General features: G+C 50.5%; 51 protein-coding genes (1 of these 51 running past the window's edge). 22 read left to right on the plus strand and 29 right to left on the minus strand.

From position 1 onward, the window contains the following. The first annotated feature begins 317 nt into the window (after nucleotides 1-317). The gene (locus NDI45_RS17855) at nucleotides 318-923 is read left to right on the plus strand and encodes a hypothetical protein (protein WP_348248146.1); all 606 of its coding nucleotides are present in this window, start codon (nucleotides 318-320) and stop codon (nucleotides 921-923) included. 126 nt (nucleotides 924-1,049) lie between these two features. On the opposite strand, the gene NDI45_RS17860 is transcribed toward NDI45_RS17855, so the two are convergent. After that, complete coding sequence (locus tag NDI45_RS17860; protein ID WP_348248147.1) at nucleotides 1,050-1,439, minus strand: CAP domain-containing protein; 390 nt, start codon at nucleotides 1,437-1,439, stop codon at nucleotides 1,050-1,052. 350 nt (nucleotides 1,440-1,789) lie between these two features. Between NDI45_RS17860 and NDI45_RS17865 the strand changes: the two genes are divergently transcribed. Then, nucleotides 1,790-1,984, plus strand: a complete 195-nt coding sequence (locus NDI45_RS17865) for a DUF2795 domain-containing protein (protein ID WP_190793074.1) — start codon at nucleotides 1,790-1,792, stop codon at nucleotides 1,982-1,984. Between the two features lie 156 nt (nucleotides 1,985-2,140). Here the strand turns inward: NDI45_RS17865 and NDI45_RS17870 are convergent, their stop codons facing one another. The 5 genes from NDI45_RS17870 to NDI45_RS17890 form a co-directional block, all read right to left on the minus strand. Further along, entirely contained in the window at nucleotides 2,141-2,344 is a 204-nt protein-coding gene (locus NDI45_RS17870) for a hypothetical protein (RefSeq protein ID WP_190793075.1), read from the minus strand. A gap of 190 nt (nucleotides 2,345-2,534) precedes the next feature. After that, nucleotides 2,535-3,962, minus strand: a complete 1,428-nt coding sequence (locus NDI45_RS17875) for an ATP-binding protein (protein WP_348248148.1) — start codon at nucleotides 3,960-3,962, stop codon at nucleotides 2,535-2,537. Between the two features lie 14 nt (nucleotides 3,963-3,976). Then, a complete protein-coding gene (locus NDI45_RS17880) occupies nucleotides 3,977-4,357 on the minus strand; it encodes a response regulator (protein ID WP_190794956.1) in 381 nt (126 codons plus the stop codon). A gap of 166 nt (nucleotides 4,358-4,523) precedes the next feature. Next, nucleotides 4,524-4,976: a DUF4383 domain-containing protein gene (locus NDI45_RS17885; protein ID WP_348248197.1), complete on the minus strand. Its 453-nt coding sequence runs from the start codon at nucleotides 4,974-4,976 to the stop codon at nucleotides 4,524-4,526. A gap of 469 nt (nucleotides 4,977-5,445) precedes the next feature. Next, a complete protein-coding gene (locus NDI45_RS17890) occupies nucleotides 5,446-5,994 on the minus strand; it encodes a TetR/AcrR family transcriptional regulator (protein WP_348248149.1) in 549 nt (182 codons plus the stop codon). Between the two features lie 148 nt (nucleotides 5,995-6,142). Between NDI45_RS17890 and NDI45_RS17895 the strand changes: the two genes are divergently transcribed. Together NDI45_RS17895 and NDI45_RS17900 are read left to right on the plus strand one after the other, a co-directional pair. After that, nucleotides 6,143-6,760 carry a glutathione S-transferase gene (locus tag NDI45_RS17895; RefSeq protein WP_348248150.1) on the plus strand — a complete coding sequence of 206 codons (618 nt, stop codon included), beginning with the start codon at nucleotides 6,143-6,145 and terminating at the stop codon, nucleotides 6,758-6,760. A 9-nt stretch (nucleotides 6,761-6,769) separates the two neighbouring features. Continuing rightward, complete coding sequence (locus NDI45_RS17900; RefSeq protein WP_348248151.1) at nucleotides 6,770-7,411, plus strand: pyridoxamine 5'-phosphate oxidase family protein; 642 nt, start codon at nucleotides 6,770-6,772, stop codon at nucleotides 7,409-7,411. Nucleotides 7,412-7,522: 111 nt separating this feature from the next. Here NDI45_RS17900 and NDI45_RS17905 read toward each other — a convergent pair whose 3' ends face one another. Beyond that, a complete protein-coding gene (locus tag NDI45_RS17905; RefSeq protein ID WP_190794952.1) occupies nucleotides 7,523-7,762 on the minus strand; it encodes a TfoX/Sxy family DNA transformation protein in 240 nt (79 codons plus the stop codon). 60 nt (nucleotides 7,763-7,822) lie between these two features. Here NDI45_RS17905 and NDI45_RS17910 point away from each other — a divergent pair, with 60 nt between their 5' ends. From NDI45_RS17910 to NDI45_RS17920, 3 genes are read left to right on the plus strand one after another with little or no spacing between them, the layout of a single operon-like run. Further along, a complete protein-coding gene (locus NDI45_RS17910) occupies nucleotides 7,823-8,260 on the plus strand; it encodes a nuclear transport factor 2 family protein (RefSeq protein ID WP_348248152.1) in 438 nt (145 codons plus the stop codon). 12 nt (nucleotides 8,261-8,272) lie between these two features. After that, complete coding sequence (locus NDI45_RS17915; protein ID WP_190790052.1) at nucleotides 8,273-8,812, plus strand: GNAT family N-acetyltransferase; 540 nt, start codon at nucleotides 8,273-8,275, stop codon at nucleotides 8,810-8,812. A 3-nt stretch (nucleotides 8,813-8,815) separates the two neighbouring features. After that, on the plus strand, nucleotides 8,816-9,709 hold the full coding sequence (locus NDI45_RS17920) for an EamA family transporter (RefSeq protein WP_190790053.1): 894 nt from the start codon (nucleotides 8,816-8,818) through the stop codon (nucleotides 9,707-9,709). A 68-nt stretch (nucleotides 9,710-9,777) separates the two neighbouring features. Here NDI45_RS17920 and NDI45_RS17925 read toward each other — a convergent pair whose 3' ends face one another. Further along, nucleotides 9,778-11,097 (minus strand): peptidoglycan-binding protein, encoded by a 1,320-nt coding sequence (locus NDI45_RS17925; protein WP_348248153.1) that lies wholly within the window; start codon nucleotides 11,095-11,097, stop codon nucleotides 9,778-9,780. A gap of 458 nt (nucleotides 11,098-11,555) precedes the next feature. Further along, a complete protein-coding gene (locus NDI45_RS17930) occupies nucleotides 11,556-11,726 on the minus strand; it encodes a hypothetical protein (protein WP_348248154.1) in 171 nt (56 codons plus the stop codon). A 419-nt stretch (nucleotides 11,727-12,145) separates the two neighbouring features. On the opposite strand from NDI45_RS17930, the gene NDI45_RS17935 reads away from it, so the two are divergent. Then, nucleotides 12,146-13,519, plus strand: coding sequence for a leucine-rich repeat-containing protein kinase family protein (locus NDI45_RS17935; RefSeq protein ID WP_190790056.1), 1,374 nt, complete (start codon nucleotides 12,146-12,148; stop codon nucleotides 13,517-13,519). An 18-nt stretch (nucleotides 13,520-13,537) separates the two neighbouring features. Here NDI45_RS17935 and rppB read toward each other — a convergent pair whose 3' ends face one another. Together rppB and rppA are read right to left on the minus strand one after the other, a co-directional pair. Further along, nucleotides 13,538-14,980, minus strand: coding sequence for a two-component system sensor histidine kinase RppB (rppB, locus tag NDI45_RS17940; RefSeq protein ID WP_348248155.1), 1,443 nt, complete (start codon nucleotides 14,978-14,980; stop codon nucleotides 13,538-13,540). Next, on the minus strand, nucleotides 14,970-15,671 hold the full coding sequence (gene rppA / locus NDI45_RS17945) for a two-component system response regulator RppA (RefSeq protein WP_348248156.1): 702 nt from the start codon (nucleotides 15,669-15,671) through the stop codon (nucleotides 14,970-14,972). Before rppA ends, rppB begins: the two co-directional genes overlap by 11 nt. A gap of 260 nt (nucleotides 15,672-15,931) precedes the next feature. On the opposite strand from rppA, the gene NDI45_RS17950 reads away from it, so the two are divergent. From NDI45_RS17950 to NDI45_RS17975, 6 genes are all read left to right on the plus strand, one after another. Then, nucleotides 15,932-16,147 (plus strand): hypothetical protein, encoded by a 216-nt coding sequence (locus NDI45_RS17950; protein ID WP_348248157.1) that lies wholly within the window; start codon nucleotides 15,932-15,934, stop codon nucleotides 16,145-16,147. Nucleotides 16,148-16,570: 423 nt separating this feature from the next. Then, the gene (locus NDI45_RS17955; protein WP_348248158.1) at nucleotides 16,571-17,359 is read left to right on the plus strand and encodes an acyltransferase; all 789 of its coding nucleotides are present in this window, start codon (nucleotides 16,571-16,573) and stop codon (nucleotides 17,357-17,359) included. A gap of 436 nt (nucleotides 17,360-17,795) precedes the next feature. Next, nucleotides 17,796-21,173: a DEAD/DEAH box helicase gene (locus NDI45_RS17960; protein ID WP_348248159.1), complete on the plus strand. Its 3,378-nt coding sequence runs from the start codon at nucleotides 17,796-17,798 to the stop codon at nucleotides 21,171-21,173. Between the two features lie 651 nt (nucleotides 21,174-21,824). Continuing rightward, nucleotides 21,825-23,717: a DUF4394 domain-containing protein gene (locus NDI45_RS17965; protein WP_348248160.1), complete on the plus strand. Its 1,893-nt coding sequence runs from the start codon at nucleotides 21,825-21,827 to the stop codon at nucleotides 23,715-23,717. Between the two features lie 201 nt (nucleotides 23,718-23,918). Beyond that, nucleotides 23,919-26,846: a GAF domain-containing protein gene (locus tag NDI45_RS17970; RefSeq protein ID WP_348248161.1), complete on the plus strand. Its 2,928-nt coding sequence runs from the start codon at nucleotides 23,919-23,921 to the stop codon at nucleotides 26,844-26,846. 208 nt (nucleotides 26,847-27,054) lie between these two features. Next, entirely contained in the window at nucleotides 27,055-28,245 is a 1,191-nt protein-coding gene (locus tag NDI45_RS17975; RefSeq protein ID WP_348248162.1) for an MFS transporter, read from the plus strand. Nucleotides 28,246-28,314: 69 nt separating this feature from the next. Here NDI45_RS17975 and NDI45_RS17980 read toward each other — a convergent pair whose 3' ends face one another. Continuing rightward, the gene (locus NDI45_RS17980) at nucleotides 28,315-29,973 is read right to left on the minus strand and encodes an AarF/ABC1/UbiB kinase family protein (RefSeq protein WP_190793482.1); all 1,659 of its coding nucleotides are present in this window, start codon (nucleotides 29,971-29,973) and stop codon (nucleotides 28,315-28,317) included. A 193-nt stretch (nucleotides 29,974-30,166) separates the two neighbouring features. Between NDI45_RS17980 and NDI45_RS17985 the strand changes: the two genes are divergently transcribed. From NDI45_RS17985 to NDI45_RS17995, 3 genes are all read left to right on the plus strand, one after another. Continuing rightward, a complete protein-coding gene (locus NDI45_RS17985) occupies nucleotides 30,167-30,346 on the plus strand; it encodes a YqaE/Pmp3 family membrane protein (RefSeq protein ID WP_190793481.1) in 180 nt (59 codons plus the stop codon). A gap of 805 nt (nucleotides 30,347-31,151) precedes the next feature. Continuing rightward, entirely contained in the window at nucleotides 31,152-32,624 is a 1,473-nt protein-coding gene (locus tag NDI45_RS17990) for an aminobutyraldehyde dehydrogenase (RefSeq protein WP_348248163.1), read from the plus strand. 170 nt (nucleotides 32,625-32,794) lie between these two features. After that, complete coding sequence (locus tag NDI45_RS17995) at nucleotides 32,795-33,850, plus strand: ABC transporter substrate-binding protein (protein ID WP_348248164.1); 1,056 nt, start codon at nucleotides 32,795-32,797, stop codon at nucleotides 33,848-33,850. A 562-nt stretch (nucleotides 33,851-34,412) separates the two neighbouring features. On the opposite strand, the gene NDI45_RS18000 is transcribed toward NDI45_RS17995, so the two are convergent. Beyond that, on the minus strand, nucleotides 34,413-34,865 hold the full coding sequence (locus NDI45_RS18000) for a cupin domain-containing protein (RefSeq protein ID WP_190793477.1): 453 nt from the start codon (nucleotides 34,863-34,865) through the stop codon (nucleotides 34,413-34,415). A 519-nt stretch (nucleotides 34,866-35,384) separates the two neighbouring features. Here NDI45_RS18000 and NDI45_RS18005 point away from each other — a divergent pair. The 4 genes from NDI45_RS18005 to NDI45_RS18020 are packed head-to-tail and all read left to right on the plus strand — an operon-like array spanning nucleotide 35,385 to nucleotide 38,591. After that, nucleotides 35,385-36,248, plus strand: a complete 864-nt coding sequence (locus NDI45_RS18005) for an ABC transporter permease (protein ID WP_199296723.1) — start codon at nucleotides 35,385-35,387, stop codon at nucleotides 36,246-36,248. Beyond that, complete coding sequence (locus NDI45_RS18010) at nucleotides 36,245-37,048, plus strand: ABC transporter permease (RefSeq protein ID WP_190793476.1); 804 nt, start codon at nucleotides 36,245-36,247, stop codon at nucleotides 37,046-37,048. The genes NDI45_RS18005 and NDI45_RS18010 overlap by 4 nt, the downstream gene beginning before the upstream one ends. 40 nt (nucleotides 37,049-37,088) lie before the next feature. Beyond that, a complete protein-coding gene (locus tag NDI45_RS18015; protein ID WP_190793475.1) occupies nucleotides 37,089-38,189 on the plus strand; it encodes an ABC transporter ATP-binding protein in 1,101 nt (366 codons plus the stop codon). 6 nt (nucleotides 38,190-38,195) lie between these two features. Beyond that, nucleotides 38,196-38,591 (plus strand): RidA family protein, encoded by a 396-nt coding sequence (locus NDI45_RS18020; RefSeq protein WP_348248165.1) that lies wholly within the window; start codon nucleotides 38,196-38,198, stop codon nucleotides 38,589-38,591. A 111-nt stretch (nucleotides 38,592-38,702) separates the two neighbouring features. Here NDI45_RS18020 and NDI45_RS18025 read toward each other — a convergent pair whose 3' ends face one another. From NDI45_RS18025 to NDI45_RS18055, 7 genes are all read right to left on the minus strand, one after another. Continuing rightward, nucleotides 38,703-39,824 carry a glycosyltransferase gene (locus tag NDI45_RS18025; RefSeq protein ID WP_190793473.1) on the minus strand — a complete coding sequence of 374 codons (1,122 nt, stop codon included), beginning with the start codon at nucleotides 39,822-39,824 and terminating at the stop codon, nucleotides 38,703-38,705. Between the two features lie 770 nt (nucleotides 39,825-40,594). Continuing rightward, nucleotides 40,595-41,776 carry an MFS transporter gene (locus NDI45_RS18030; protein WP_190791277.1) on the minus strand — a complete coding sequence of 394 codons (1,182 nt, stop codon included), beginning with the start codon at nucleotides 41,774-41,776 and terminating at the stop codon, nucleotides 40,595-40,597. An 8-nt stretch (nucleotides 41,777-41,784) separates the two neighbouring features. Then, nucleotides 41,785-42,132: a hypothetical protein gene (locus tag NDI45_RS18035; protein ID WP_348248166.1), complete on the minus strand. Its 348-nt coding sequence runs from the start codon at nucleotides 42,130-42,132 to the stop codon at nucleotides 41,785-41,787. Further along, the gene (locus NDI45_RS18040) at nucleotides 42,116-43,720 is read right to left on the minus strand and encodes a cryptochrome/photolyase family protein (protein WP_348248198.1); all 1,605 of its coding nucleotides are present in this window, start codon (nucleotides 43,718-43,720) and stop codon (nucleotides 42,116-42,118) included. The genes NDI45_RS18035 and NDI45_RS18040 overlap by 17 nt, the downstream gene beginning before the upstream one ends. A gap of 199 nt (nucleotides 43,721-43,919) precedes the next feature. Next, complete coding sequence (locus NDI45_RS18045; protein WP_348248167.1) at nucleotides 43,920-45,065, minus strand: DNA topoisomerase IB; 1,146 nt, start codon at nucleotides 45,063-45,065, stop codon at nucleotides 43,920-43,922. 158 nt (nucleotides 45,066-45,223) lie between these two features. Beyond that, complete coding sequence (locus NDI45_RS18050; protein WP_190789599.1) at nucleotides 45,224-45,607, minus strand: BON domain-containing protein; 384 nt, start codon at nucleotides 45,605-45,607, stop codon at nucleotides 45,224-45,226. Nucleotides 45,608-45,814: 207 nt separating this feature from the next. Further along, nucleotides 45,815-46,024, minus strand: coding sequence for an acetyltransferase (locus tag NDI45_RS18055; RefSeq protein ID WP_190789598.1), 210 nt, complete (start codon nucleotides 46,022-46,024; stop codon nucleotides 45,815-45,817). A 359-nt stretch (nucleotides 46,025-46,383) separates the two neighbouring features. Here NDI45_RS18055 and NDI45_RS18060 point away from each other — a divergent pair, with 359 nt between their 5' ends. Then, nucleotides 46,384-47,097 (plus strand): hypothetical protein, encoded by a 714-nt coding sequence (locus tag NDI45_RS18060; RefSeq protein WP_348248168.1) that lies wholly within the window; start codon nucleotides 46,384-46,386, stop codon nucleotides 47,095-47,097. Here the strand turns inward: NDI45_RS18060 and NDI45_RS18065 are convergent. The 9 genes from NDI45_RS18065 to NDI45_RS18105 all read right to left on the minus strand — a co-directional run. Continuing rightward, the gene (locus NDI45_RS18065) at nucleotides 47,094-48,206 is read right to left on the minus strand and encodes a glycosyltransferase (protein ID WP_348248169.1); all 1,113 of its coding nucleotides are present in this window, start codon (nucleotides 48,204-48,206) and stop codon (nucleotides 47,094-47,096) included. The genes NDI45_RS18060 and NDI45_RS18065 overlap by 4 nt on opposite strands. A gap of 7 nt (nucleotides 48,207-48,213) precedes the next feature. After that, the gene (locus NDI45_RS18070; RefSeq protein WP_348248170.1) at nucleotides 48,214-49,422 is read right to left on the minus strand and encodes a glycosyltransferase; all 1,209 of its coding nucleotides are present in this window, start codon (nucleotides 49,420-49,422) and stop codon (nucleotides 48,214-48,216) included. After that, nucleotides 49,422-51,626: a glycosyltransferase family 9 protein gene (locus NDI45_RS18075; RefSeq protein ID WP_348248171.1), complete on the minus strand. Its 2,205-nt coding sequence runs from the start codon at nucleotides 51,624-51,626 to the stop codon at nucleotides 49,422-49,424. Before NDI45_RS18075 ends, NDI45_RS18070 begins: the two co-directional genes overlap by 1 nt. A gap of 14 nt (nucleotides 51,627-51,640) precedes the next feature. Further along, complete coding sequence (locus NDI45_RS18080; protein WP_190793754.1) at nucleotides 51,641-52,447, minus strand: glycosyltransferase family A protein; 807 nt, start codon at nucleotides 52,445-52,447, stop codon at nucleotides 51,641-51,643. A 60-nt stretch (nucleotides 52,448-52,507) separates the two neighbouring features. Continuing rightward, nucleotides 52,508-53,623, minus strand: coding sequence for a lipopolysaccharide heptosyltransferase II (gene waaF / locus NDI45_RS18085; RefSeq protein WP_348248172.1), 1,116 nt, complete (start codon nucleotides 53,621-53,623; stop codon nucleotides 52,508-52,510). Nucleotides 53,624-53,656: 33 nt separating this feature from the next. Further along, nucleotides 53,657-55,156, minus strand: coding sequence for a D-glycero-beta-D-manno-heptose 1-phosphate adenylyltransferase (rfaE2, locus tag NDI45_RS18090; RefSeq protein WP_348248173.1), 1,500 nt, complete (start codon nucleotides 55,154-55,156; stop codon nucleotides 53,657-53,659). Beyond that, nucleotides 55,153-55,911, minus strand: coding sequence for an HAD family hydrolase (locus NDI45_RS18095; protein WP_348248174.1), 759 nt, complete (start codon nucleotides 55,909-55,911; stop codon nucleotides 55,153-55,155). Before NDI45_RS18095 ends, rfaE2 begins: the two co-directional genes overlap by 4 nt. Nucleotides 55,912-56,057: 146 nt before the next feature. After that, nucleotides 56,058-56,783 carry an SDR family oxidoreductase gene (locus tag NDI45_RS18100; protein ID WP_190793757.1) on the minus strand — a complete coding sequence of 242 codons (726 nt, stop codon included), beginning with the start codon at nucleotides 56,781-56,783 and terminating at the stop codon, nucleotides 56,058-56,060. 106 nt (nucleotides 56,784-56,889) lie between these two features. After that, nucleotides 56,890-57,671, minus strand: the 3' end of a protein-coding gene (locus NDI45_RS18105) for a glycosyltransferase (protein ID WP_348248175.1). Its footprint extends 1,189 nt past the window's final position; the window shows 782 of its 1,971 coding nt (coding positions 1,190-1,971); the start codon falls outside the window, past its right edge; the stop codon is at nucleotides 56,890-56,892.

Raw genomic sequence — 57,671 nt, forward strand, 5'->3', positions numbered from 1 at the left:
TATGGTACGGTGGACCCACCCTGACCCATCCCGAACTCAGGTGTGAAACGCTGAAACGGCGACGATAGTTGGAGGGTTGCTTCCTGCAACAATAGCTCGATGCCAGGGTAATTTTCTGAAATCTCCCCCTTGTGATTATGCTTGGGGGAGATTTTGTTTCGCTCGATTTGAGGAGAGTCTAAACTATAGGGCGTAAGTAAGTATGATCACTTTACTTTTTTAACCCATACCTAACGATCGACGAGAACAAGAAAACAGATAGGTTATGATTCCCTCAGAAGTGAGGACATTGAAAGATGCGCTATCCGAGAAATCTTATGCAAAGCAGTTGCGGTAAAAGAGTTAACTTCTTGATTGGTGGGCTGCTTGTTGCGCTACCTGTGATCCCGACTGTAGCAGCAGCACAAACGCCTGGGATTAATCCCTGTCCACGTATCTACTATGAAGAGCCATTTAACAGCACTCGCCGTGTGCCGCAGGGGTGCCCACCGAATGCTGCTACTCTTCAAGAGACTGGACAAAGTCCAGCTACCTCTGCTCCTGTACCTGGTCAAATTTTTCCGGGAACTGCGCCGGCCCAGGCTCCTCTGCCAGAAACTGTTCAGTCGCCAAGCGCGTTTGTTACGCCTATTAATGGAACAGTTAGCATTGAGTTAATTAATAATACGAATACTAATGTAACTTATGAGGTGCTGGGGGTAACTGACCAGCGATCGCTTGTGGGTGGTTCGCAAGTAACCCTTCAGGGGCTACAGGTTCCAGTTAATATGACCTTTGTGCGTCCTGATGGTGGATTTGTTACAGTGACACCCCGCCAGATTGCTCCAGGGGTTCTAGAAGTTACCCTTGTTGAAGCAGTTGATGTTGATGCTGGACAGGGTGCATTGAATATTCAGCGCGACGGAGGAGTATTTCTAAGTTAGATTTCTATATTTTGCGAGTGCTAGTGTTTTGAACAATTCTTTGATTTGTTATGGAGTGAGTGGGTGAACGATTTAATGTTTAGGCACCCCTCACGTTTTTTGTTTAAATTCGCGTTAATCAGGTTGTTATGGAATTGAGCGCAGAAAGATTTGCGTGACCCAATAGGAGTTATCAACACGCCAAACTCCGATGCCTGTTTCCCGATATTCCGATCGCAGTATGTTTGCTCGGTGTCCTGGGCTATTCATCCACCCTTCAATTGCCGCAGGAACGGGCTGAGCGATATTAACACTCCGAAATAAGTTTTCACCTACTATCCAGTAGAAGATGTTGGCGGAACGAACGCGATCGGAAACAGAGTCTCCATCGGGGCTTGTGTGGCTGAAGAACTTGCGCTCTGCCATCTTTTGGCTGTATTTTCTAGCGATAGAAGCAAGCCGATCGTTATGATTCAGCTCGGTTAAGCCTTGCTGTTGACGAATTGCATTAATCTCTTGCCAAATTTGCTTCTCCACTATGGCAATGGATGAAGATTGAGCCGGAGTTGGTGTAGGTTGCGAAGCAATCTCTTTTAGGATAGGAAGTTTCTGTGAAGCTTCCTCTAAGAAATTTTGAACGGACTGACAGCCTGAAAACACAAAAGGCAGCGTGAACAGAAGACTGCTTTTGATAAACCAATTAATTATTTTTTGAGGCAGACGGGAAGGAAAGGGCGATCGATTCATGGTTAGGAGGGGAAGAGAAATTAACAGCTTAGCAAGACAGGCTAATACTTGCTTGGTTAAAGGGATTCCGTCAATAGTAGGATGAAGCAACGGAAACCGATCGTTTAGAAAATAGAGGAAAGAATTATGAGGTTTTCGTCATGGCAAAAGCAAATCCGATTGAGATTCAGAAAGACCTAAAAGGGATCGACTATCCTGCGACTAAGGAGGATATTCTCAAACACGCGAAAAAGAACGGCGCAGATAAAAATGTGCAGCAGATTTTAGAACAAATTCCGGATCAGGAATATGCGAAGCCAACAGATGTGAACAAAGCGATTGGCGAGTTGGAATAAGCTGAGATTGCTATTTGCAAGTGTTTGTTTGTAATTATTCTGCTAGGGGTGTTGAGGTAATGCATTTTATGTGTCTCATATAGGAATGCCATTCCTACACCCCGTTTTCGATTCGCTAACGATCGCTATATTTGCCGTTGAATTATAGCTTGTTATTCAGCTTTGTCTTGCCAGAATTGCTCCAACAATCAGTGCGATTAGAATTGGAAGAAAGCTGGGAATCGCTACCAAGAGACCCCATTTCCCGAATCGAATTGGTTGATTGTCTGCCCTAAGCAGCGCAATGACAGCAGCAATGCCAAGGGCAACCCAAATTACACCAAACCAGATGAAGATCAGATAGGCTGAATCACCGCGCATCGTTTGATTTTCCCTGCCCTTGTTCGTTACGTTGATTAAACCGTTGTGAACTGTTGTGAAACATTTACTTGCACTCAAAGCTGACGATTGCGCATTGAAATTTACAACTCATTCACGTTAGCAATTTTCTGGCTTGTTGTGTTTCTATGGTGTTTCGCGCGATCTAACTTAGCGATTAAACTTAAGTGATTTAGCTTAATGGATGCAGCGGCAAGCAAATTATAAATTTTGCACCCTGTCTAGGAGAACTGCTTGCTGTAATATTGCCGCCGTGCGCCTGAATAATGCGTTGTGCGATTGCTAGCCCTAATCCCGTGCTGCTTCCCTTTCGCGATGGATCGCCCGTGTAGAATTGTTCAAAAATTCGTGGCAATGTGTTTTGATCAATGCCTGGTCCCTGGTCTTGAATGGTAATGATGGCTTGCTGACTATTCCGTATTCCAGCGATAAAGACTTGAGAATTTTCTTTTGAATGTTTGATTGCGTTGTCTAGAATGTTTAATAACGCTTGCAGAAGTCGCTCCGGATCGCCGGTTAGGGAAACTTTTGTAACTTTCAGGTGCAGCGACATTCCACGGCTTTGCATTCGCGTTTCTACCGCTCGAACTGCACGATCGATTAATTGCTGGAGATCGATTGTCTGTTGCTCTAAAAGGGTTGCCCCTGCTTCTAACCGCCCCAAGTCCAGTAGATCGTGAATCAATCGGGCTGATCGTTGCGTTTCATCACTAATCGTTTGAAAGAAGCGATCGCGCAGATGAGGTTCTTCTACGGCTCCATTTTGCAGTGCTTCAACGGTGACTTGAATATTGCTAATGGGGGTACGAAGTTCATGCGAGACATTTGCTAGAAAGGCACGACGCTCCTGATCGAGAGAGGCTAGCCGTTCACTCATTCGATTCAGTTCGATCGCTAACTCATTTAATTCATTGCTTTGATGGATACTCAACTCGTCGCCAAAATGACCACCCCCTAACCGAATTGCAAAGTCTCGCATGGTTTGAATTGGAATTGCAAAACTTCTGGCTAACCGATCGCTAATCACCGCGCAGAGAAACATCGTCAACAGCAGGGCACCGATCACAGTCCACCACAGCAAGGAGAGCTGCCGCTGAAATTGTTCTAGCGTCACTGACATTCTCAGCACTCCTAGAAGCTGCCCATTGCGCTGAATTGGTCGCGCCACGTATAGGCGATCGTCGTTTGATAATATGCCTTTCGCTGTTCCTTGAACGGTTTGATTTTGTAGAGCTTCCCGCACCCCTGGCACTTCTAGCCAATTTATAATACGACGGTCTTCGGTAGTAGAAGAGGCAAGAAGTTGACCCTGAGAATCAAAGACACGCACTATTACTGTTTCGGCTTGACCATGGAGTTGCATAAGCTGCTGAACGCGCTGAAGATTCTGCTGTTCCAGCTCGTCTGCCACACTTTCACCGATCGCTGTTGCCCAATTTCCTAAATCGGTCTGCCGCATCTCTATGAAATAGGTGGAGAGCGATTGCAGTAGGAAACCAGCCATTAATGAAGTTCCTAACCCAGTAAGCAGCCAATAGGTCACTAGCAGCTTTGTGTGTAGAGAATTCCATTTGATTGAGCGGAACAGTTTAAGCTGCATTGTTGCTAATCTACCTATCGTAGGTCCTCTCCTGCCGATTGCGGTCGCAAAACTGCTTTGATCCGCGCTAATAGTTCACCAGTATTAAAGGGTTTTGTAATGTAATCGTCTGCTCCAGCATTAAGTCCCCACGCTTTATCGATATCTTGATCTTTTGCAGTCAGCATGACGATCGGAACATTGGAAAAAGCCCGAATTCGCCAGCACACTTCCATGCCGCTCACCTCCGGCAGCATTAAGTCCAGCAAAATTACATCGGGAACCTGCTTATGAAATAGTTTTAATGCAGAAGCACCATCTGATGCGGTTGTGACTTCGTACCCCTCTTTCTGCAAGGCATAAGTCAAGCTATCGCGCAGCGGTGCTTCATCATCAACAAGTAGAACGTGAGGCATAACCAATTCAATTACTCTACTAGCAAGATTATAATTCTTGTGTCTATTTTCATCCTCCTGTTTGAGTGTACAGCTTACTACGCGGTTCTGAAACAACGTCTAATCAGGTCGTGAATCGATACACTGAAACACGAATTTAACGAATTTAACGATCGCCCATTCTTCCTCACATTGAAAGCCGCCCATCATCCCGCAACCCTGATGCGCTGCGAGTTCTAGTAAAGCCGAAATAAGCAGCAATGAGGGCAGTTACAGCGTGCAGCCAGATATCATGACCAAAGATGGGAATTAACCCAAACGTTGTATTCAGTACGGGGAGGAAGCCCATGATCGTGAGCAATCCATAGAAAATCGCCAATCCCCGGCAGTAAGTTCTTGCACTGCTATATCGGCGGTAGGAAAGTAGTCCCCAAAACCCAACTGCTAAATGCACAATGTTATGCAAAACGTTGATTGGAAAGAGACCCATCAGATAGCCATAGCCTGCATTAACAGCCAGTTGAGGAGCAGCACCGGGAGTTGCAACCATACCAGGAATGAAGCCGAGAATTCCAACCAGAACGTAAACGATGCCGCTAATAAAGCGAAATATCGTGCTCCCATAGACGCTCCTTTGAATTGGAAAAAGAGGTTTCGTAAGATGTGGGCTCTGTTCACTTTTCTACTCACCTTTTTGCTCACCATGATGAATAGTAAGTGTGAGGAGTGTGAATTGCTTTATCTTCGAAAGCCGATCGTCTTTTCACCTCAACCTTAAGTTATGGCTAGTACCATAATTCCTCTATCTATAGGAACAAATTCTTAACACTGCAAGGTTATTTATTCAACAACTGTTGAAAAAAATAGTTTATGCCAGCGCTCTAGGGATAGAGAATAGGAAAAAGCAGCCTAAGGTTGAACAACATCAGAACGAGATTTAGTTAATCAAAAACCGCTTCTATCTTAAGATAGAGAACGATTCCTACCAAAGGGGTAAATGATTTTGGTATGGTGTCGGTTGTATCTATTGCCTATTATGAAAACCTCTGTTCAAGCTGTTTTGCTATCGATCGGCGACTAAGATTCTAAGCAAAGCTTTAAACGGAAATTTATCCATTTCTACAAAGCTCCTTGGGCAATTGCTGCATCACTCGCTGAAACGGAGCTGAATTGTTTAATGCTTGAGATAAAATCAATGCTCCTTGAATAGCGATCACTGCATTCTCTCCTCGCTGGTGAGCCAGGCTTTTATTCATTCCCGCTGCGGTAAGGACATTGGCGATCGCATCGATCCAAATTTGATAGAGGGCTTGGACGCGATTGTGAAACACATCACGGGCAGAACCTAATAAGAGAATGGCTGAGAGGCAGGGCTGTTTTCCTCCGTCGTACACTTCACTCAGGCGATCGCACATCTGCTGTAGTTGAGCTAGCGGATCGCCTGGGGTTTTAAGCTTTTGCACAATGTTTTGATCCATCCAGCGTTCCAGGTAATCCAGCACCGCTTCAACCATTTCATCTTTGCCGCCAGGGAAGTGGTGGTAAAGGCTGGCTTTCCCCAATCCGGTTGCTGCAGAGATTTTGGCTAGCGTTGCGCCGTCGTAGCCGTGTTGCCGAAATAGACATAACAGGGATGGAATGTAGGTTTCTTTCGGCATTGGTTTTTTTGGACCTTGAAGGGTTGGCGTGAAAGGTTGGCGTTGGCTGATTGACATTATACCGAACGAACGGTACAGTGAGTTATACCGAACGAACGGTACAGTTCAACTGTATAGTTTTTGGAAAGAATCAATTAGGCAAACCATCATGATTCAGCTTTACGGTCACGAACTGTCTGGCAACAGCTACAAAGTTAAATTGATGCTGTCGCTGCTGGGTTTAGAGTCTGTTTGGATTAAAGTCGATTTGCTAAAAGGCACACACAAACAGCCCGAATTCCTGGCACTCAATCCGTTTGGACAGGTTCCAGTTCTGGTGGATAGAGAAGCGGTGCTGGCAGATGCTCAAGCAATTTTGGTGTATCTGGCTCGACAGTATGGCGGCGAATCCTGGTTGCCATTAGATCCAGAGGGGATGAGTCGCGTGATGCGCTGGCTTTCCACCACTGCCGGAGAAGTGCGTCAGGGTCCAGAATCGGCTCGTCTCTATCACTTGTTCAAAGCCACCAACATCAATCTGGAACGGGCAACTCAAAAATCAGAATTTATTCTGACGCAGCTAAACGATCGTTTAGCAGAACAAAACTGGCTGGAATTGGGACATCCTACGATCGCCGATGTCGCTGTGTTTCCCTATGTCGCGCTCGCACCAGACGGCAAGATTGATCTTACGCCTTACCCCAATGTGCTCGCCTGGATCGATCGTATTAAACATCTTCCCGGTTTTGTTGGCATGACTGGCATTTCGGAACCCGTTACCGCTTAGGAGAACATCATGTCCCGCAAGTTTGGTGAAATTGCCTTTACGCCCGAAGTGAAAGCGGCACAAGCAGAACGCGGCTCGCGTCAAACCTACGAAAAATACATTGCGAATGGTCCTGCAAACGATGCGATCGCTCCAAAAGTTGCAGATTTCATTGCTCAGCTCGATGGCTTTTATTTCGGAACGGTCGGCTCGAATGGCTATCCTTATATCCAGTTTCGCGGCGGTTCACCGGGATTTCTGAAAGTGCTGAATGAGAAAACGCTGGGCTTTGCTGACTTTTCGGGCAATGTGCAGTACATCACGATCGGGAATTTATCGGGGAACGACAAAGCGTTTTTGTTTTTGATGGATTACCGTCATCGTAAACGCATCAAAATTTGGGGCAGAGCCGAATTTATCGAAGGAGAATCAGAATGGACTGAACGACTGCGCGTTCCCGGTTATTCTGCGGTAATTGAGCGATCGATTCTCTTTCATGTAGAAGCCATCAGCGAAAACTGTCCGCAGCACATTCCCATCCGTTATTCAGAAACTGAAGTCGAAGCAATGATAGCTCCTTTGCGCGATCGAATTGCTGAGTTGGAACATGAGCTAGAACGTAAGTTAGAACATGAGCTAGAACGTAAGTTAGAACATGAGCTAGAACATTAGCTTGGAGCAACCGCCTGGAGTAACCGTTTAGACAAACGGCTCCATAAACGGTTATTTGAACAGTGGCAGTGATCCTGCATCGCTCCCGAATGCTACTTTATGTTTAGCGAGTTATGTCTCGTGAAGCTGCTGTCGTAGTTCCTGCTTGCGTTTCTCTGGAATGTCTCGCCAATCGATATTCAGAATTACCCCTTTTAATGCCCAAAGCAGGTTGAGCGAAACAAGCGGATGATTTTCACGAATCAACTGAAATGCAGTTATTGCGCCACACTTCTGTAAATCATCTAATGTATCAATGTCAATTTCGTAAAGCCATTGACGCGAAACCTTACCAATATTTCTGATCTTCACTACGTCAGCGTTCTCCTTCGTTGTATTCTATTCATTTCAACTGCTGGGAAAAATTTAACTATGTCTGATTCAACTCATCGTCCTCCCCTGCCTCCATTCACGCTGGAAACTGCAAAGGCAAAAGTGCAAGCCGCTGAAGATGCCTGGAACACGCGCAATCCTGAACGAGTTGCTTTGGCATACACCGAAGATTCTGAATGGCGAAATCGAGCGGAGTTTATTCATGGCCGAGCGGCGATCGTGGAGTTTCTCAAGCGCAAATGGGCAAAAGAACTCGACTATCGGTTAAAAAAAGAACTTTGGTGTTTTATGGACAATCGAATTGCGGTGCGATTTGAATATGAATGGCACGATGACTCTGGCTTCTGGTATCGCTCCTATGGCAACGAGAATTGGGAATTTGCCGAAAATGGATTGATGATGCGGAGATATGCCAGCATTAACGATGTGCCGATTCAGGAATCCGATCGCAAGTTTCGCTGGGAGCGTTCAAGCTAAAGAGGAAAATCATTGCAAACTTCCCTCCTTTTCACGTACCTGGCTGATTATCCCCACTTCATTGGGACGATCGCCGCATGGCTGCATCAGGAATGGCACTCGTTTTACCCCTCAGAAACCGAGGCGCAACTTACCGCAGAGCTAGAGACGCACCTGAATCGCGATCGATTACCTTTAACGATCGTTGCTCTAGAAGAATCGCCGCAGCCTAAACTCATTGGCACAGTGACGCTGATGCACGGCAAAACAGAAGCTCCACCGAAGTATGCAGGGTGGTCGCCCTGGCTTGCTTCGCTCTATGTGATTCCTGAAAAACGGGGGGAGGGGATCGGTCGTCTGCTGGTGCAGCGTGCGCTGGAGGAAGCCGATCGGCTCAAATTGCCCTTAGTTTATCTATGGACAGAGCAGACCGAGTTAATGAACTGGTATCGACGGCAGGGCTGGCAGACGATCGCCCAAACAAAATTTCAGCAGCAGCCCGTTCAAATCATGCGATACGATCGAAAGGTTTTTCAGGACATTGGCTTGCCTGGAATCGCACACAGGAAATAGCGCATGGCTTTTGCTAAACGGCATCTCGCATTTTTTGCCCTCGTTGCGCTGGCGATCGTCTGGGGCTATAACTGGGTCGTGATGAAAATTGCGCTTCAGGATGCGTCGCCGTTTGACTTTGCCGCGCTGCGAGCGTTTTTTGGGGCGATGAGTTTGTTTTTGGTGCTGCGGGTGCAGGGAAAATCGCTCAAGCCGGAGGTGCTGCCAGAGACGATCGTGTTTGGGCTACTGCAAACCACCGGAGTGATCGGACTCATTCACTGGGCGTTGGTTGGTGGCGGGGCGGGCAAGATTGCGGTGCTCAACTACACGATGCCGTTTTGGGCGTTGCTGTTTGCCTGGATTTTTCTTAAAGAGCGGCTGCACGGTAAACAGTGGCTCAGTGTTGGCTTTGCGCTGGCGGGACTGCTGCTGGTGCTGCTGCCCTTGAGTTTCACCAGCGATTTATTCAGTAAAGGCTTGGGCATTTTGTCGGGAATTTGCTGGGCAACGAGCGCAATTTTTCTGAAGCGGTTGACCCAGCGGCGATCGATCGACCTGGTTTCATTTACCGCATGGCAAATGCTGATCGGCAGTCTGCCCCTGATCCTGATTGCGCTCACGGTGTCCGATCGCCCGGTGCAGTGGACAGGCTCTTTTATGGCTGCCTTGCTTTACAACATTATTCCGGGAAGTGCGGTGGCGTGGCTCCTATGGTTTTACGCGCTGCGGCAACTGCCCACGGGGGCTGCCAGCTTAGGAACACTTGCAGTTCCGGTCGTGGGAGTCTTTGCAGCTCGGACTCAGCTTGGCGAAATCCCCTCAATGAGCGAGTCGATCGGCATTGTGCTGATTTTGCTGGCACTGCTCCTGAATGCAGTTCCGGGGCGATCGTTCAAAGCTGCCTCAAAGGCTTAGCCTGAATTGGTTAACGCTTAGAGTAATGCTTGGAGCAATGCTTAGCGCAATGATTGCGATCGTCTGTTCTAAAACAAAGGCATTCCTCCCGTTCCCAGGAAATCGCTTTCGCTCAATCCATAGCTGCGCTGGGCGTCGGCGATCGCACCTTCGGTTGTGGGAGTCATTACTCCGCTTAGATCTCCGGGATTGTAGCCGTTTGACTGAAGCCGTCTTTGCAGTTCGACGGTGCTATAGCGTCCTTCTTGCAGGTTTTGCTGATAGACCAAACGCGCTTTTTCGGCTTCCAGACGGGCTTGCTCTGCCTCCCGGCGGGCTTGTTCTGCGGCAATTTGCGCCTGCTGCATCTGCTGGATATATTGCACTTGAGCCGGACTGTTGGGCTGAGTTGCGGTTGAGGGATTGGTTCCCGTTGCGCTGCTTAAAGTGGCATTCACCTGGGGTCCGGCAATGCCATCCGCGACCAAACCCCGCGATCGTTGAAATGCAGTGATGGCGGCTTCGGTCTGGGCATCAAAAACGCCCGAAATCGTTCCCACGTAAAAGCCAAGCGACTGAAGCTGAGTTTGAAGGGTACTTACCGCCGCCCCGTTAGAGCCCACCCGTAGCAAGCTTCCTCCAGGAGCGACAGAAGAACCGATCGCCGCTCGTGCAGGGGAAGTTGGCGCAGCCGGAGTAGATCCAGCTGAGAACGAGCCTTGCCCCCCAGCGCGACGCAGTGCCGCCGTCGTTTCTGCACCCACCACGCCATCGGCAGTTAAACCATTTGCCTGCTGAAAGCTAATTACGGCAAATTGAGTTGCCCCATCAAACACGCCAGAAGCAGAGCCGCTGTAGTAGCCCAGGGCTGTCAGCCGACGCTGCAATTCTGCGACCTGATCGCCAGAATCGTTGAGCTGGAGAAAATCACGGGGTGCGCTGCTAGTCGCTTCCGATGCCGAACTGCCTTGCCCTAATGCTGCCTGCGTTGCGGCTCCTGCAATGCCATCGGGGGTCAAACCATTTGCCTGCTGAAACTGGCTCACGGCTGCCTGGGTCGCAGTCCCAAAAAATCCAGTAATTTCATCGCTAAAAAATCCGAGCCGCGTCAACTGTCGCTGAAGGTCGGCAACTGCATCGCCACTATCGTTGAGCTGCAATACCCCATCTCCTGCTGGAACTGCCTGTGCCAAGTGAAACGGGGCAACTTGCCCCCTGGCTGTGGGATCAGCAGCCAGACCTCGCTCTGCAAAACTTCCTGTTCCCAAGCCGAGTGTCAGTGCCAGCAGCAAAAACACGCGCCGCGCTGTCGATCGATCACTTTTCTGCGGCTTGGACGATCGTTGAAACAGGCATAGTCTGAGCATCGCGGAACGAGGAGACGAACGAGCAGGCAGGGAATGGGTCATGAAAAGCCTCCTTGAGATCAGGCAAGAAATGCAGTAACCGAGTCGTGAAAAGCAGTGCAGGAGCAGAATCTAGTGAAAGTGCGCGAAATAAAGCGAAAGAGATTACAGACTTAACCGATCGACTAAAGACGGGATGCAGGGGTGCAACCCCCGACCAGAGGCACAGCCCCCACCTTGGATAAAAGAACCCGACGAGTGACAGCTATAATACTAGCGGTAGAGTGGAAAATCGGTAAATTTCCCGCTTCTTCTTTACTAATAGCGTAAGGTAACCAATAAGCCGCCTCAAGCAAATTATTCTATGCGATTTCTTCTAAATTGGTTTAAAAGCAGAAAGCCAACCTCCGAAGAAGCTGGCTTATTTGCAAAGAAGTATGATCTAAGATGACAGGAAGAAAATAACTCAGATACCGAACCGGAGACAGTCTGCTCTGGAAGTCTTTTGAACAGAATTCTGCTTAACAGTAGTGATCAATCACGAGAGCAGTGACGATCGCACAACCCGTAAGCACTAGAGCGATGAGGGGATTTTGACCCTGGCTTACGGCAAAAGTGGCAGGAATGCCTGCGCCAATTCCGGCAGTTACTGCGGCAGCGACCCAGTCTTTTTCTGTATTGTTATCGTACATATTTCGAAAGGTTGGTTATCTGTGGCTGTTGTTGTTCACGCTACCACTTTCTACCTATGCCTTTTGGAGAAGACTTTTGGATTGTAACCAAGCGATAAGTTCAGATACCTTTCTTCATTAAATAAGCTTAATAATACTTAAAGTGTTGTATCTGAGCAGGGGGTGAACGTTGCACATCGCCTCGATCGCTCCGACGATTTCTCTTTCTGATTCCCACCTTTCTGATTCCCAGCTTTGGCAGACTTTATGCTCCTTATCATGCCCTTCATCATGCCCCTCATCTCCCCACCCTTTATCCCCGGTCTTCTCCTTGAGGGTTGGGAGGCATCGATCTCGACTTCTCAAATCCTCCCTGGTAAGGCTATAACCGGGTAAGGCGATAACAGGCTGGGACATTAACGCTATTAAGCCCTTCAGGAATGAAAACGCTCGACTTACTGCAAACTGGACAACTTGCTGGAACCCGAAGACTTAATCTTGCTGCCGAACTAACGGAATTTCCAATGGAGATTCTTGAGCTAGCAGATTCTTTAGAGATTTTGGATTTGTCAAATAATCATCTGAAGCGATTGCCTGACGAATTTAGGCAGTTGAAGAAACTGAAAATTGTTTTCCTTAGCAACAACGATTTTGAAGAAGTGCCGGAAGTGCTTTCTCAGTGTCCCCAGCTTTCAATGGTGGGCTTTAAGTCGAACCGGATTACCGCACTCCCTGAAAATGCCTTGCCGCCGCTGGTGCGCTGGCTGATCCTGACGGATAATCGGCTTCAGCAGCTTCCCGCTTCGATCGGTCAATTGTCCAGGCTCCAGAAGCTCATGCTTGCCGGAAACGAGCTGCGATCGCTCCCCGATGAACTGGCAAACTGTCAAAATCTAGAGCTAATTCGTTTGGCAGCAAACCAGCTCACTGCACTGCCCGTCTGGCTATCGACGTTGCCCCGGCTATCCTGGCTAGCTTATGCCGGAAATCCGTTTTGTGATTCAAGTCGATTGTCTTCGCTGCCTGACACTGGTTTACCCGATTTCGATTCGTCTAATCCTGATTTGCTTCATATCAAATGGACAGATTTAATGCTGGGGGAACCGCTGGGACAGGGAGCTTCAGGCATTATCTATCAGGGAACCTGGAATTCTGGTGTTCATCAGAGCGTAGAAGTGGCGATCAAGCTGTTTAAGGGAGAAATTACGAGCGATGGGTTTCCCCTAGACGAAATGCGTGCCTGTATTGCGGCAGGAACCCACCCCAATCTGGTGCGAGTTTTAGGAAAGGTGATTCACCATCCGACCCACAGCGCAGGGCTGGTGTTCTCATTTATCCCGCCGCGCTACAAAAACCTGGGTGGACCGCCCAGCCTGGAAACCTGTACAAGAGACACTTATCCGCCTGACACGGCGTTTACTTTGCCTGTGATTCTTCGGATTGCTCAGGGCATTGCCGCAGCCACAGCACACCTCCATGCCAGGGGTATAATGCATGGCGACCTTTATGCTCACAATATTCTGGTGGACGAAACCGGGGAAAGTCTGTTGGGAGATTTTGGCGCAGCCTGCTTTTATGATCCAGCTGATCGCTTCCTCAGTCGATCGCTGCCCTCCCTGGAAGTTAGAGCATTTGGCTGCTTGCTCGAAGATTTGCTGGATCGATGTCGCCCTGCCCCCGATCATCCCGACCAGATTAAGGCGATCGAGCACCTGCGTCGTCTTCAGCAGGACTGTATGAACCCGGTTCCCGCTCTGCGTCCGCTGTTGCCCCAAATCTGCGCTGCTTTAGCGGCTTTCAACAATGGTTCATGAGCTACTGAATACTCATGCCTACTTTATATCAGGCTTCATATCAGACTTAATACCAGACTTAATATCGGAAAACGGTAGAGAAATGGTAAAGACACTGCCCTGATTCAGCTTGCTCTCTACCCGAATGGTTCCTTTATGTGCTTGCACGATCGATCGCGTGATTGCTAGTCCCAGCCCGGTTCCTCCTTTGTGCCGCGATCGTTCTTGATCCGCTCGATAGAATCGATCGAAAATATAGGGCTGTGCAGCAGCAGGAATTCCAATTCCGGTATCTTTCACCCGAATGACTGCCTGAGATTGTTCAGTCGTGAGTTGAATTGTAATCTGACCTTTTGCAGGCGTGTAGTGAATTGCATTACTGAGCAAGTTTGCAACAGCACGATACAGTTGCTCTGCATTTGCCAAAACATGAATTGTCGAAGAATCAATTTCTGTTACCAATGTAATCTCTGCTGCGATCGCCAATGCTTCAAACTCATCGACCAAATCCGTAATCATTTCATTCAAAGAGCAAAGCTCAAAGGCAGTTAAATAGCCTTGTTGCTCCATTTGAGTGAGCATCAGCAAATCCTGCACTAATTTAGTCAGGCGATAACTCTGACGACTCAAAATTTGCAAAGCTTCCTTCGAATCTTCCAGGGTTAACTGGTCAGAACGTAATGCGGTTTGGACGATCGCCTGTAAGGCAGCCAGGGGTGTCCGTAGCTCGTGGGCGGCATCAGCTGTAAATTGCTCCATCTGCTGATAAGAGTGCTGTACAGGACGCATGGCTAATCCTGCCAGCCACCAGCTCGCAAAGCCAATCAGTCCAATGGCTAATAAAGTGATCACGACCAAAGCAATTTCAATCCGCATGAGGTAGCGATCTAAGCTGCTTAGCGAGCCAGCCATTTGCATCGAACCCCACTGAACCCCGTAGCGAGTCTGCAAGGGAAAGAAAGAGTCATGATAATATCTTCCCTGACTATCTCGTTGCGTTTTCCAAAAATTTGGTTCTTGACAAACTGAATTGTCGATCGGCACGGAGAGATAGCCAACCACTTGCCTGGAATTAGTCCAGAAGCGAATGCAATACGGCTCTTCGGTTAGCCTGGATAACATATCTGCTTTACTCAATGCGGCTTCTGATTCGAGCAACTGCGATTGATTCAAGAGAGCAATATCAGACAGACAGTTAACCGATGTGCTGCACAAACCGGGCAACTGTTGGTAGGTGGCTGGCTCAAATGCTCCAGCTTGTTTGAGAGTTGGCTCCATCAGATTTTCGACGTCTCTGGCGAAGTCTGCCATGTTTCCCACCAGATTTAGCCATCGAGCACGAACGACCAGGCGATGAACGACCAGCCCGGAAAAAACAACAATGAGCGTCATGATCACGGTGTGCCACGCTGCCAACCGCCGTCTCGACAAGTAGAATGATTTGTTTTGTAATAATTGATTCTGCGATGGTTTATTTTGCATAATCCGGGTGCAGCCGATAGCCCATACTGGGTAAGGTTTCAATAAAGTCAACACACCCTTTTTCTGTCAGCTTCCGTCGCAGCAGGCGAATTTGAGCCGCAACAACATTGCTGCCGACCTCAGCATCCATTTCCCAGATTCGGGACAGAAGCTGGTCTTTGGTTACGATCTGATGGGGATGGTTCATAAAGTATTCTAAAAGCTGGAATTCTTTGTTTGTGAGCAGGATTGGCTCCAGTCTGCCATCGGGCTGCTGATAGTAAACGGTGCGATCGGTGTAGTTGAGCAAAATCTGCCCAATTTGAAGCTGCTGCACTGGGATGGCAGGCGATCGTCGCTGGAGTGCCCGCATCCGAGCAAGCAGTTCTTCCATCTCAAAGGGCTTGACCAGATAATCATCGGCTCCCGCATCCAGTCCCATAATCTTGTCCTGCAACCGATCTTTGGCAGTCAGCAGCAAAACGGGCAAAGGATTGTGCCGCTGGCGGAGTCGCTGGCATAGCTCAATTCCGGTGATGCCGGGCAGCATCCAGTCAACCAATGCGATCGTGTACTGGGTTCCTTGATTTTGGAGATATTCCCAGGCTTCGTTGCCATCCTGTGCCCAATCGACAATGTATTTTTCTTGCTTGAGCGCCCATCGGATCGCAGTTCCTAAATCCGGCTCATCTTCTACCAGTAAAACTCTCATTGTCCTGTTTAGCGTCGGCTATTTTGACCTTAGCACAGCCGTTCACCCTACTTGTACAGTACTTGTACAGTCGCTTATACAGCCTTTTTCACTTTCGTAGAAACCAGGAATGGAAAAGCTCTTGAGCCTGACCAGGACTTTGATTCTGGGTTCTGGCAGAAACCACATTGCTCGATTTCATACCAATTTTATCGCCGCCTGTCATTGTAAATTTACAAGCTGTTTCATCCCTGATTCAAATCCTATCGGGTTCAAATTTTATGTCGTACCATCTGCTGTCACTAGAACATTACCAACCTTCACTGCGGCGGCTGTTGTATCGCCTAATGGAACTCTTGATGCTGGGGGCGATCGTGACAGGCTACTGGATGTATGACTGCTATGAATCTGGTCAGGCAGCTTTAAAGCAAGCCCTGATCGATCTCGCTCATGCAAACTTCACCGGGTCAAACCTGAAGTCGGGACAACCTTACTAGCCTGTACTGCGGCGGGCATTGCATAGTCTGGTCGGGCTACTGGTGCTGGGGACGATCGTGACAGGCTACTGGATTACGGCCTTAGCTAAATTCCACATGGAGTAGTTTTTGCTGCTGTACCTGATGTTCTCCTCGATCGTGTCTATTTTATTGGTTAATGCCTTTCACTTCAGCAAGGAAACAGGAATGAATACACAGATATGCTGTCATTGGTTATTAGTTGCTGATTATTGATTTTTGATTAACGGTTATTGATTAACAATCATTCATGATGGGTGATTAGCCAATTGATAATGCGTGATCGATCGTTGACGAATAACGAATGACGGATAAATTTAGCTCTGGTTCAATCTGGCTCTCATTAATTTCCGGTTGATTTTATTTATCTATTTACCAACACATTGAGAAATCTGGAGAAAAACGATGGCTTTCCCTCATTCTGCTGCGTCGGCAACGTGGTTACGGTTAAAGGAACTGCTGCTTACAACGGCTCTGGGCTGGATTCCGCGTAAGCCAGGGATCGTGTTCCGGGGTTTTGCCTATCGGCAGTTGTTTAACCAATTGGGTCGGTCGGTGATGATTGACTACGGCGTGGAGTTGCGCCAGCCCAATCAGATCAAAATTGGCGAGGGTGTATATCTGACTCATCACGTTTGCCTTGATGCAAGCGGTAAAAATAATTCGATCGTGCTTGAAGCAGATTGCCATCTTGATAGCGGGGTTCGCTTGAGCACCATGTCAAACAATAGCCAGATTGTGCTGCATCAAAATGTCGGTCTCGATCGCGGCGTTGATATTCGTTCCCTGGAAAATGGATTGGTGGAAATTGGCAAAGGAACTTACATTGGTCCCTATGTGTGCATGGCAGGTCCGGGACACATCAAGATCGGCAAGCAATGTATGATCGCCTCCCACACAGGCATTTATGCCAACAATCACAACTTTGATGATTTGACTTGCCCAATCGTACTTCAGGGCGTGACCACTGAAGGCATTGTGATCGAAGACGACTGCTGGTTAGGGACAGGCGTAAAAGTGATGGATGGCGTGACGATCGGACGGGGCAGTGTGATCGGGGCAGGGGCAGTGGTGACAAAGGATATTCCGCCTTATTCAGTGGCAGTGGGCGTTCCGGCAAAAGTGATTTCACGCCGGGATAAGGATTTGCAAACTCAGCTTAAAGCAAGCCGCAGTGAATTTGTCATGAATTAGTCTTTATGCTGGGGTCGAAGGGGCTTCCTCTTTCCTTTTCAGAGGAGCGATGTAAAATGAAGCAATCCTGGCAGGCAAGACTGCATGATCAAGACTGCATGATTGAGTGAAGCGGCTGCGATCGAGTGTTCTGAGTGTTCTCTCAAAGAGTACTCTAGCAATGAGCAGGGTTTCGCTGAATGGCAGAAGCTTCTGCACGATCGAAGCTGCCTGGTTCAATGTGCTTGATTTCAAGGGACTTGATTTCAGGATGCTTGATTTCAAGAGGCTTGATTCCATCTGCCCAATTAAATTTGCTGCCCTGGCGCATGCTGCCAAAATTCTACAAGCTTGTAGAACGACTCAAAGTTAAGGAAGGGATCAGCAAATTTGTTGAACTGCTCTACTGCTCTGCGGTGAAGCAGCCCTCGCCCCTTCGCCTTAAACCTTTGCTGGCATGGCAATTCTACACGGCAACTGGATTACTCACCGTTCCTTTCCCAGCGATGCAGCCCCGCAACCCGATGCAGCAGATCAATATTTCTTGCTTTGGGGAGAAACCTGGCGGCGCGTTGAGCCGATGCAAAGTCATTCCTCGGTCAGTGAAGGTCACTCAGGGGCGATCGACTCAGGCGTAACTGATTTTGGCCTCAACCCGTTTTGTATGACCGAGGCAGAGCTGCGCGACTGGCTGCGATCGCTGCACCAAGCCCGTACCCTGAATTGGACGATTGCCGAATTTGCGCTGGAAGTGCTGATCCCAACCGGAAGCCGTTCCCGTAAACGAGCTGCTACGGTTGTAGAACCTGTGTCCTCCCCCCGCTGGCAGTCGGTTTCGATCGCCCTACCCACCTACCTTTTTCCTTCAGAAGACCCTGAACACAATTCGCCTGCGGTACTGCCCCAGCATTCAGTAGCAGATGTCTTGCCCGAAGAATCTCAATCCTCAGAAAATTTGCCTGAACTTCAGCTTCAAACCTGGCAGGTGCAGGGTATTCGCTTAACGATTGATGAAGCCCTCGCTTTTTTGCAGTCCCTTCCACTCAGTTCCGTGAATGACGATCTCACGTCCTGGATGGGAGCCGATTTGCGCTTCTGGTCGCACATCCGCCGCTGGCATTTAGACCTGATGGCACGCGCCAAGTTTTTGCCTTTGCTTCAGCCGCAGGACGATGGGGCGATCATTCACTGGCAGGTGTTGATCGATAGCGCAGTTGATCAGGCGCGCCTGGAGCAGTTTGCCCGTCAGATGCCGCCCCTCTGTCGCACTTATTTCTGCCGGACTGATGAATTGGAATTGTCCTGTGAAGAGCTAGAAAATTCGGTTTCTCCGATCGATGCCCACACGCTGCTGCTGAACTTTCTCAATCAGGCGACTCATACGCGGTTGCGGTCGGTTGCTGCCGTCACGCCGCTGCCCACCACCACCCTGATTAAAGATCTGCCGCTGAAGGAATGGCTTCAGGCATCGGGCACACAGCCAATTTTGACCGCCGATCCGGTGAGGCTCGATCGCCTGCAAAACACGCTGAAACAGTGGCTTGCTCCGGTTCAGCCCTATCTCTCCCAGCAAATTGCCGCCTTTCGCACCTGTTTCTATCTGCATCCGCCGAGGGAAGGTCAGCAGGACTGGACGCTGGAATATTTCTTGCAGGCAACGAATGACCCAGAATTTCTCGTTAGTGCCCGCACCGTCTGGCAGAACCCGGTGGCGCGGCTGGAATATCTGGGACGGACGATTGACGCCCCCCAGGAAACGTTGCTGGCAGGCTTAGGCTTAGCATCGCGCCTGTATCCGTTGCTGGAACCGAGCCTTCAGCAGCAACAGCCCCAGTCCTGTCTCTTGAATCCGCTCCAGGTGTATGAATTTATCAAGTCCACTGCCTGGCGATTGCAGGATAGCGGTTTCGGTGTAGTGCTGCCGCCCAGTCTCTCCCAGCAGGAAGGATGGGCCAATCGACTCGGACTGCGAATTCAGGCAGAAACGCCCAAACTTAAACCCAGTCAGCGTCTCGGGCTGCAAAGCCTGCTGAACTTTAAGTGGGAACTGACGATCGGCGGACAGCGACTTTCCAAAGCCGAATTCGATCGCCTCGTCACCCTCAACACGCCCCTGGTGGAAATTAACGGCGAATGGGTCGAGCTGCGATCGCAGGATATCCGCGCCGCCCAAACCTTCTTTGAGAGCCGCAAAGACCAAATGGCTCTGTCGCTAGAAGACGCACTGCGGATCAGCACAGGGGATACCCAGGTGATCGAAAAACTGCCCGTCCTCGGCTTTGAAGCATCTGGTGCCCTGCAAGAGCTGGTGAATACGCTGACCAAAGGCAACCAGAGCGTCGAACCCATCCCGGTTCCCGAAGCCTTTCAGGGAGAGCTGCGTCCCTATCAGGTGCGGGGAGCCTCGTGGCTGGCATTTCTGGAGCGGTGGGGCTTGGGAGCTTGCCTTGCTGACGATATGGGTTTAGGAAAAACCCCCCAGTGTATTGCGTTTCTGCTGTACCTTCTAGAACAAGACGCGCTGACCGACCCGGTGCTAATTGTCTGTCCCACTTCGGTGCTGGGCAACTGGGAACGAGAGGTAAAGCGATTTGCGCCCGATTTGAAAACTCTTGTGCATCACGGTGACAAACGCTCGCAGGGCAAAGCTTTTGCCAAAGCCGTCAAAGGCAACCATCTCGTCATCACCAGCTATCCGCTCGTTTATCGCGACTTAAAAGATCTGCAAACCGTTTCCTGGCAAGGCATCGTGCTGGACGAAGCGCAAAACATCAAAAACGCGGACGCCAAACAATCGCAGGCAGTGCGGCAGCTCCAGGTGCAGTTTCGCGTTGCCCTCACCGGAACTCCCGTCGAAAACCGACTGGCAGAACTCTGGTCAATCATGGATTTCCTCAATCCGGGCTACCTCGGGCCCAAAAACTTCTTCCAGCGACGGTTTGCCATCCCGATCGAACGATACGGTGATACTGCTTCGCTTAAAACCCTGCGATCGCTCGTTCAGCCCTTTATGCTGCGCCGTTTGAAGACCGATCGCTCCATTATTCAGGACCTGCCCGAAAAGCAGGAAATGACCGTCTTTTGTGGGCTGACTTCTGAGCAAGCCGACCTGTATCAGCGATTTGTCGAGCAGTCGTTGACCGACATCGAATCCGCCGAGGGCATCCAGCGAAAAGGTAAAATCCTCGCGTTGATTACCCGCCTGAAGCAAATCTGTAACCATCCGGCTCTGCTCGGAGACGAGACTGCGATGTCTAAAGCGGCTCACCTCGATGCCCACTCCGGCAAAGTGCAGCGGCTCGAAGCCATGCTCGAAGAAGTGTTGGCAGAAGGCGATCGATCCCTGATCTTCACCCAATTCGCTGAATGGGGCAAACTCCTGCAAGCCTATCTGAAAGACCGCTTCAGCCGCGATGTGTTCTTCCTCTACGGCAGCACCGCCAAGAAACAGCGCGAAGAAATGATCGATCGCTTCCAGAACGATCCGCAGGCTCCGCGCATTTTTATTCTGTCCCTTAAAGCAGGCGGCGTTGGACTCAACCTTACCCGCGCCAATCATGTCTTTCACTTCGATCGCTGGTGGAATCCCGCAGTCGAAAACCAGGCAACCGATCGTGTCTTCCGCATCGGGCAAAAGCGCAACGTTCAGGTGCATAAATTTGTCTGTAACGGTACGCTGGAAGAGCGCATTCATGAGCTAATTGAAAGCAAAAAAGCCCTTTCGGAACAGGTTGTGGGAACTGGGGAAAACTGGCTGACAGAGCTAGATACCGATGCGCTGAGGAATTTGCTGTTGCTCGATCGATCTGCCGTCATTGAGGACGAGGATTCCTAACTGTTCTCCTTCAGGTAAAAGCAAAGTGAGCACTGCTGAATCCAAGGATGAATGGTGGAGTCCCAAACCGCCCCTCACCCCCATCCGATAGGGAACTGCCAGTCCCTTCAATAAGTCCCTCGCCCCCAACAGGAGACTAGCGGCAGCGAGATTGAGGGGGAGGGTTGTAAAAGTGGGATGCTGCCTATGCGGTAGCACATCGTTGTGCGGGTTCTCACTAAAAACCCCAGCTCGATCGCACGTTTTATTGCCTTTTTTATTGCCTTTTTACAGAGCCGCTTTCCCTCCGAAATAATCGGTGAATTGAGGCAATTGGGTCGTGTGCAGGGATTAGCACGATCGATGAATTCTAAGGATTACAAATGAGGAATAGCGATAGTGAAAAAAACAGGCTTGTAAATGCTTTCCTTCAGCACAAACAATGGCAAAAAAAGTTTGAGTTTGAAAATTTTGATGCGTTTATGGGCATGATTAGCTCTAGCAAAGAAATTGCCTGAATCCAGAAATTATTTGATTCCAATCGTTGCTTTCTGACAAGCAGCTAGGGAATTTCTATGTCTTTTTCAGGCGGCTCTGTGTTGCTCAGGCATTAGTTCAGGAAGTTGTTTCCTGGCAGCTTCAATTTATGGATGCGAAGGAAGGTTAAGACCTATGGCGCAAGATTCAGGCTACAAATTTTCAGAGGCAATTAAGGTTAAGCTCGATCAAGGAAAGCTTAATCTTAATGGAGCAATCAGCTCCTCTGGCGAATTTGATATCTATCAATTTAAGCTCAAGCAACGCAGCAAATTTGATTGTGCTCTCAACCTTGACGATGACGATGTTGAGCTAGCTTTATTCGATCGTCGAGGCAATCAAATTTCGGTTTCAGACAATGATGACGGCGACGATGACGACGACAATAACTCAAAGTTTCGTACCCGTTCCAGAGTTCAAAACAGCCCGCTGTCGATTAAAAAAACGCTGAGGGCAGGACTCTACTTTCTGGGGATTCGATCGCTTGAACAAGACACTGAAACCGAAGCAACAGAAATTGAGTATTCCTGTGATTCTTCTGCAATCGAGCTACCCGGACGCACCCGCAAAGAAGCACTAAAGATCAATTCCAAAAAGCTGAAGCTTAAGGGATCTTACCGCTATTCGGGGACGCTCAGCAGCGACAGCCCAGTTGGGTTTTATCAATTTAATCTGACCCAACAAAGCAGTTTTAGCAGCTTCGTGAAAAGCCTCGGCGATGATGTGGAAATTGAGCTGTATGACAGCAATCAGCAGCAAATCACAATTTCTAACAACAGCCTTCAACTTCTGGATACGGGCAAATATTTTGTCAAGCTGAGCCTGAAGGTAAAAAGCGAAAGCGTTGATTATAAGCTGAAGCTGAAGTTTGATGCAGTGCCGATCGACTTTAGCGGCAACAATGTCAGTGCGGCTCGTGTTGTTTCCGCCAGTCCCAGTGTCAGTGTCTTCAAAGATTATGTTGGTGTGCTAGATTCAGACGACTATTACAAAGTGAATATCGCATCGCCGAGCAGCCTCAATCTAGTGCTAGATGGTTTAGCAGCTGATGCCAATTTGGAAGTGCTGGATCAGAGCGGGACGGTGGTTGGCAGTTCAAATGTCCCAGGAACCGCAAAAGATCTGGTCAACCTGAGCCTAAAGGGTGGCACTTATTATGTGCGTGTCACTGCGGGCGCAAACGCTTCAACCAGCTACAATCTCAGCTTTACCTCTGCTCCACTAAAGCTATTTGGCTTGACCAGTGAGGGCACGAATGTGGTTGCGTTTAACCCCGATCGCCCCACCGACACGGTTCAACTGGGCATTACAGGCTTGGCTGCTGGAGAAACGCTAAAGGTAGTCGATTTCCAGTCCTCAACGGGTGACTTGTTTGGTTTGAGCAGTGCTAACAAGCTCTACAAAATCGATGTAGCAACAGGGGCGGCGATCGCAATGACGCTGTCCACGTCCGGCACAACTTCTACCACGCCCTCTACTGGGACATCTACCAATCCACTTGCCCTGACAGGCACAGCCATCGGGTTGGACTGCGACCCCACCAGCGGCAACATTCGGGTGGTCACCGATGCCGATGAACATCGTGTCCTGACGCCAGTATCCGGCTCAACCAATACCTTTACCGTTGTTATGGATACAGCCCTTGCCTATGCAACAGGGGATGCCAATGCTGCCCAAAATCCTAACGTAACGGCTTTGGCCTATAGCAACAATTTCAGAGGTTCGACCTCTACAGCCCTGTATGGTATCGACACTACTCTGGATGCCCTCGTGCGTCTGGCTGAAGTGACTGCTGCCGTTGTGCCTGCTCCTGGTAATCTTACAACCGTGGGTGCGCTTGGTGTTGATTTCAGCCCCAGTGCTGGTTTTGATATCTTCACCGACAGTAACCTGAGCAACACGGCTTATGGAATGTCGGGTTCTGACCTGTATAGCATCAATCTGACTAGCGGTGCAGCAGCGAAGCTAGGAACAGTGGTGGTCAACGGGATACCCACTCAGCTCGTTGGCATTTCGAGTCGCGTTTAGGTCTGAGAAAATCTCCGAACTCAAACTCGCCCGAACTTGAAACGATCGGCGAAAGCGATTCAACAGAAGTTCAATGCAGCCCTGCTAGGAAGGTTTCGCTTTCATTGGCAGGGCACTCTTTCTTGGAGCAGGGCAACTCTTTCTTGGAATAGTTGGGAATCCTAGCCTTAAGAAACCACGCACAATTTTAGTGCCAACTCTATGCTGTCGTTCCCGAATTCTGATCATTCTTTTACTCAAGAAACTTTACTGCTCCGTATTACCAATCGCATCCGGCAATCCCTGGAGCTTCAAGAGATTTTAACTACGACCGTTGCTGAAGTCCGAGCCTATCTGGGAACCGATCGCGTAAAAGTCTATCAATTTCAACCGGATGGGCACGGAATTGTGATCGCCGAGTCGCTGAGTAGTGATCGCTTACCTTCGCTGCTGGGGCTGCATTTTCCGGCGGATGATATTCCTCCTTATGCTCGCGAACTGTTTGTGCGGGCACGCCAGCGTAGTGTTGTGGATTTGAGTACCCATGCGATCGGCATCAGTCCGCTGAATTGCCCGGAAACCGGGGATCTGATCGATCAAACAGATATTCGCTATCGTCCGGTTGATCCGTGCCATCAAGAGTACCTGATGGCAATGGGTGTCCAATCTTCAGTCGTGGTTCCGATCGTTTTAGAAGGCGAAGCGGCAGGTCCGTACCACCCCCCCTCGCTCCAGCCGCCGAATCAGCTCTGGGGGCTACTGGTTTCTCATCATGCTGAACCGCGATCGGTAAGCGAGACAGAGTTGCAGTTCATTCAGGCGGTGGTGGATCAGGTGGAGGTGGTCATTGCCCAGTCGATTCTGCTCGACCACGTTCGTGCCCAGGCGCACCAGGAATCCAATATTAATCAGGTCACTGCGCTGCTGCAAACCTCGCCAATGGTGAACTGGCAAGATGTCCTTCAAGCCGCAGCAAGTTCGCTGGAGGCAGACGGCAGGCTTTATCTCGTTGCCAGTGAACAATTACCCACAGAGTCCCCCAGAGAAATTTATACGATCGGTGAGCAGCCTGCCCTGCTTGATTCCATTCAGCAGCGATCGATCGAGGAAAATTTACTCTGGCAGAAATATATGTGTTCAGGAATGGATACATCTGTAGATGCGACGGGCCATCAGCCCTGGTCAGTGGAATGGATGCGTACCGTTTACGCACTGGGAAAACCCGCTCAGTCGATCGCGACTACGGCTTCCTGCTGGGCAATTCACGACATTTATCAAGAACCTTTATTTCGTACGCTTGCCCCCTTCTTTAGCAACACGACGATTCGCAGTGCCCTGATCATTCCGCTCAGGCAAGGCAGCCAAATCCTGGGCTGTCTCACTTTCTTTCGCCGGAGCATTGATACCGAGACACTATGGGCGGGGTATCACAATCCTGATACTCGTCAGTTAATGGCGCGGCAATCGTTTGAAGTGTGGAGGCAATTGAAGAAAGACCAGGCACAGGAGTGGACAACAGCAGAGATTAAATATGCTCAGGTTTTGGGAGAACGGTTTGCAGCCACGATCAAGCAATATCGTCTGTATCAGCAGGTGCAAGGTTTGAATGCCAGCTTAGAGCGGCAGGTCGAGGAACGCACTCAAGAAGTGAAACACCGATCGGAGCAGTTAGAACGATCAAATACCGAGCTAGAGCGGCTGGTCGAACGGCAGACCATGTTTGTTCAAATTGTGGCAAAAATCCGCGACTCACTGGATATTGAAACGATTTTTAGAACCACAACCGAAGCAGTGCAACATCTGCTAAACACCGATCGCGTGGTGATCTATCGGTTCGAGGCGGATTGGAGCGGGGAGTTTGTGGCGGAATCGGTTGCAAAGGGTTGGGATGCTCTGCTAGAAAAGCAGCTCGACAACTCAGCATCACGCGACAATATCAGCGATTGCACTGTGAAAAAATTGGGTTGTCGCTCGGTAGATACCTATCTGCAAGATACGCAGGGCGGGCACTATGGGCAGGGGTCAACTCAACGAGTGGTCAAAGATGTTTATGAAGCAGGTTTTTCACCCTGCTACCTGGAGGTGCTGGAGTTTTATCAGGCAAGAGCCTATGTAATTGTGCCGATCGTCCAGAGTGAGAAACTGTGGGGATTACTCGCCGCTTACCAAAACTCAGGTCCGCGCAATTGGGAAGATCTGGATATTGCGCTAATGCAGCAAATTGGTTTGCAGCTCGGAGTCGCGCTTCAGCAGGCAGAATATTTATCCGAAATTCGGAATCAATCAAAACAGCTTGCAAATACGTTAGAAGAACTTAAACAAACTCAAACTCAATTAATTCAAAGCGAGAAGATGTCGAGCCTGGGACAACTCGTGGCGGGCATTGCTCATGAAGTCAATAATCCGATCAATTTCATTTACGGCAATTTAGCACCGCTTCAGGAATATACTCAAACCCTACTCGAACTCCTCCAGTCTTATCAACACCACTATCCTGATCCGATGCCCGCTCTGCGCGAACAGCTTCAGGAAAGCGACCTCAGCTACATTCAAGCGGATGTTCCCAAGCTTTGTGCATCGATGCGAATTGGGGTAGATCGAATTCGCAGCATCGTTTTGTCCTTGCGAAATTTCTCGCGTTTAGACGAATCTGAAGTCAAATTGGTTGATTTGCAGGAGGGATTGGAAAGTACACTGCTGATTTTGCAGCACCGCTTGAAGCCAGCAACTTCGGGAACTGCGATTCGCCTTGAGAAACACTATGGTAAACTCCCCCCTATAGAATGCTACGCCGGACAGCTTAATCAGGTGTTTATGAATTTGATCAGTAATGCGATCGACGAATTACAAGCTGCTGCGATCGAAAGGGATGCATCATCTGTAATTACGATCTCAACCAGCTGTATTGATCAGGATTGGGTTGCAGTGTCGATCAAAGATAACGGACGAGGAATTCCAGAGCGGGCTGAAGCCAAATTATTTGATCCCTTTTTCACCACTAAACCCGTTGGGCAAGGCACGGGATTGGGGCTATCCATTAGCTACCAGATTGTGAAGAAGCACCAGGGACATTTACTTTGCCAGTCTCAGCCGGGCAAGGGAACAGAATTTGTCGTAAAGCTTCCTGTCAGGCAAGCAGCAGCACCCTGACCTGAACCGCCCGCTTACCTGTGGAAGTGACATTGGGCAATGCCTGATCTATTTCTACTGAGGGCTGATTGAATGAGCGTTGCAATTTATATCGCATCGTGAATAAAGACAGCGACCTAGAGGTGGCAGCAGCTTGGTGAGCAGAAATGCGGTGCAAAGCAGTCCTCCCTGGGCAATCGATTAACATGCGGAGTCTGAGGGAACCATCATGAAGCGCAACGCTCCTCCTGGTTGGATTGGTGTTGGACTAGCGTTTTATGCCTTTATTGCGATCGCGATCGCAGAAGGTGGTTTGGGCGTGCTGCTGCCCTCGATTCTAGATACCTACAACCTAACGACAGCAACCGTAACCGCCCTGTTTTTTAGTCAAATTAGCGGTTATGTGGTGGCAGCCCTTACCAGCAGTTTATTGAGTCACCGCATCGGGCTGGCTCGAATGATTTTGCTGGCAGCCGTGAGTGTCACCACCGCGCTGTGCATCTATGCTTCAACGCCCTATTGGTGGGTCATGGTATTCACCGGAACGCTGCTAGGATTGGGCATTGGGCTGATTGACGCAGGCATTAACACGTTCATTGCCGATAAACAGGACAGCGGCAATCTGATGGGATTGCTTCATGCGTTTTATGGCATTGGAGCACTTTCAGGTCCGGCGATTGCGACAATTTTGCTAACGCAGGGAGTGAGTTGGCGATCGGCGTATTGGGTGTTTGCTGGAATGGTGCTGCTGTTAGCCATTGGCATGGTGTGGGTCGTTTCCCAGCGTCATTCGTTTATGGATTCATCCGCTCTGCCTTCTGATCAAAGCGCGAGAACCAATCTGCATCTGGCATTAAAAGAACCGACTGTGTTAGTCGCAGGGCTGCTGTTGCTTGTCTATGTGGGTACGGAAGTCTCTGTAGGAAATTGGGCTTTTACGGTGCAAACCCTCAGTCGCGGTACATCCGTTGCGATCGCAGGATATAGCATCACCGCCTACTGGTTTGGACTGACGCTGGGACGATTAACAATGGGGCAACTGATAAGACACATTGGCGCAATTCGGCTCATTGATGCGTCTCTCGCCTTGCTCACCGTCGGTCTGCTGATTTGGTGGCTCTTGCCTGGCCAGCTCTGGAGTTTGCCGCTGATTGGGTTCGCGCTGGCTGCTATTTTCCCAGCCACAATTTGGCTGATGCCCCGTCGAGTTCCATCTGCGCTGGTTCCAGCGGCGATCGGCTTTTTAACGAGCGTGGGCAGTGTTGGAGCGGTGAGTATTCCCACCGTAGTTGGCTGGTTGGCAGACAAAATCAATTTGGAAATCATTCCGATGCTGATGGTGCCACTGGCGATCGTCATGATGATCCTGCATCGCTGGCTCGCCAACCATACCGCTCGTCAAACCGCTGAACACCAATAATCAGGAAGGGTGCGGCGGGCGGTTTAATTCTTTTATTAAATCCAGTCGAGTAATATAACTAGCGTCACCTTACTCAAATCTGCCCGATCGCATAATCGTCACGATCAGCCACAAGCCCAGCAGGCTGGCAGCCGCAAAGAAGATGTTGCTGAGCAACTGAAGCTGGGGTGTTTGTTGTCCACTGGCGACGATCGCGGCTCCGATGATCAGCGAACCCACTACGGTACTAAACGAGCGGCGATTGGCAGATTCAGCGATCGTGCGGCGCAAGGCATTGAGATCCTGAATTGAGAGATTGAGCTTGAGCGTTTCGGAGGTGAGACGATTCAGCAGGAAGGCAACCTGGCGCGGCGAGTCGAGAGACAACTGCTTGAATTCCAGCGCGGTTCGCAGAGCAGACTGTAGGGGGTCGTTGCCGACCAACTGGCGGCGAAACAGGTCACTCATGAGCGGACGGACTTCTGCCATCAGGTTGATGTTTGAATCGAACTTGCGTCCTGAGCCTTCTAAGTTGGCGATCGACTTGGTTAAAAGTCCTACGTTGCTGGGCCAGCGCAAGTTGTTGATCCGGGCTGCTTCCAGAATTTGCCCAAACGCTTCGCCCACGTTCAGGTTTTCCAGGCTGAGACTGTAGTATTGGCGCAGGAGGCGATCGTAGTCTTGCTGAAGTTTCGCCAGGTTAATCGGTTGGGTTTGATCCATCCGGTCGGCAAGCTGAAGCGAAATCTGGGCACAGCGCTCGGGGTCGAGATCCATAATTGCTAGCACCAGCTCCACCATGAGCGACTGCATTCTGGGATTGAGGTTGCCCATCATGCCGCAGTCCAGAATTCCGGCTCTGCCATCTTCCAGGTAAAACAGATTGCCAGGGTGGGGATCAGCGTGAAAAAAGCCGTCTACAAGATACTGCTGCAAAAATGCCCGAAAAACTGTTGTCGTAAAGGCGCGGCGTTCTGCTTCTGGGTCGCCGTTAAAGCCAATGCCTTTTAGCTTTGCCTGCAAAATGGGTACGCCATCCAGCCATTCCAGCACCAGAATTCTTTTGCTGGTCAGCTCATGGTAGACCTTGGGAACGACAATTTTATCGGGGTCAAACCAGCGGCTTTTCGACAGGTTGCGGCGCAGATCGTCAGTGTAGGTGGCTTCCTGGGTAAAGTCGAGTTCATTTTGCAGCGATTTACTAAACTCGTCTGCCAGGTCGGTGATGTTGTAGCGTTTGCCAAAGTCAGTGGTCGAGAGCAGTGCCGCAATTCGCCGAAATACGGCAATATCTCGCGCAACGACGGCTTCAATACCAGGACGCTGAAGCTTAATCGCAACGGGCTGTCCGTTCTTGAGTATGGCTTTGTGAGTCTGGGCGATCGATCCGGCGGCGATCGCATTAAAGCTCACCGACTCAAACAGCTCCTCAAACGGCTGGGGAAGCGACTGGCGCAGCACGATCTCAATGTCATCCCAGGGGACGGGCGGCACATTGGACTGGAGCTGGCTCAACGCCTCAATGTAGCGGGGCGAGAGCAGATCGGGGCGCGTGCTGAGCAACTGTCCCAGCTTGACGTAAACCGGGCCCAGATCGGTCAGAATATTGCACAAAACTTCAGGAGCTGGAATCTCAGGTTCGCCGCCCTTGCCCAGTGTGAGAACCTGGCGCATATAGTCCCATCCGTGCCGGATAAAGACTTCGATAATTTCGCGCTCACGAATGCCAGAAGGCAGGATTGCGGTCATAGCTTTAAGCAGGTAACTTTGGCCGAATAACAGATAAAGAGCAAATCGATCGAGCAGTTACACTTCTTCACGATAGCGCAGCCCGCTCAGCTCAGCAAAAGACACTCGCGTTTGAGAGCTTGCCCTGCTAAACTGCAAATCTCTATCTAGGATGGAAAATAGTTCTGTTTTAATCAAACCTCTGGAGGAAGAGATGAACTTGATTCGCATTATTTGCGCGATTTTTCTGCCGCCTCTGGGCGTGTTCCTGACGGTTGGGATTGGCAGCGCGTTTTGGATTAACCTGCTGCTCACGCTGCTGGGCTACATTCCGGGCATTATTCATGCCATCTGGATTATTGCAAAACACGATCGCGGTAGAGCGATTTACTAGATTCACGAACGGATTGGCTCACTGAATCTTTGTTGATCCGCTGCCAGTTTCTATCAATTCATTAAACCGCTAGCGTTCTGCATAACCTGTTGCAGTTGGGCGATCGGCAGTTGGGCTTGGGCAAAGGGATAAGGATGCGTTCTCAGTTCAGCATCTCTTTTTCAGCTGCCCACTCTCGCTGCTGGCAGAATCGCTCCATTTTTTCTTCAAGGTTGCTTTAAAGGAACCAAAAGTGCTGCATCGTCCCCTAAATCCCCCAGCTTTGAGGGACTTTGGATATTCCTCCGAGCCGTTCGTTTCCCCTTCCAGAATTGGCCCGTTAGAGGGGTGGTTTGGGTCACGATGATGGCTTTTTAAACATCCTCCTATCTCCCGCTCCGTCTGAAATTCATTCAGTTAGCTGCTATTTATAAAAAAATCTTGTGTTCTGGCGTTCTTTAGAGTGACGCAGATTGAAGCGAAAGTTGATCTTAAAAACAATAAAAATTGTTGTGATTGGTTTATCTGTTTGGCTGTGAAATCAGTTGTCAAATGAGTGGTCGACTGTAATCAACGGAGAATGAATTGGGGGATGCAGAGGACGATCGCTTGAGCTTGCGTTCTCTCTCAAAACAAATTGAAGCCACTCGTTTAGATGTCCGTTTGTAAAGAAAGTCTGCCTGGGTGTAATGAGTTGAAAGGAGTATCTAGCAACACCTGTACAAGCTGTGATAAGTGTTATCGTCTTCTGTCAAACGTTCGGCAATGATCTAGAGTCAAAGAGCGTTGTGTTAATTCTTGAACTTTTTAAACTTCAGGTGATGTTATGGAAAAGTTAACGCATTACCCAATGGTGATTGGGAGTGACTTTATCACGACGGGCAGTGAAGATTTGATTGATCCGGCATCGGGAAAGCCGTTTGCATCAGTGGCTTGGGGAACAGTTGCCGATGTCGATCGCGCAGTGAAAGCGGCAAAAGTGGCCCAGAAAGAGTGGGCAGCTCGTTCTTGGGGAGAGCGAAGCGTTGCTTTATTGAAATTTGCTGATGCGCTGGAAGCAAAAACAGACGAATTAGCAAGATTGGAAAGCCAGAATGCGGGCAAACCTCTAAAACTCACACTGGGCGGCGATATCCCATTTGCGATCGACAATCTGCGCTATTTTGCTTCAGTGGTGCGGCGGCAAGAAGGCGTTGCCGGAGGTGAGTATGTAGGCGGATTTACCAGCTTTATCCGGCGAGAGCCGATTGGGGTTGTGGGCGCGATTACGCCGTGGAACTACCCGTTTATGATGGCGATCTGGAAGCTGGCTCCGGCACTGGCAGCGGGAAATGCAGCCGTGATTAAACCTGCTCCCAACACTCCTATTACGACGATCGAGCTGGCTAAAATCGCGCTGGATGCTGGCTTGCCCGCCGGACTGATCAACGTGGTGACGGGCGCAGCCGAAGTCGGAGAAGCGATTTGTATCCACCCTGACACGCGCATGATTAGCTTTACGGGCAGTACCCGAACCGGAAAGCGCATTGCAGAGCTGGCGAGTTCAATGGTGAAGCGCGTCACGCTGGAGCTGGGCGGCAAGGCTCCCTTTGTGGTGTTTAGCGATGCGGATATTGAAGCGGCTGCAAGAGGTGCGATTCCGGCAGCGTTTATGAATACGGGACAGGACTGTACGGCAGCAACCCGAATCTATGTGCAAAATGAGGTATTTGATCAGTTTTTGAGCCGCCTGACCGAGCTAACGCAGCAAATTAAGTTTGGTCAGCCCTTTGCTGAGGATACGGATATTGGTCCGCTCACCAGTGAAACTCAGCGACTTAAAGTGCATGGGTTCGTGGAAGAAGCGCGTCAGCAGGGAATTAAGGTGGCAACGGGTGGCACGCTGCCCGAAGGAGAAGGCTACTTTTATCCGCCAACAATTCTGGTGGACGCGCCTCAGGCGGCAAACTGTGTGCAGGAAGAAATCTTTGGTCCGGTAATTGTGGTGAATCGATTCACCGATGAAGCCGAAGCGATCGAGCTAGCCAACGATATTCCCTACGGACTGGCAGCCAGTGTATGGACGACGAATGTGCAGCGAGCGATGCGGGTCACGGCAGCCCTAGAGTTTGGCACGGTTTGGGTAAACGATCACCTGCCGATCGCCAGCGAGCTACCACACGGTGGCTTTAAGCAAAGCGGCATGGGTAAGGATATGTCGTACTATGCGCTGGAGGAATACACGATCGTTAAGCACGTCATGTTTGATATTACGGGCGATCAGAAGAAGGCATGGCACTCGGTGGTGTTTGATGGCTAATTTGCCGTTGATTCTGAAGGTTGAGTTTTGGGAGAGTGGTTGAGCCGTGTTCTAGGTGCTATATCGCCCCCTAAATTCTCTACTGTTGGGGGCTTTGAATCAATAGGAAGCCTTCTGGTATTGAAGAGTTGAGGGCTGCAAGGTTTCGATTTCGATCAGGAGAAAGGTTTATGTTGTACCGCTTCAAGGCACTCCTTTTAACCGGAGTTCTCAGTTTTTTAGCGATTGTCTTAGGCGTGCCTGCTGCTCAGGCAGAAAATTGCACTTTATCGGCGATCGTTTGGGAAGGTTACACCGATTCGTCTTTTGCTCAGACTTTTGAGCAGCAAACGGGCTGTGCTGTGAAGGCGACTTATGCTGGATCGAGCGACGAGATGTTTGCCAAGTTTCGTACCGGAAAAGGTCGCAATTATGACATTATCTCGGCGTCGGGTGATATTACGGAGCGGCTGTATCGGGCAGGTTTAGTGCAGCCGATCGACCCCAGCAAATTGAAAAATTACGATTCAGTATTTTCGTCGTTTCGCGGCGGCAACTGGAATACGTTTGATGGCACACCCTATGGCGTAACGTTTGCCTGGGGTCCGAATGTCATGGTTTACAACAAGGAGAAGGTTAGCTCGGAGCCGAAGAGCTGGGATGTGCTGTTTGACCCGCAGTATGCCGGGAAAATCTCGCTGCCGGATAACCCGATGACGATCGCCGATGTTGCGCTGTGGTTGGGCAAGCCCGATCCCTATCATCTGAGCGAGCAGGATCTGGCGGAAGTGAAGGCGAAGCTGCTGGAACTGCGTCCTCAGGTGCGAAAGTTCTGGACGACGGCGGGAGAACTGGCGAATCTGTTTCAGTCGGGAGAGGTGGTGATTGCCCATGCTTGGCCCCTCACTTATACGCAGCTCAGCTCTGAAGGGTTTCCGGCTGGAACGGTGAGTCCGAAAGGCAAACTGACCGGATGGACAGATTCCTGGATGATTTCTAAGAATTCGCGCCACGAAGATGCAGCTTATGAATGGGTTGATTTTATCCTCAGCGGCGAGGGGCAAAAAGGCGTGATGGATGTGACCGGATATTCGGGCGCGACCGAGTTAGGGGCTGAGGCGATCGGCAAAGACCGTGCTCACGCTTTATTTATGGATGATTTGTCGCTGCATAGACAGATCAAGATGTGGCAGAGTGTGCCGAACTATGACCAGTGGGTGCAGGTGTGGAATGAGGTTCGCTCCTAGCGTTTAGCCAAATCTGATCCTGCTACAAGCTTCAAAAAACTTCAAATTCCTCTGTTCTTTCCCAATGGATGAGGCAGAGGAATTTTTTAGGCTTTTGCTTTTCGTTACAGGTATCCTGGCAATTCACAACATTGCAAAGAAATGGACAAAGAAATGGATGATGCTAATTCGGGATTGGAAACCTGCTCTCAACCATTTTGCGACTGAGTTTTGCGACTGAATTGGGCGATCGCTTGCCAATCTAGCTTCCTGCACCCTGACACAAACGATTTGACATACCCTTCCTAATGCTTCAGCGATGTCCTACCCCAAACTGCTGTACCTGTAAAAATGATTGCATTACTATCCTGACAAACTGCCCCAGAATCAGCGATTGCCTGGGTGACTAGCAGTTGCACCATTTCTTGAAACGTGTCATGGGTGGCGATTTTAATTTGATATCCAGGATATTCAGCCTATTTCAATCCTTGTCTAAGGGCAATGAAGGGTTGAATATCCCCTCGGGCTTCTGTCGTCAAAATCGTAATTCTCCGAACGACTTCAGTATGAGTTCCTTAATGGGTTACCAAAGCTGCAAATCGTACTTAGTAAAGATTTCCTCTAAAACAGTTCGATCAGGTGGAAAGCTAGTAATTCTTGCACCAACTTCTTGATAGAATTCGGCAGCGGCAGCAGGTGAAACGATGATCAGAACACGAGCGATCGGGGAAAGCACCTTAAAGGTATGCACAGCATTTGTAGGAATGTGGGTCACTGCACCTGCTGTAACAACATGCTTACGACTACCTAAGGTGACTTCGAGTTCGCCTTCCAGGATGTAAAACGTTTCCTCCCAAGGATGGCTATGGAGTGGTGGTTCTCCATGCGCCGCATCGATCATCTCAAACATAGCGTACTGACCATTCGTATCATTTCCAGTTAGCTTCCATACGAGTGTGTGAGTCAGCATAGTATGCATATCCCCTTCACCAGATGCAAGGAGTTTAGGTTTAGCGTGCTGTACTGCAGTCGTCATAGTGCTTCTCCAAAAAAACAAATGGTTTACTCGTTGTTGATTCATCGGTCGAACCGAACAGCTTGTTCGATTGGTTACATAGTAGGCTGCGTATTCCGGTTGCAATTCACCCAATTGGGTAGCCTTTTTAGACCGTACTGTATGACACGATGGATGGATTTGTTCAGGTTGTGTTGTGCCTGAAGAAGCTAGGCAGGCTGGCAAAGCAGAACAAATTTTGCAGGGAACTTTACAAGAATTTTTGCGAGATGGCTATGCTGTTGAGGTTATTCTATTAAGGCAATTCTGCTAAACACAGAGGAAGTAGACATCGGAGGGCAAAAAGACACAACGGAGCTTGTCTAACTTAACGATTGGTTAGTTTTTGCGACACAATCGAACTTTGTAAATGCCGTATTCGGGGGCAAGCTAGGATGAGGAAATAGGCGAGCTAAAGTCTCTGTTTTATCTTTGCTTTAGTTCACCCAAATTCTTCAAATTCTTACTCAAACTTCTGCTCAAATTCTTGCTCAAACTTCTGTGACTGTTATTCCTGCTCGATCGCCTCGTTCTGATCAAACTGGGCTATATGCATCTTTGCTGCCGCCCCTGCTGTGGATGTCGCTGCTGTATTTTATTCCGCTCGGATTGCTGCTGATTTATAGTGTCTGGCAGCTGGAATCGTTTGAGATTGTCAAGACGCTGAGTTTGAAAAATTTTCAGACGATCGCCACAAACGCTGCCTACCGCACGGTAATTTTGCGAACGGTGCTGACTGCGCTGGGGGTGACGCTGATAGATGCGGTGATCGCGCTGCCAATGGGATACTTCATTGCAAAGCACGGCGGACGCTATCGCGGGCTGCTAACGATGCTGGTGATTTTGCCGCTGTGGTCGAGCTATTTGGTGCGCGTCTTTGCCTGGAAGATTATTCTGGGCTATAACGGTGTTTTGAATACGGCGCTGCTGTCGCTGGGCATTTTACACGAGCCGAGTTCGCTGTTTCTCTACAACCGGTTTTCGACGCTGCTGACGTTTGCCCATGTGTGGCTGCCGTTTATGATTTTGCCGATCGTGACTGCGTTTGAGCGGTTGCCCAATTCGCTGCTGGAAGCTTCGGCAGATCTGAATGCAAACCCCTGGACGACGTTTCGACGGATTATTCTGCCGCTGGTCACACCGGGCGTCCTGGCAGGGTCGATCAATGTGTTTTCGCTGACCATGGGCGATTTTATTACGCCGAGTCTAGTTGGCAGTCCGAACGGGATTATGCTGGGCAACCTGATTGCATCGCAGTTTGGCGTAGCGTATAACTGGCCTCTGGGTGCAGCGTTTGCGCTGGTGGTGATGACCATTGTGTTTAGTGGGCTGACGATCGCCCTTCGCAAAGGGGCAAGTTTATGAACAAACAAGCTGTACGGGAATTGCCTCGGTCTCAACCAAAACCCTGGTTGCTGGGCATTTGGACAGTGCTGGTGTTTGTGTTTTTGTATTTGCCGATCGCCGTCCTGGTGCTAATGAGTTTTAACCGATCGCGCATTTTGTCGCTGCCCTTCAAAGGATTTACGCTGAACTGGTATCAGACTGCACTTCGAGACACGGCTTTGCAGGTCGCGCTGATCAATTCGATCAAGGTGGCAGCGACGGCGACGATTCTGGCAACGGTTTTGGGCTTGCTGGCGGCGTTTGCAGTATATCGGTATCAGTTTTTTGGCAGAAATGCCTTTCGGATCGCGCTCAATTTGCCGATTTTGCTGCCGGGAATTGTGACCGGAGTGGCAATGCTGGCGTACCTGTCAGACCTAGGGTTTGAGCTATCGCTCTTGACGGTGATTCTGGGTCATGTGGTGTTTGGGCTGCCTGTTGCCTTTGGTCCGATCGTGACGCGATTAAGTCAGTTTCCCCACAGTCTGGAGGAAGCTGCTTATGATTTGGGGGCACTGCCGGGGCGGGTGTTTATTGACATTGTGTTTCCCTACATTCGCAGTGCGATCGTGGCGGGTGCGCTGCTGGCGTTTACGCTGTCGTTTGATGAGGTAATTGTGACAATCTTCCTCACCGGACAAGATAATACGCTGCCGATGGAGATTTGGGGCAGACTGCGAACCGATATTACGCCGGAAATTGCGGCGATCGCGACGCTGATTTTGCTGGGAAGTGGGGTACTGGTGCTGCTGAGCCAGCGAACCTCCCCCGCGGACTAACCTGCGGCGAATTAAGATAGGGAGAAGTCAGGAGAAAAACATGAAGGCGAAAAGCGTCGTTTACCTGGAGTCGGTCAGCAAGATTTACCCATCAGCAAAGGGTGAAGTTTATGCAGTGCAGGATGTAACGATCGACGTGCAGCCGGGAGAGTTTTATTCGCTGCTAGGGTCGAGCGGTTCCGGGAAAACGACGACGCTGCGAATGATCGGTGGGTTTGAAATCCCGGAATATGGACAGGTGTACATTAGCGGAGAACCCGTGACGACGCTGCCGCCCTATCGCCGCAATGTGCATACGGTGTTTCAAAACTATGCCCTGTTTCCGCACATGACCGTTGCCGAAAATATTGCCTATCCGCTAACGATCGCCAAACTGCCCCGTGCTGAGATTGCGCCCCAGGTAGAAGCGTCGCTGAAAATGTTTCAGATTCAGGAATTGGGCGATCGAAAACCGTCTCAGCTTTCGGGGGGTCAGCAGCAGCGGGTGGCGTTGGCGCGGGCATTAATCAGCCGTCCGAAAGTATTGTTGTTGGACGAACCGCTTTCTGCGCTGGATGCCAAAATTCGAGAAGAAGTGCGGCAAGAGCTAAGAGAGCTTCAGCGTCGGCTCAATCTCACCTTTATCTATGTAACGCACGACCAGGAAGAGGCTCTGGCTTTATCCGATCGCATTGCCGTGATGCACCGGGGCAAAGTCGAACAGATCGGGACACCAAAGGAAATTTATAATCGTCCGGCTTCGCTGTTTGTGGCGCAGTTTATCGGCAAAGCGAATTTTCTCACGGGAACAGTACAGCAGGTGGATGAAGGAATGGCGATCGTCGAAGTTAACGGTCAGTTGCTCAAAGCAAGCCTACCCCGTGACCGCTTCGCTGATCAAAATATCCAGATTAATCAAACAGTGACGCTGATGATTCGTCCAGAACGAATTCAGATCAATCAAAATGCTTCTGCTGATAACCGGGTGAGGGGAACGATCGAATCAATTACCTATATTGGTCAATCGTTGCAGATTCAAGCGAAGACTGATTTGGGAATGCTGATGGTGACAGAACTTTATAGCGGAGGCGATCGATCGGATGAAACGCTAACGCTTTCCTGGAATTCAGAAAATTGTGTGGTCGTTCAAAAGGAGCATTAAACGCAAATGAGCCGTCAGCTAATTTCTTCGGGTTCATCGTTTGAGCGGGAAGTCGCGTATTCCAGAGCAGTTGTGGATGGAGGTTGGGTTTTTGTTTCTGGGACAACTGGATTTGATTATCAAACGATGACCACTTCTGACAATGTGGTTGAACAAGCCGAGCAGTGTTTTCAAAATATCAATGCTGCCCTGATTGAAGCAGGATGTACGCTGCAAGATGTGGTGCGGGTTCGCTACATTCTGCCAGATCGCGCTGACTTTGAGCCTTGTTGGAGTGTGTTTCGGCGGTATTTTGAAAATGTGCGTCCTGCGTCCACCATGTTTGTTGCCGGACTTGCCGACCCGCGCATGAAGATCGAAATTGAAGTGACTGCTCGTAAACTGACCGCTCGTAGATTCTAGAGTGCAGAAGCAATAAGAAAGCAGGGGCAAAACTCCTGAGAATCATGCCCCCACATCTTTTCACTCCTATAGTTGTGATCTGCGGTTTTAGATACGGCGATCGCGACAGAACTAAGCGGCTGCGAGTATCGTTTCAGCTTCAAGTGGTGCTAAAGGGGCAGCAGTGCGGATCAAACCCTCTATCTTGTGAACGAACTTGTTCTCGGTGAAGTAGGCTCTATACGCTTCGCGGGCATTGTGAGCAATCTGCTCTGCCTCGTCAGGATTTGCCAGATAGTAGCGGCACTTTTCTTCGAGATCTGCAAAGTCCCACCGCACCGGAACATAGGTTTTGCCAGGGATAAAGATATTGGGTTCAACATCAATGTGATCGACCAGAGGCTTGATCAGCAGGCATCCGTGGCAGGCTGCTTCATAGTCGCGCCAGGTAATTTCTCCCCAGCCAAACGGGCTAAACGCAATGCGACTCCGCTTCAGATCGTGCAGATATTGCCGGGATGAGATGGTTTGCTCACCCGAAAATTCGCCGCTCACCGAGAGCGTATAGTCAGAAGCCATTCGCTTGAGCGCTTCGACACCCAGCATCCGGTGCTGACCATACCATTCCAGGTTGTTTCTTGGCCCGTAGGACACGTGACAAACGACATCGATGCTCTTTTTACTGCCCTGGTTCCAGAACATTGGCTTATGGAACAGTGCTTCCTGGAACCGCTTGGTCAGGGTCACGAACCAGCCCGTTTCGATTCGGGATTCATAACCTGCCGGAACTTCAGATTGGACAGACCAATCCTTAATGTCGTATCCCAGCTCATTCACTAAATAATCGGTGAGGACCGTCCCCCCCTTCAGCGGGTTCAGATATTGGCTGACATCCTTGAGTCGCTGATACTTCAGGAAGCGATCGACATAAGGCAAAACGCCGAAAAAGCGGCTGCTGGTTTGATCGAACGGGTCGATAAAGACAATCAGCGCATTGGGTTGACGATCGCGAAACTTCTCCATCACCAGGGTGACATCGCTCGGATTCTCTCGCCAGCAGGGGCGCACGAAATACGCATCGGCGGTTTGCAGGCTTGCCGCTTCAATCTCTTTTAGAGAACGCGCATCAACATGCTTAAACTCAAAGCCCAGTTCGCGACGCAGACATTGCCGATTATCAAAGAACGGAAAGAGCTGGGAGAACGGAATCGAGTCCGTCTTGATATCTGTGCTGCCGATAACGATTGCTTTCATACTGCTTCTGATGAGGAAAGGAACGAAAAATGGCTGAAACCTGGCAGGAGTAGGGAGGCTTTGGAATACGCGCTAAGACGTAAAAGTCTGCCAGCAATCTATAACCAATTGCCAAACTGGTTTCACTGATAAATCGTGGTATGAGCGACGGTGGCTGTGCTGAGATCTACCCTTCCAGGAAGAAGCAACCTCTCTCAAGAAGCGGCACAATAACTTTGTAATGTGGCTCTGGAAAGTAGTGTTGCACTGATAAATCTTTTACAACTAAATCTCCTGCAACCAGAGACCTCAGCAGATAAGAGCCATCGATAAGCTTTTCATAAAGAAGTTCTACCGTATCTACTCTATCCGTACTGGTGAAATCCGATATGCCAGCATTATCACCAATGTCACCCGCTCTAAGCAATAGTTCATAGACTGGAGAATGTGAAGAAGGGGGGAAGTTTTATGAAGAAGAGCTAAAGCGACCGAGTTGGACGCCTGGTAGCTCTAATATATTCCTGGAACATTACTGGAACTAGCTATGTCAGTATTATTACTATCCTGCTCGCCTTTCGCAATAATGGATGGACTAGAAAAGGTAAAGAAGCGAGAGAATTTCGTAAAGGAAGTTTAAAGCTAATTTTTAAGGTAAAGCACCCAAGAGAATTCAGTAAAAGAACTTTATAAAGCTAATTTTTGATGAAAAGATAAGTATCTGGCTTGGACGGATGGCAGCATGATGATGGCACAAGGACCCCGTTGTCCTGGGTGATGACTGCCAGCCTGCCTTACTTGTCCCTTGTCCGATCGATTGAAGCTGCTGGAGAGCAGTGTTCCGCATGGGGAAGCGGTTGAGCAAACTGCCGCAGCGCAACCAGACTTGCCCCACTTCCCAGACTGCCCAGGATGAGAAATAAGTCATTTAACGGCAGCACAGCAACGAGCAGCTGTACCCCTGCCCCCCCTAAGGTCATGCCCCCGTCAAACCCGGCGAGAAAAACGCTGTACACCCGACCGCGAACCGCCTGCGGAGCCGACAGCGACACCACGGCAGACAGCACCGGAAACAGAGAGCCAAATCCTAGCCCATAAACGATCGACCATAGCATCAGCCACTCAGGCGCGATCGATAGCCCTATCAACGCCGTCCCCGAACAAAAGATGCCCAAACTCACAATCCATCGGCGAGAAAGGCGGTTGCCCCATCGCCCCAGCCCAAACCGAACCAGTACCGCAACCAGTGCATTCAGGCTATAGAAGAGGGCAGCATTCGGCACAAACAGCGGTAGAAAAGTCACGACTGCGCCATGCAGAAATGAATTTGTAAAAAACAGCAGCGTTGCGTCTCTCACCGGATAACGGAGAATCGTCTTCCAGGGAAAGCTACGGTTGACGATCGCCTGACGGTTCGGCGGTGGAGAGGACGATTTCCAGGGCAGCGGCAGACTGAAAACAATGCCAACCAGCGTCAGAACTCCCATCAGCAGCACCGTGTGGGAAAAGCCGCCCTGCCGAAACACCAGCGATCCCAGCAGCGGACCTAGCGAGAAGCCGATCGTATTACTCATTGCCAGATATCCCAGCAACGCCGTCCGACGCTCTGGGGGAACCAGATCCACCAGCAGGGTTTGAGAAGCTGTGCCAAATGCCGCCTGACTAATACCGTGCAGCACCCGCACCCCCATAAGCCAGAAAGGAGTCGGCGACCAGAGATAGAGCGGCAAAATTGCCAGCATGATGCCCAGCCCTATCCACAGCACCGGTTTACGTCCCCAGCGATCGATTAGCCAGCCAATGGGCGGACGAAAAAACAGCAGCCCGATTGCCATTGCCCCCACTACAAACCCGAGCGGCGCATCTTGCCAGCGTTGGTTTACATAAAGCGGCAACACCGGAAACAGCACCGTTACCTGTGTGAAGTACACCAGCATTCCGATGCAGATGCAGAATAAGGACAAGCGATGAGGCATACCTCATCCTATGGTTTTTCTGCCGTTTCTGCGGGTTTGGGCAGGCTCGATCGCCCCTTCCTTCTCCAGGTGAGGCTATTCTGATTGAGCTGTTTCAGATAGAAATTAGGTTGAGTGATAATGGCTTCTGCGAGATCGATCGCCTGCTGGAGCTGCAATGCGGTGAGCTGTTGGTAGGCGGGAACCTTACCGCGTTCCAGAACTTCGTACCAGCATTGTCCCAACAAATTATCGAGGATGATGCGCTGAAAGCAGTGGTTATCGCTGACGGGAAACCTGCGCTGTTGTGCAAGCTGGGGCAGAGTACGATTCGTCAGTTCAAGATAGCGGCTGCGAAGTTCAAGCAGATGGGTCATGTGGATCAGGCTTAGAAGAATGGGGCGTGCAGGGCAGGAGGTATTCGGTTTGCTGATGGTTAATACGCCAGTCAGCGGCTTGCTGCTGGATTTGCGCCAGTTCTTCAGATGCGATGCGATTTAGGTTGAGCAGAATGTGCTTCATGCGATCGTTGTTTTGGAGCTTGGAATGGTGCCGCGCCAGAAAGTCCCAGTAAAAGAAATTGAACGGGCAGGCATCCGCTCCGGTGCGCCGTTTGGGGTTGTAATCGCAGTGCTTGCAGTAGTCGCTCATTGTGTTGACGTAGTTCGCTGAGGCAGCGTAGGGCTTAGATGCCATCAGTCCGCCGTCGGCGTATTGTCCCATGCCAATCACGTTTGCCTGCATTACCCAGTCATAGCCGTCGATAAAGGCAGTGTGGAACCAGTCCTGCAATTCCTGCGGTGAGACTCCGGCGATCAGAGCAAAGTTGTTGAGCACCATGAGCCGCTGAATGTGATGGGCATAGCCGATTTCTTTCACCTGATGGACAACCTGATGAATACAGTGCATCTGGGTTTCACCTGTCCAGTAGAAAGCAGGCAAGGGCTGCTGGTGGTCGAAGAAATTGCGATCGGGATACTCCTCGCCCATGTAGTGATAAATGCCGTGCATATATTCCCGCCAGCCCAGAATTTGCCGGATAAAGCCCTCGATGCTGCTGAGCTGCCATTCACCCTGGGGATCGTTGTACTGACTGTCGTAATAGCCCTGCTCGGCTGCCTGAATCACCTCGATCGGATGCAGTAGTCCCAGATTGAGATAGGGCGATAGCATCGCGTGCCACAGGGTTTGCTCGCCTGTGATCATCGCGTCCTGGTACGGTCCGAAGTTTGAGAGGCGGGTTTGAATAAAAAAGTCGAGCACTTGCCTTGCCTGCGATCGCGTTACTCCCCAGCGAAAAGGATCGATCTGCCAGTAGGTGTGGCTCTCTTTGAAGGCGGGGGACTGTTTGAGCCAGTCGATCACGTCTTGGGTAATGGCATCCGGTTCAAACCAGAGGGCTTCGGGCAGCGTTAGTTTTCCTTTGGGCGGCTTGCGATTTTCGCGATCGAAATTCCACCGACCGCCGAGGGGCTGCTTCCCCTGCATCAAGATATTGAAGCGTTGCCGTCCCTCGCGATAAAAGTCCTCCATAATCAGCCGCTTGCGGGAGTCTGCCCACTCCGTGAAGGCTGTCTCTGTCCAGATAAAGCGATTGCTGGGCGTGAAGGTGACCGTGCAGGGGAGATCAAGGGATTGAATCAGCAAGCGAAAGGGGCGATCGGTGGGGGTCATCACCCGCAGTTCGGTAATCCTATATTCCGCAATCCAGGCTTTGAGCGGCGTTTCAAAGTCTTCCTCGATTCGATATGTTACCTGCCATCCGGCTTCGCGAAGCTCCTGAGCAAAGTGGCGCATCGCCGACCAGACCAGGACGAGCTTTTGCAAATGGTAGGGCAGCTTTTGCGCGTGGCGAACAGATTCAATCAAGAGAACAGGCGTTTCCTGCTGACGCGAAAGACAGCTTTGGAGCGCAGATTGTTCTAGCCAGAGCTGATCGCCAAGAATCCAGATGCCGATCGTCATTGAGAAATGAGGGGGTGAGGAATTAAGGAGTGTGAGCGGTTCCATTGTCCCCTAAATTGCCCAGGCTGAGGGGCTTGGACATTTGGAGGAGAGCCTTTTCCTGAATTCGCGATTGTAGCGGCATCGGCGATCGCAATTGAGCCAGCCTAAAGGACTGGAACGAAGCTTACCGCTCAAACAGAACCTTGTAAAAATTTCCTCAAGCCGCGATCGACTTTTGCTTACTTTTCGCTGATTTTCGCTTCGGCTTTTCCGCTTCGGGCTGCAGGGCTGCGGTGTAAGCTTCTAGGACGGCGAGTACGGCGCGTTCTTCCTGACGGAGTTGATATTTAGCAGCTTCCACAGCTTCGATCGCCTCTTCAAGCTCGATTAGCGATTGGGTCAGGTCAAACAGCTTTTCTTCCAGGTAGGCATCCAGAATACTGGGGTGGACGTAGTATTTGCGACAAGTGGCTGGACGATTGCCCAGGCGTTTAGCGGTGTTTTTGATAGCTTCGGTAACGTTCTTTTTTGCCTGCGTTTGAGAAGAAAACAGTCCGATCATGTGCAGTTCTTGCAGGGCATGAACCGTGCCCATCCAGGTACGAAAATCTTTGGCAGTGAAGTTCTCTTGGGTAATCTCGTAAAGATAGTCGTTTACGTCTTTAGAGTCGATCGTCTGACGTTCACCGTTTTCGTCGATGTATTGAAATAATTCTTGCCCCGGTACATCACGACAGGATTTAACAATGCGGGCTAAGCGTCGATCGCCTAATTCAATTTCGTGTTCTACACCGCTTTTTCCGCGAAAGTGAAATACAATCTTCGTGCTGGTGACTTCGATATGCTCATCACGCAGCGTGGTGAGTCCAAAAGAATCGTTCGTTTGGGCATATTCTTCGTTGCCCACCCGGATCAGGGTTTTCTCTAAAAGCTGAACTACAGTTGCCAGCACTTTTTCACGGCGCAGACCGGGCAGGCGCAGATGGCGATCAGTTTGTTCGCGAATCAGGGGCAACGCCTGAGCAAAGCGCACCATGCGATCGAATTTAGTTTGGCTGCGGATTTTGCGCCAGTCAGCGTGATAGCGATACTGTTTGCGTTCTTTTGCATCGCGTCCGGTTGCTTGCAAGTGTCCGTCGGGTAATGGACAAATCCAAACGTCTGTCCAAGCGGGCGGAATAATTAATGCTTTGAAACGCTCTAGTTCTTCAGGATCCTGAATTGGACGACCATCTACGCCAAGATACACAAATTCATCTCCCGATCGTTCTCGACGAATGCCGGGAATGGTATCGCTAACATAGCGTAAACCAACTGCTTTAGCGGACTCGATCGGACTGATAGTAGATTCGGCGCTCAACATAGATTCTGATCCAAAAGATTCTGCCCTAAAAATTAGAAACAGGGCTAGATGCGCGATGCAATCTGCCCCTTTGTCGCTTTTTGGGAGGTAAGTTGAAACGTTAAAACGAGTTTGTGGTACAGCCTCGATCGAACGAATCAGTTTGGTGTTTTTGATGCTTAACCGACCGTCACCTGGCTGGTATCAACATTTGTTGCACCACTTACTCCACGGGCAACAGACGTCATTTTTTGCACGATTTCCTGATTTGGGGCTTTTCCTTTCAGAACAACCGTGCCGCCTGTTTGAGCCACATAAACCGTGTCAATGTCATCAATGCCCGGATCTTGGTCAAATGCCAGCGCAACTCGCTTTGCCAGACCGCTCTGATCGTATTCCCCGTTCAAGCCAACCCGCTCCGGAGGAATTGATTCCTGACCGCCTTGAGCTGCCGTTGCTGCATTACCGCCTTGAGCTGCCGCTGCTACATTTGCTTGAGGCTGAGCCTGAGCTTGATTTTGCTGAGGCTTCTGAGCTCCGAATAATCTTTGTAGCCAACCCATTGGCTGTATCTCCTCAAAATGGTGTTCACTATCCGTCCGCAGACGATACTTTTATTAGAAACAATTCATTGCAGTCAGCAATCGATCTAGAGACATAGGGAGTTTTTACCCCCTTATCTCGCTGCTTGAATCCTGCTTGAATGCTTTTTGCTCATGCCTGATCTAAGCAAAGCGAAAGAAAACCGATCGCCTTAGTTCGAGCAACAATTAGTTCGAGCGATAATCTGCATCTCGCCAGCAGCGAGGCAGCTCTTCTCCAGAAGGAAAAACTAGCGTGTCTTTCCCAATTTCTTCGGGCGGCTGTTCTTCCTGACCTTCCTGAATTCTGCCTTTAATCGTGTCGTGCGACGGGTTGATTAGCTCTTCTGTATCCATCACTTCGATTAATACACCCGTTTGTTTGTCTTGTAGAATCATTGTTTTAAGTTGAGATCTTTACTTTACTTTGAAAGTAACGAATGAAAGAACGGCTTATCCTCTATCAAGAGGGACAGTTTCCATAAATAGGTACCGAGAAATTGGAGAAATTGGATAAGTCCCAGGAAAGAAATCCGCTCAACGATGAGCAGACTTCCCTCGCAGGAAGGACGGTTGACGAAAACAGAATCCGATACGGTAAGGGGTAAGTTCGGTGAGAAGTGAGTCCCTGCAACGTTCCCTTGCTGAATCGGTTTCTTGCTGAATCAGCAGAACGACTTTGTGAGAACTGCTCTGTGACCAGAAGCTTGCGACTAAAGGCTTAAGCTGTGTGTTTTAGATAAAATTGGCAAACCGCTATGAGTAAACAGGTTATTGATCCACGAATTGCTCGACGAAGTGATCGACGACGCGAAGCCGTAATTAATCCTCATCCCGACCCGATCACCGGAGAAACTGGATCGCACCCGATCGCAACTGGAATTGGGGCAGGAATTGTCGGCACAATCGGGATGCTGGTGGGTTCTGTGACGGGTCCGGTGGGAGCGATTGCAGGCGCGGCGATCGGCAGTATTTTAGGTGGATTAGTGGGTAAGAGTGCTGCTGAAGCCACCCATCCAACGATCGAAGATTACGACGTGCAGGTGATTGAACCGCGCGATGTTCCCCGTGGAAGTGTTGCCTCGCATCGCCGAATTGAGCCTGTTTCTGTTCAAGCGGTTTATGCTTCTGGGGCCACCCCGCCAACGGTCGAGCAGTCCATTATTCATGCGGCGCTGCGCGGACGGAATTCTCTGGTTGCTAACGAAGATCAATACTGGCAGCAGCATTACACGGCACAGCCTTACTATCAATCGGGGTTGACCTACCGGGATTACCAGCCTGCATATCGTCTGGGCTACGAAGGCTACACGCGCTATCACGGCACAGGCATGAGCTACGACGAAGTTGAACCCGAACTTCAGCAGCAGTATGAGCAAGAGCGGCGATTGTCCTGGTTAGGTTGGGAGCAAGCCCGTCCTGCGGTGAGAGCAGGCTGGCATCGACTCGAGCAGGCATTTCGCGGTCGCTAATCCTTAGGACGAGGCACTTTCAATCGGGGAACTGGGGGACGATCGAGCAACTCTCGCCAGAGGGTTTCGTAGCGGTGCGTCATTGTTCCCACTGTGAAGTGAGCCAGCGCTGTATTGCGGGCTTGCTTACCGAGCTGATGCCGAAATTCGGGATTGTCTCGCAGGCGTTTGAGCGATCGAGCTAAGCCGTCTACGTCGTTTTTGTCGATCAGCAGCCCTGTTATCCCATCCTGAATCGCTTCCGGCATACTGCCAACTCGGGTTGCAATAACCGGACGCGCCGCCAGCATGGCTTCGACCATTGCCAGGGGAAACCCTTCCGATCGTGAAGGCATCGCCACCACGTCAAACTGGGGCAAATAAGACTGCGGGCGATCGACCCATCCTGGCATTTCCACTCGATCGCGAATGCCCAGATCGCTTGACAGCTTTTCCAGATTCGATCGTTCGCCGCCATCTCCCAAAATCACCGCCCGCACCTGGGGAACCCGTGCCACTGCTCGTAGCAAAATATCGTGTGCCTTCATCGCATCGAGTCGTCCGATACTGCCGACGGTGATTTGTGCTGGGTTCTGATATGCAGGCAACTCCGGTTCGCCCCCATCCGGCACCCCATTAGGGATGGAAATCACACTGTTTCTGCCCAGCGCGTAGAAATCTTCCATCTTAGTTGCGCTTGCCTGACCCACTGCCACATGAGCATCCGATCGCAAACAAAGGGCACGAGTTCGCCACAGGGTCAGCATATCCGTTGTCCGCAGGGGAAGCTGATCGACCCGCACCACCCGCACCTTAGGTAAGGACAGAGCTGCAGCTAAACCGATCGCCCCCGCCCAGGGTGTACACAAGTTGCAGTGAATAATATCAGGATGTAGCTGTTGAAATGTGCGGCGATGTTCTAAGAATGCTCCTATACCAGAAGCAGGAAGAATAAAGCGATCGATCTCTGAACGACTCGCAGCAATAAAATGAACAACCTTTTCATCAACACCCACAACAGTCAGATGAATTTCTGAAGAAACGGTTGCAGCCAGATGCGATAAACTGATCTCCGCGCCGCCAATTCCCGCAGAGTCTGTATAAACAGTGACGCGCAAAGGTGAAGTCATTTCTCTTTCAACTCACATCGCGATAGATTTGCAAATGTTTCTCAGCGATATCTGACCAGGAAAAAGACTGGCTGAACTCACAACCCACCTGAGCAAGATTTTGACGCAGTGAAGCATCAGACAGAATATGAGTAAGCGCAATCGTTAATTCTTCAACGGAACGGGGAGGGATAAAATAAGCGATCGAATCTGGCAATTCTGGATCAGGTGGACTTGCATAAGTCGCAATAACAGGAAGTTGATGCTGCATTAATGCCAGAAGCGAACCGCTCTTGAGCGTCACGCCATGATTAAAAGGTAAGACTCCGATATCTATACCTGATAAGTAGTCGGATACCGATCGCTCATCTAAATATCCGGTCATGTGAACGCTTGGTTGAAGTTGAAGAGAAGCAATGTGAGACTCTAATTTTTCCCAGTAGCGATCGGCTTCTGTACCTCGCAGTGCCAAACTTTCTACACCGCCGATCAGAAGCAGTTTTGCTCGCGGAATTTGAGTGATTACTTGCTGAAAAGCAGACAGCAGCGTTTCCAGTCCTTTTACCGGGTGCAGGAAGCCGAAAAACGCCACAAGCAGTGAATCGTTTGACCAGTTTAACCGCTGAAGAATTCGTAATTTTGCGTCGGTTTTATTGTGTTTTGCTTGCTCGATGTTGGGGGCGATCGGGATGCGATGGAGCCTTTCTTTTAGGGCAGGAAGCCGTTTAACGATCACTTGTTCTGCATCATGGTTTGTCGTAATTACGGCATCACTCAACGTGAGCAGAAAGCCGTCTTCCTCATCCCACCAGCCGCGCTGCTGTCCCCATTGCTTGAGGCGATCGAGCCACTGGGCAGGAAAATAGTCTGGCTCCCAGTTCCACCAGCCGTATTCGTGAATGGTGGTGACAATCGGCTTGTGCCAGCGCGTAAGCCGCAGCAGCAAAGGCAGCAGAAAAATCGATCGATCGAAGCCGTAGGTTCCCGCTGCGTGTTGCAGGTGCAGCAGGTCTGCGTCGGTTTGATGAATTGCCCGAACCAGGGAAAAAAGTTCGGTGATGTGCCAGCGATCGATCGCGCCTTTCACGGTTCGCTCACTGCCATTTGCAACCGATCGAGTGGTAAGGACGATCGACTCAACCCCGGATAGAGCCAACCTTTCGCGCAGATGCTGAGTGTAGTGTGCAACTCCGCAGCGATCGGGCTGGTAGGTTCCGGCAATCAGGGCGACACGCATCAGCAATTCTCCACAAAGGGAAGTTCAGATTCCAGAACAGGTTCCAGGACAGGTTTCAGAACAGAGAGGGCAGCCTGCACGATCGCTTCTGGCTCGATATCCAGACACTCCAGGTGGTAGGGACAGGCAAAGGCATAGCAGGGGCTACACACCGTCGGACGACGCAGCAGCCGAGAAGGACTATAGCGGGGTTGCCACTGGCACTCGTATTCGGTTCCGGCAAACATGACGACATTGGGCACTTGCAGCGCATCCACGATATGCATGGTTGAAGTGTTGTTGGTCAACACCAGTTTTGCGTTGGCAATCAGGGCAACCAGTTCCGGCAGGGTTGTCATTCCCATCAGGTCAACCGCTCGATCACCCAAAATCGATAAAATCTCCTGCGATCGATCGCGGTCTTTTTCAACGCCGGTGACAATCACTGACCATCCGGTGAGGTCGCTGAGACGACGGGCAGCTTCCGCAAAACGATCGGGGGCATAGTTGCGCGACTGGCAAGTTGTCCATGGATTGAGCAGCAGGTAGGGTGTTTCAGCAGGGATGCCTCTGGTATGCAGCAGATGAGCGATCGCGGTTTGTGCTTCTGGAGGAATGTGCAGCGACAGGGCGCGATCGGTGACGGTAAACCCGATCGACTCGACTAGTCGCAGATTGCGATCGACCTGATGAATTTCGTCGGGAGCAGGCGGAACAGCATGGGTGAGCGTTCCCAGATCGGTTTCTTTGGATTCGCCCAGTCGTAGAGGAATGCCTGCCAGCGCACAAATGAGAGCTGCCGGATGGGGACTCTGGCTAAAGCTAGTGAGAATGATGACAGCATCAAATTGCCTTTGTCGCAGCCTGTCGATCAAGTTCCATTCTCGTGCCGGGTCAAAGTCCAGCCGTCCGAGATCCTGCCACAGCACCCGCCAAGGCAATCCTGCATCAATCCAGGGCAGCAAAGGTTCCGTGAGCATTCCGCCTGGACTTGCCATCAGCGTAATCTTTGCATCAGGCAGATTTTCCCGCAAGGCACGTAGCGTTGGGGTTGTCATCATCACATCGCCGATGTTGTCCAGCCGCATCACCAGCAGATTCTTCACCGATCGCCAGTCAGAATTTGACTCCGTGGGGGAGGGGGGCAAGGGCGTTAAAGAGGCAATGGCTCCTAAAGGGGAACTGCTTCGCCTTGGATCAGGAGCTATTTCTTTGCAACGGGACAGCAGCGATCGCGCAGCCTCCAACACTTGCGCCGGAGTAATTTCATCCAGGCAGGTTTGCCATTCCAACGGACAGTTGCCGCTATACCAGCAGGCTTGCTCGGTGAAATTGTGAATTCGACGATCGCCGCACTGCGGATAGCCCTGAAGATTTACATGGGGTTCCGGCTGCCCATAGCGTCCGTGCCAGGAAGGTCCCAATAAGGTGATAGTGGGCGCGTTGACTGCTGCCGCAATTCGCACGGGTCCGGTATCCGCTCCGATGACCAGATCGGCAAACGAGAAAGCGGCTGCTAACTGCCGCAAACTACCCCGCTCCCAAAGTGAAACTTTGCCGTCTGAACCATTGCCACCTATTGCCTCTGCGATTTGCACTGCCTGATCGCGATCGGCTCCCACCACAATCTGAATCGACGCGCCGTACTGCTGCTGAAGGGCTTGCCCAAGCTGCACAAAATCAGCCTCCGCCCAGCGTTTGATCGCCATTCCTGCATCAATGCAGAAGAACACTAGCGGACGATAAGCTGCCCCGATCTGCCGCTGTGCCTCCAGCTTCTCCAATACTGTCAGATGAATCTCTGCCTGACGCTGCATCAACGCTGGCTGGATCAGTCCCTCTTGCTGAAGGATCGCCAAAAATCGATCGCTCACCAGTTCATTCTCAGGCGGCGATCGCCAAAGATTCGTGACGACCCGCTCCGCGTTTGACTGCTGTACCGCTTCTGCAATGCCGTCATAGGTGGTATCCGTGACGATAAGATCAAACGATTCGCTGGCAAGCAGGCGATCGAGCGAAGCTCTTGCCTCGCCCCGTGGCGCAATCACAACCTGATCGATCAGCGGATCGGTCTGCAAAAGCTGCTCCCCAGGAGCAAAGGTGAGAACCGTGACACGAGCCGCCGGATGGGACTTTGCCAGTGCATGAATCGCAGGCAGCGCAATAATCAAATCACCAATGCCGCCCAAGAGTTCGATGAAGAGGATGCGGTAGGTGTCACCCATAGATCTAACACCAATTAAATTGAAAGCAACTGTGGTGCATCATTATGCCGATCGTGAATGGTTGTCGGAATCTCCTGGTGATACACGCCGGAGGGCATCACGCCACAGCCACCGTAGGTAGACATGACTCGAAGCTGCGCCAATACGTCTTCGCCGCAGTGGTTTTCTGGCAGGTCACGCCAAAACTCGAAACTGCCCACGTTTAGCAATTTGGCTCGATCGTATAAAACGCAGCCGCCGATCCAGGCAACGCGATATTTGCGAGGGCGATCGGGCGTAATGTTATGCTGCTGCTGGACGTGATAGAGATTTGCGGCGTTGTGTAGTTTATATCGCTCCCATTGCGGCGTTCCCGATCGCACGATTTCTGGCTCAACTGCTCCTTCCCACCACTCCAAAATTTGCTGATGCGGACGGACATCCTGCTTGAAGCTTAAACCGATCACCGCCGAGCCGACAAAACCACACTGCTCCTGCTGAATCGTCTGCATGAGTAGCCCGATGACCCACGGTTCTAGAATGAGATCATCGTCCAGAAACAGCACATAGGGAGCCGTTGCCTGATCGAGGAGAAATTGCCGATGTTCTGCGAGGCCGCGCCGAGGTAGATGCCTGTGGGTGGCGATCGAATGTCCGTGTGCTTCCAGAACGCGCAGGGCTGCAATCACTTCTCCAGACTGGAATGTGTTGTTCGTTTCGGTTTGATCGGAAACAATCACGCGAAAATTAGTAAACGTCTGAGCGCACAGACTGGTTAACGTGACTGCTAAGGCAGCAGAACGATTACAGGTTGGAATCAGAACATCTAAAGCCGGATTCATAAAGACAATACAGAATGATTTCTAATTAACCAGCAAGAATACGATGCTAATAATTTGAAACTAACAAGGAATTAAAGAGCCAGTATCGATCGCAGGAGATATATCTACCTCAGAGAGCAATTCGATCGCCGCCTTAACGACATCATTAGGATCAACAAGTCGCAAACAGTGGTGATGTTCTTCAGGACAAACGCTCTTATAACAAAGGCGACAGGGAACTTCATGATACAGAACACGATTGGGAACACGCCAGGGAGTATGCTGAAGATTCGTTAGTGCATATAGGTCTACCACAGGCGTACCCACCGCAGCCGCCAAGTGAGCGGGTCCAGTGTTATTAGAAATAAGCAGTGGGGCGATCGACAACAACGCTGCCATCTCCGATAAATTGAGGCGATCGACCAGCGAAACAGAATTTGCCTGCATTTCCGTCTGGATGAACTGCACCAGTTCCCGTTCCGGCGTGGTTCCCGTCAAAATTACCTGCAAGCCGAATTCCTGCACGAGTCGCCGCGCTGCGATCGCAAACAGTTCGGGTGGATAGCGACGCGAAGGAGCCGTTGCCCCCGGATGAATTACAACCCACGGCTGCTGTAAATCTACCCCCTGGGCTGCTAACAGGTGGCGAACGCGATCGACTGCTTCTGCGGGGATCTGGAGCTTCATGCGATCGTCTTCGAGGCTGAAGCCAACACTGCTGACCAGATCAAGCTGTCGCTGTACCTCATGGCGAATCATCTGTTCCGGTTCCGGGTCTTTGATCCAGTCGGTCAGCAACTGATAGGAATTTTCGTGACAGTGCGCTAGCCGCAAAGGAATATCCGCCATGTAACACAAAAACGCCGACGGCAAAGGATTTTGGCTGTAAACGGTAAAGACAACGGCAGCATCAAATTGCCCCGATCGCAGCTGCTCGATCATTTGAAATTCAGGCTGGCTATTGGGTCGTGGTGCGGTCGCTTTGAGCCAGGGAGCATCGTAAACAATCACGTCATCGATTTCGGGAATCAAGGGGGCGATCGTTGCACCGGCCTGAGAAGTCATCAGCGTGATTCGGCGAGGAGAATTAGAAGATGCTTTTAAGGCACGCATTGCAGGCGCAGTCATTAACACATCTCCGATCGAATCCAGCCGAACGCAGAGAATATTTTGGGCAGTGTTCCAGGAAATAGACATGGGAATGGAGTCAGGAATAGAACGGGGAATGAGTTAGCGATAAAGCTGGGGTGGGGATGGGGCAGCAGAAACAGAACGAATTTGCTCGATCGTGCGCGTGGTCGATCGGTTTTCCACAAACGAGAGAATGTGAACAACACCGCCCAATTGCTCAACCAGGGGAGCTTCCGGCAATGTTTCTCGCGTATAGTCTCCGCCTTTGACAAACACGTCGGGGCGAATGATTTCAATCAAATGGTGGGGAGTCAATTCAGAAAAAGGAATCACATAATCCACGGATTCCAAAGCAGTTAAGACGGTGAGGCGATCGTCTAACGCATTCACAGGTCGCCCCATTCCCTTAAGCTGACGCACGCTTTCATCGCTGTTCACGCCGACAATCAGCACATCACCCAACGCTTTTGCCTGCTGTAGGTAAGTGACATGACCGGAATGCAGCAAATCAAAGCAGCCGTTGGTAAACACAATTCGTTTTCCAGCAGTGCGGTGTGCTTCAAGGCAGCGAACGATTTGAGCGCGATCCAGGATTCGCTTGTTGGATACCGCAGGACGATCGGGCTGGAACTGCTGCCGTAATTGATTCGCTGTGCAAACGCTGGTTCCAGTTTGCTGTACCACTATCTGCGTTGCTGTCTTGGCAATCTGAGCCGCGATCGACACCGAAGCCTGCGCCGCCAAACTCAATGCCAGAGCTGTAATAAACGTATCACCCGCCCCAGAAGTGTGATTCGCAGGCACAGGCTGAGCTGGAATCTGAATCGGAGAACTCCCCGTCTGAAATAAAACTGCGCCTTCGCTATCCAACGTTACCGCAACGATTTTCGCGCCTGTGAGTTCCAACAATCGATCGCCACAAGGCAAAACTTGAGCCACCCGATCGCCCTTCTGAACAGGCAGTTCGAGGAGGCGGATTGTTTCCCCATAATTCGGCTTGACTGCCGTAGGTTTGACGCGCTGATAATTCGCAAGCTGCTTGGAATCGATCACCAAAGTTCGATCGTGCTGTGCCTGTAATTGGGCGATCGTCTCAATTAATCGCGGCGTGAGAATGCCATAGCCATAATCGGAGAGAATCACTGCATCCACTTGCGGAAAAAGCTGCGTCAGGCGATCGATTATCCCTGTTTCCAGCTCTGCTGAAATTGCCGCCGTGCTGCCCTGATCAAACCGCAGCAAAATCTGATTTTGTGACACAATCCGCTGCTTTGCCAGCGTCGCCCGATCGTGCGAAACGATCAAATGATTTCCCTCAAGCGATCGCTGCTGGAGGCTGTGCAAAAGCCGATCGCCTTCCGAGTCCTGCCCAATCACTGACAATAAAACTGGACGTGCCCCCAACGCCGCCACATTCGCCGCCACATTTGCCGCCCCGCCGGGAAAATCCTGTCGCTGATCGATCGCCACAACCGGGACTGGAGCCTCCTGACAAAGGCGATTCGCATCCCCAGCCAAATACGCATCCAGCATAACATCGCCAACCACCAGGACGCTAAATGACGACCAGCGATCGATCGAAGAAAGCAAATCGTTCATCGGCAAATCGGAGGGAGAGTGGATGGAAAAGGGAACGAAAGAGAGAAATCAGAACGATCGATTGCGAGAATCACACGAGCAGCCGCACCCAAATCAGAAACAAGATGATGCGGTAAACGCTGTGGAGATAGCTGCCACTCGGTTTCATTACCGTTATCGATCAAGATAGTGCGACAACCCGCGGCACGTCCGGCAGCCACATCATGCAAAATATCGCCAATAAACCAGGACGTACTCAGATCAATCTGGTGATCCGCTGCCGCCTGAAGCAGCAAACCCGGCTCCGGCTTTCGACAGGAACAGTTTATCGTATACGGGGCGATCGTTCCGTCTGGATGATGCGGACAATAATAAAACCCCGCTAACGGAATCCCAAACCGAGCAAGCTCCCCGGTGAGATGCTGTTGGACGATCGCCAGAGCCGTTTCCTCAAAATAGCCTCGTGCAATTCCTGACTGGTTCGTAATGATAAACAGCTTGTATCCCGCCTCATGGAGTCGTTGCAAGGCTTCGATCGCCCCTTCGCACCACTGAATTAAAGCCGGGTCAACGTTGTAGGGAACGTTCTCAATTAGCGTTCCATCTTTATCGAGAAAAACCGCTTTTTGAGGGAGAGTTTGCATTGGCAGGTTGCTTTTTTTGATACTGCTAATTGAGTGAGCGGTTTGAGTCAGGGTTCCGGCGTTCCAGATTGCCCCTAAATCCTTTAATTCCTGGAGGGCTTTGAAGTTGCTTAGCTTGCTTGGCGAACTCATAGAAGTGCCTTGTTGGGGGTTAGGCAAGAGTTTTCCTAACAGTCCTATTTTCACATTTGCAAGTTGCTCTTCTGAATCTCAAAGCCCCCCCGAATTGGGGAATTTAGGGGGCGGTGTAGAATCTCCAATGCGCTTTAAACAACCGCTTAGGGCCAGGAAGACTCCCGCATCGGAATCACTGTCACCTCTGGAATGACTGTTTCGGCAGGTTGCAGCAGCACATAGCGAATCGTGTCCGCCACATTGCGCGGATCTTGCAGCACATTTGGATCGAGCTCCGGAAATCGATCGAGCAAGAAAGGTGTTCTCATTCCGCCTGCCACGATCGCCGTTACCTTCACCCCATGCGGACGACCTTCAACGTGCAGCGCATGGCTCAAACCCATTAGTCCCCATTTACTCGCATGATAGGCAGATGCATTTGCCCAGGTCCGTTTAGCTGCCGTCGATGCCACATTCACGATATGCCCGCTGCCCTGCTGCTTCATGAGCGGAAAGACCTGCTTTGCCAGAATAAACGGAGCGCGTAAATTCACACTCAAAATTCGATCCCAATCATCGATCCCCATTTCTTCGATCGATACCGTTAAATCCGTTCCGGCATTATTCACCAGAACGTCAATTTTGCCGTGCTGATCGATGATTTTTTGAATGCTGGTCTGAATCTGCTGCTCGTCTGTAATATCTAGCGACAAAGCATACGCCTCTAACCCGCGATCGCGTAGCTTTTGCGTCAACGGCTCTGCCAGATCCATCCGAACGTCCGCAGCAACAACGATCGCCCCCGCTTCTGCTAAACTCTCACAGATCGCAGCTCCCAAACCGCGTCCGCCACCAGTTACCAGCACTACTTTTCCAGTCAACGTTTCCATTTCAATTCACTCCTATCAATTCGTCTCAAATTTATTCATTGCACAATCCACGATCGCCCCTCATCCCTTTATCTCCTCCTCACCCATCCACCCCCTTATCCACCCTTCATCCCCTCACTCCCCCAGCCTTCAACCCCATCCCTTCTACACTCGCCATCGTTCTCTCGTACTGCGGCGTTTCCCACTGTCCTAATCGAGCCGTTTCATTCGGGGCAGCAGCAAGCAATTGTTCCTCGATCAGTTCGCAGAGCAGGTGCATCACCATCAACTGCACTTCCTGAATGCGCTGAGTCTCGATCGCCGGAACCACGATCGCAATGTCTGCTAAGTGCCGCAGTTCACCACCCTCTCCGCCGAGTAGGGCGATCGTCGTCAGGTTTGCCCGTCGTGCAGCTTCAAATGCAGCAATCACGTTTTTCGATCGTCCGCTGGTACTGATGCCGATGAGCAGATCGTGCGGCTGGGCAAAAGTTTCAACCTGACGCGCAAAGATATTGTCATAGCTGACATCGTTTGCCCAGGCGGTGACAAATGCTGTGTCTGCTGTTAGTGCCATTGCCGGAAGTCCGGCGCGATGGGGACAGCAAAACCGCCCAACCAGTTCGGCTGCCAAATGCTGAGCGTCTGCCGCACTGCCGCCATTACCGCAAATCAGCAGCTTACCGCCCCGCAGAAAGCAGTTGCTCATTGCCTGAGATGCCGCTTGAATTGTCGGACGCAGAAGCCGTTGCGATCGCTGCACTGCTTTGATCACCGTCTCAAAGCCGCGGTCAAGGATTGCCATCTGGTTTGCCTCGATGCCTGCCACGGTTGAAACCCCGCTCAGCACTTCTTCATACAGGGCTGCGACTGCGCTGGTCACTTTCTGCCAGGTGAAATGCTCCTGAC

This window comes from Leptolyngbya sp. GB1-A1 (genome assembly GCF_039962475.1).
GTDB lineage: Bacteria > Cyanobacteriota > Cyanobacteriia > Elainellales > Elainellaceae > Leptolyngbya_A.

What these genes read in the sequence shown, in the direction of transcription:
- NDI45_RS18070 (WP_348248170.1), bottom strand. Translation starts at nt 49,422, where the DNA reads ATGCGTGTCGCCCTGATTGCCGGAACCTACCAGCCCGATCGCTGCGGA.
- NDI45_RS17970 (WP_348248161.1), top strand. Translation starts at nt 23,919, where the DNA reads ATGCTGTCGTTCCCGAATTCTGATCATTCTTTTACTCAAGAAACTTTA.
- waaF (WP_348248172.1), bottom strand. Translation starts at nt 53,623, where the DNA reads ATGTCTATTTCCTGGAACACTGCCCAAAATATTCTCTGCGTTCGGCTG.
- NDI45_RS18030 (WP_190791277.1), bottom strand. Translation starts at nt 41,776, where the DNA reads ATGCCTCATCGCTTGTCCTTATTCTGCATCTGCATCGGAATGCTGGTG.
- NDI45_RS17995 (WP_348248164.1), top strand. Translation starts at nt 32,795, where the DNA reads ATGTTGTACCGCTTCAAGGCACTCCTTTTAACCGGAGTTCTCAGTTTT.
- NDI45_RS17865 (WP_190793074.1), top strand. Translation starts at nt 1,790, where the DNA reads ATGGCAAAAGCAAATCCGATTGAGATTCAGAAAGACCTAAAAGGGATC.
- NDI45_RS17990 (WP_348248163.1), top strand. Translation starts at nt 31,152, where the DNA reads ATGGAAAAGTTAACGCATTACCCAATGGTGATTGGGAGTGACTTTATC.
- rppA (WP_348248156.1), bottom strand. Translation starts at nt 15,671, where the DNA reads ATGAGAGTTTTACTGGTAGAAGATGAGCCGGATTTAGGAACTGCGATC.
- NDI45_RS17925 (WP_348248153.1), bottom strand. Translation starts at nt 11,097, where the DNA reads ATGACCCATTCCCTGCCTGCTCGTTCGTCTCCTCGTTCCGCGATGCTC.
- NDI45_RS17955 (WP_348248158.1), top strand. Translation starts at nt 16,571, where the DNA reads ATGGCTTTCCCTCATTCTGCTGCGTCGGCAACGTGGTTACGGTTAAAG.
- NDI45_RS17880 (WP_190794956.1), bottom strand. Translation starts at nt 4,357, where the DNA reads ATGCCTCACGTTCTACTTGTTGATGATGAAGCACCGCTGCGCGATAGC.
- NDI45_RS18000 (WP_190793477.1), bottom strand. Translation starts at nt 34,865, where the DNA reads ATGACGACTGCAGTACAGCACGCTAAACCTAAACTCCTTGCATCTGGT.
- NDI45_RS18075 (WP_348248171.1), bottom strand. Translation starts at nt 51,626, where the DNA reads ATGGGTGACACCTACCGCATCCTCTTCATCGAACTCTTGGGCGGCATT.
- NDI45_RS18015 (WP_190793475.1), top strand. Translation starts at nt 37,089, where the DNA reads ATGAAGGCGAAAAGCGTCGTTTACCTGGAGTCGGTCAGCAAGATTTAC.
- NDI45_RS18010 (WP_190793476.1), top strand. Translation starts at nt 36,245, where the DNA reads ATGAACAAACAAGCTGTACGGGAATTGCCTCGGTCTCAACCAAAACCC.
- NDI45_RS17895 (WP_348248150.1), top strand. Translation starts at nt 6,143, where the DNA reads ATGATTCAGCTTTACGGTCACGAACTGTCTGGCAACAGCTACAAAGTT.
- NDI45_RS17935 (WP_190790056.1), top strand. Translation starts at nt 12,146, where the DNA reads ATGAAAACGCTCGACTTACTGCAAACTGGACAACTTGCTGGAACCCGA.
- NDI45_RS18100 (WP_190793757.1), bottom strand. Translation starts at nt 56,783, where the DNA reads ATGGAAACGTTGACTGGAAAAGTAGTGCTGGTAACTGGTGGCGGACGC.
- NDI45_RS17900 (WP_348248151.1), top strand. Translation starts at nt 6,770, where the DNA reads ATGTCCCGCAAGTTTGGTGAAATTGCCTTTACGCCCGAAGTGAAAGCG.
- NDI45_RS18055 (WP_190789598.1), bottom strand. Translation starts at nt 46,024, where the DNA reads ATGATTCTACAAGACAAACAAACGGGTGTATTAATCGAAGTGATGGAT.
- NDI45_RS17960 (WP_348248159.1), top strand. Translation starts at nt 17,796, where the DNA reads ATGGCAATTCTACACGGCAACTGGATTACTCACCGTTCCTTTCCCAGC.
- NDI45_RS17975 (WP_348248162.1), top strand. Translation starts at nt 27,055, where the DNA reads ATGAAGCGCAACGCTCCTCCTGGTTGGATTGGTGTTGGACTAGCGTTT.
- NDI45_RS17920 (WP_190790053.1), top strand. Translation starts at nt 8,816, where the DNA reads ATGGCTTTTGCTAAACGGCATCTCGCATTTTTTGCCCTCGTTGCGCTG.
- NDI45_RS18035 (WP_348248166.1), bottom strand. Translation starts at nt 42,132, where the DNA reads ATGACCCATCTGCTTGAACTTCGCAGCCGCTATCTTGAACTGACGAAT.
- NDI45_RS17870 (WP_190793075.1), bottom strand. Translation starts at nt 2,344, where the DNA reads ATGCGCGGTGATTCAGCCTATCTGATCTTCATCTGGTTTGGTGTAATT.
- NDI45_RS17890 (WP_348248149.1), bottom strand. Translation starts at nt 5,994, where the DNA reads ATGCCGAAAGAAACCTACATTCCATCCCTGTTATGTCTATTTCGGCAA.
- NDI45_RS18060 (WP_348248168.1), top strand. Translation starts at nt 46,384, where the DNA reads ATGAGTAAACAGGTTATTGATCCACGAATTGCTCGACGAAGTGATCGA.
- NDI45_RS17930 (WP_348248154.1), bottom strand. Translation starts at nt 11,726, where the DNA reads ATGTACGATAACAATACAGAAAAAGACTGGGTCGCTGCCGCAGTAACT.
- NDI45_RS18065 (WP_348248169.1), bottom strand. Translation starts at nt 48,206, where the DNA reads ATGACTTCACCTTTGCGCGTCACTGTTTATACAGACTCTGCGGGAATT.
- NDI45_RS18020 (WP_348248165.1), top strand. Translation starts at nt 38,196, where the DNA reads ATGAGCCGTCAGCTAATTTCTTCGGGTTCATCGTTTGAGCGGGAAGTC.
- NDI45_RS18080 (WP_190793754.1), bottom strand. Translation starts at nt 52,447, where the DNA reads ATGAATCCGGCTTTAGATGTTCTGATTCCAACCTGTAATCGTTCTGCT.
- rppB (WP_348248155.1), bottom strand. Translation starts at nt 14,980, where the DNA reads ATGCAAAATAAACCATCGCAGAATCAATTATTACAAAACAAATCATTC.
- NDI45_RS17950 (WP_348248157.1), top strand. Translation starts at nt 15,932, where the DNA reads ATGTCGTACCATCTGCTGTCACTAGAACATTACCAACCTTCACTGCGG.
- NDI45_RS17910 (WP_348248152.1), top strand. Translation starts at nt 7,823, where the DNA reads ATGTCTGATTCAACTCATCGTCCTCCCCTGCCTCCATTCACGCTGGAA.
- NDI45_RS18045 (WP_348248167.1), bottom strand. Translation starts at nt 45,065, where the DNA reads ATGTTGAGCGCCGAATCTACTATCAGTCCGATCGAGTCCGCTAAAGCA.
- NDI45_RS17855 (WP_348248146.1), top strand. Translation starts at nt 318, where the DNA reads ATGCAAAGCAGTTGCGGTAAAAGAGTTAACTTCTTGATTGGTGGGCTG.
- NDI45_RS17965 (WP_348248160.1), top strand. Translation starts at nt 21,825, where the DNA reads ATGGCGCAAGATTCAGGCTACAAATTTTCAGAGGCAATTAAGGTTAAG.
- NDI45_RS18025 (WP_190793473.1), bottom strand. Translation starts at nt 39,824, where the DNA reads ATGAAAGCAATCGTTATCGGCAGCACAGATATCAAGACGGACTCGATT.
- NDI45_RS18050 (WP_190789599.1), bottom strand. Translation starts at nt 45,607, where the DNA reads ATGGGTTGGCTACAAAGATTATTCGGAGCTCAGAAGCCTCAGCAAAAT.
- NDI45_RS17980 (WP_190793482.1), bottom strand. Translation starts at nt 29,973, where the DNA reads ATGACCGCAATCCTGCCTTCTGGCATTCGTGAGCGCGAAATTATCGAA.
- NDI45_RS18095 (WP_348248174.1), bottom strand. Translation starts at nt 55,911, where the DNA reads ATGAGTTCGCCAAGCAAGCTAAGCAACTTCAAAGCCCTCCAGGAATTA.
- NDI45_RS18040 (WP_348248198.1), bottom strand. Translation starts at nt 43,720, where the DNA reads ATGACGATCGGCATCTGGATTCTTGGCGATCAGCTCTGGCTAGAACAA.
- rfaE2 (WP_348248173.1), bottom strand. Translation starts at nt 55,156, where the DNA reads ATGAACGATTTGCTTTCTTCGATCGATCGCTGGTCGTCATTTAGCGTC.
- NDI45_RS17985 (WP_190793481.1), top strand. Translation starts at nt 30,167, where the DNA reads ATGAACTTGATTCGCATTATTTGCGCGATTTTTCTGCCGCCTCTGGGC.
- NDI45_RS17875 (WP_348248148.1), bottom strand. Translation starts at nt 3,962, where the DNA reads ATGCAGCTTAAACTGTTCCGCTCAATCAAATGGAATTCTCTACACACA.